Origin of the sequence: Pseudoalteromonas sp. 19-MNA-CIBAN-0066 (genome assembly GCF_040308705.1) — a bacterium.
Classification (GTDB): Bacteria; Pseudomonadota; Gammaproteobacteria; order Enterobacterales; family Alteromonadaceae; genus Pseudoalteromonas; species Pseudoalteromonas nigrifaciens.
In genome coordinates this window covers 115344-173014 of the sequence record NZ_JBEONZ010000001.1, presented here as the reverse complement: position 1 = coordinate 173014, position 57671 = coordinate 115344, and the positions used below count along the sequence as shown (strand labels likewise).

General features: G+C 40.2%; 51 protein-coding genes (1 of these 51 only partly in view). 22 read left to right on the top strand and 29 right to left on the bottom strand.

Annotation, left to right across the window (positions count from 1 at the left end):
- Positions 1-25 precede the first annotated feature (25 nt).
- Positions 26-277 (bottom strand): FAD assembly factor SdhE, encoded by a 252-nt coding sequence (locus tag AAEZ18_RS00780; protein WP_011327419.1) that lies wholly within the window; start codon positions 275-277, stop codon positions 26-28.
- A gap of 164 nt (positions 278-441) precedes the next feature.
- Here AAEZ18_RS00780 and ygfZ point away from each other — a divergent pair, with 164 nt between their 5' ends.
- A complete protein-coding gene (gene ygfZ / locus AAEZ18_RS00775) occupies positions 442-1353 on the top strand; it encodes a tRNA-modifying protein YgfZ (protein WP_350593877.1) in 912 nt (303 codons plus the stop codon).
- A 12-nt stretch (positions 1354-1365) separates the two neighbouring features.
- The gene (locus AAEZ18_RS00770) at positions 1366-1851 is read left to right on the top strand and encodes an FKBP-type peptidyl-prolyl cis-trans isomerase (RefSeq protein WP_350593878.1); all 486 of its coding nucleotides are present in this window, start codon (positions 1366-1368) and stop codon (positions 1849-1851) included.
- 67 nt (positions 1852-1918) lie between these two features.
- Here the strand turns inward: AAEZ18_RS00770 and AAEZ18_RS00765 are convergent, their stop codons facing one another.
- From AAEZ18_RS00765 to AAEZ18_RS00755, 3 genes are all read right to left on the bottom strand, one after another.
- Positions 1919-2395 carry a hypothetical protein gene (locus AAEZ18_RS00765; protein WP_086995032.1) on the bottom strand — a complete coding sequence of 159 codons (477 nt, stop codon included), beginning with the start codon at positions 2393-2395 and terminating at the stop codon, positions 1919-1921.
- A 45-nt stretch (positions 2396-2440) separates the two neighbouring features.
- A complete protein-coding gene (locus AAEZ18_RS00760; protein ID WP_086995029.1) occupies positions 2441-3223 on the bottom strand; it encodes a DUF481 domain-containing protein in 783 nt (260 codons plus the stop codon).
- A gap of 79 nt (positions 3224-3302) precedes the next feature.
- Positions 3303-3623, bottom strand: a complete 321-nt coding sequence (locus AAEZ18_RS00755) for an HI1450 family dsDNA-mimic protein (RefSeq protein WP_011327414.1) — start codon at positions 3621-3623, stop codon at positions 3303-3305.
- A gap of 548 nt (positions 3624-4171) precedes the next feature.
- On the opposite strand from AAEZ18_RS00755, the gene AAEZ18_RS00750 reads away from it, so the two are divergent.
- From AAEZ18_RS00750 to AAEZ18_RS00735, 4 genes are all read left to right on the top strand, one after another.
- Positions 4172-4963, top strand: coding sequence for a crotonase/enoyl-CoA hydratase family protein (locus tag AAEZ18_RS00750; RefSeq protein ID WP_089367841.1), 792 nt, complete (start codon positions 4172-4174; stop codon positions 4961-4963).
- Between the two features lie 67 nt (positions 4964-5030).
- A complete protein-coding gene (locus AAEZ18_RS00745; RefSeq protein ID WP_350593881.1) occupies positions 5031-5384 on the top strand; it encodes a CidA/LrgA family protein in 354 nt (117 codons plus the stop codon).
- Positions 5377-6120, top strand: a complete 744-nt coding sequence (locus AAEZ18_RS00740; RefSeq protein WP_350593883.1) for an LrgB family protein — start codon at positions 5377-5379, stop codon at positions 6118-6120. The genes AAEZ18_RS00745 and AAEZ18_RS00740 overlap by 8 nt, the downstream gene beginning before the upstream one ends.
- Before the next feature lie 37 nt (positions 6121-6157).
- Positions 6158-6985: a mechanosensitive ion channel family protein gene (locus AAEZ18_RS00735; RefSeq protein WP_350593884.1), complete on the top strand. Its 828-nt coding sequence runs from the start codon at positions 6158-6160 to the stop codon at positions 6983-6985.
- Between the two features lie 18 nt (positions 6986-7003).
- Here the strand turns inward: AAEZ18_RS00735 and AAEZ18_RS00730 are convergent, their stop codons facing one another.
- The 3 genes from AAEZ18_RS00730 to AAEZ18_RS00720 form a co-directional block, all read right to left on the bottom strand.
- Positions 7004-8065 (bottom strand): DUF21 domain-containing protein, encoded by a 1062-nt coding sequence (locus AAEZ18_RS00730; protein ID WP_350593886.1) that lies wholly within the window; start codon positions 8063-8065, stop codon positions 7004-7006.
- Positions 8066-8107: 42 nt separating this feature from the next.
- The gene (locus AAEZ18_RS00725) at positions 8108-9460 is read right to left on the bottom strand and encodes a magnesium transporter (RefSeq protein WP_350593889.1); all 1353 of its coding nucleotides are present in this window, start codon (positions 9458-9460) and stop codon (positions 8108-8110) included.
- A gap of 543 nt (positions 9461-10003) precedes the next feature.
- Positions 10004-11671, bottom strand: coding sequence for a methyl-accepting chemotaxis protein (locus AAEZ18_RS00720; RefSeq protein ID WP_182677765.1), 1668 nt, complete (start codon positions 11669-11671; stop codon positions 10004-10006).
- Positions 11672-12172: 501 nt separating this feature from the next.
- On the opposite strand from AAEZ18_RS00720, the gene AAEZ18_RS00715 reads away from it, so the two are divergent.
- The 9 genes from AAEZ18_RS00715 to purU all read left to right on the top strand — a co-directional run bounded on the left by AAEZ18_RS00715 (position 12173) and on the right by purU (position 26892).
- On the top strand, positions 12173-14884 hold the full coding sequence (locus tag AAEZ18_RS00715) for a bifunctional glycoside hydrolase/polysaccharide deacetylase family protein (protein WP_350593891.1): 2712 nt from the start codon (positions 12173-12175) through the stop codon (positions 14882-14884).
- A 2-nt stretch (positions 14885-14886) separates the two neighbouring features.
- Positions 14887-18168, top strand: coding sequence for a tetratricopeptide repeat protein (locus AAEZ18_RS00710; protein WP_350593893.1), 3282 nt, complete (start codon positions 14887-14889; stop codon positions 18166-18168).
- A 14-nt stretch (positions 18169-18182) separates the two neighbouring features.
- Positions 18183-18698 carry a protein PelC gene (locus tag AAEZ18_RS00705; protein WP_350550368.1) on the top strand — a complete coding sequence of 172 codons (516 nt, stop codon included), beginning with the start codon at positions 18183-18185 and terminating at the stop codon, positions 18696-18698.
- A complete protein-coding gene (locus tag AAEZ18_RS00700; RefSeq protein WP_182683785.1) occupies positions 18695-19996 on the top strand; it encodes a PelD GGDEF domain-containing protein in 1302 nt (433 codons plus the stop codon). The genes AAEZ18_RS00705 and AAEZ18_RS00700 overlap by 4 nt, the downstream gene beginning before the upstream one ends.
- Positions 19989-20972 (top strand): HEAT repeat domain-containing protein, encoded by a 984-nt coding sequence (locus AAEZ18_RS00695; RefSeq protein WP_350550372.1) that lies wholly within the window; start codon positions 19989-19991, stop codon positions 20970-20972. The genes AAEZ18_RS00700 and AAEZ18_RS00695 overlap by 8 nt, the downstream gene beginning before the upstream one ends.
- On the top strand, positions 20965-22482 hold the full coding sequence (gene pelF / locus AAEZ18_RS00690) for a GT4 family glycosyltransferase PelF (RefSeq protein WP_011327401.1): 1518 nt from the start codon (positions 20965-20967) through the stop codon (positions 22480-22482). Before AAEZ18_RS00695 ends, pelF begins: the two co-directional genes overlap by 8 nt.
- Positions 22470-23834 carry an exopolysaccharide Pel transporter PelG gene (gene pelG / locus AAEZ18_RS00685; RefSeq protein ID WP_011327400.1) on the top strand — a complete coding sequence of 455 codons (1365 nt, stop codon included), beginning with the start codon at positions 22470-22472 and terminating at the stop codon, positions 23832-23834. Before pelF ends, pelG begins: the two co-directional genes overlap by 13 nt.
- Positions 23835-23967: 133 nt before the next feature.
- The gene (locus AAEZ18_RS00680) at positions 23968-25857 is read left to right on the top strand and encodes a hypothetical protein (protein WP_011327399.1); all 1890 of its coding nucleotides are present in this window, start codon (positions 23968-23970) and stop codon (positions 25855-25857) included.
- Between the two features lie 204 nt (positions 25858-26061).
- Positions 26062-26892 (top strand): formyltetrahydrofolate deformylase, encoded by an 831-nt coding sequence (gene purU / locus AAEZ18_RS00675; protein ID WP_011327398.1) that lies wholly within the window; start codon positions 26062-26064, stop codon positions 26890-26892.
- 73 nt (positions 26893-26965) lie between these two features.
- Here purU and AAEZ18_RS00670 read toward each other — a convergent pair whose 3' ends face one another.
- From AAEZ18_RS00670 to acs, 3 genes are all read right to left on the bottom strand, one after another.
- Entirely contained in the window at positions 26966-28567 is a 1602-nt protein-coding gene (locus AAEZ18_RS00670; RefSeq protein WP_011327397.1) for an AbgT family transporter, read from the bottom strand.
- A 149-nt stretch (positions 28568-28716) separates the two neighbouring features.
- Positions 28717-29367, bottom strand: a complete 651-nt coding sequence (locus AAEZ18_RS00665; RefSeq protein ID WP_011327396.1) for a LuxR C-terminal-related transcriptional regulator — start codon at positions 29365-29367, stop codon at positions 28717-28719.
- A 97-nt stretch (positions 29368-29464) separates the two neighbouring features.
- Positions 29465-31405: an acetate--CoA ligase gene (acs, locus tag AAEZ18_RS00660; protein ID WP_011327395.1), complete on the bottom strand. Its 1941-nt coding sequence runs from the start codon at positions 31403-31405 to the stop codon at positions 29465-29467.
- Between the two features lie 413 nt (positions 31406-31818).
- Here acs and AAEZ18_RS00655 point away from each other — a divergent pair, with 413 nt between their 5' ends.
- Positions 31819-32997, top strand: coding sequence for a DcaP family trimeric outer membrane transporter (locus AAEZ18_RS00655; protein ID WP_350593895.1), 1179 nt, complete (start codon positions 31819-31821; stop codon positions 32995-32997).
- Between the two features lie 205 nt (positions 32998-33202).
- Positions 33203-35317: a TonB-dependent siderophore receptor gene (locus AAEZ18_RS00650; protein ID WP_350593897.1), complete on the top strand. Its 2115-nt coding sequence runs from the start codon at positions 33203-33205 to the stop codon at positions 35315-35317.
- An 86-nt stretch (positions 35318-35403) separates the two neighbouring features.
- Here AAEZ18_RS00650 and recA read toward each other — a convergent pair whose 3' ends face one another.
- Entirely contained in the window at positions 35404-36447 is a 1044-nt protein-coding gene (gene recA / locus AAEZ18_RS00645; RefSeq protein ID WP_350593900.1) for a recombinase RecA, read from the bottom strand.
- A 67-nt stretch (positions 36448-36514) separates the two neighbouring features.
- Positions 36515-37003 carry a CinA family protein gene (locus AAEZ18_RS00640; RefSeq protein ID WP_041454352.1) on the bottom strand — a complete coding sequence of 163 codons (489 nt, stop codon included), beginning with the start codon at positions 37001-37003 and terminating at the stop codon, positions 36515-36517.
- Positions 37004-37024: 21 nt separating this feature from the next.
- On the opposite strand from AAEZ18_RS00640, the gene mutS reads away from it, so the two are divergent.
- Complete coding sequence (mutS, locus tag AAEZ18_RS00635; protein ID WP_179808081.1) at positions 37025-39610, top strand: DNA mismatch repair protein MutS; 2586 nt, start codon at positions 37025-37027, stop codon at positions 39608-39610.
- Between the two features lie 72 nt (positions 39611-39682).
- Here the strand turns inward: mutS and rpoS are convergent, their stop codons facing one another.
- From rpoS to AAEZ18_RS00580, 11 genes are all read right to left on the bottom strand, one after another.
- Positions 39683-40657: an RNA polymerase sigma factor RpoS gene (rpoS, locus tag AAEZ18_RS00630; RefSeq protein WP_011327388.1), complete on the bottom strand. Its 975-nt coding sequence runs from the start codon at positions 40655-40657 to the stop codon at positions 39683-39685.
- A 38-nt stretch (positions 40658-40695) separates the two neighbouring features.
- Positions 40696-41520 carry a peptidoglycan DD-metalloendopeptidase family protein gene (locus AAEZ18_RS00625; RefSeq protein ID WP_350593902.1) on the bottom strand — a complete coding sequence of 275 codons (825 nt, stop codon included), beginning with the start codon at positions 41518-41520 and terminating at the stop codon, positions 40696-40698.
- A 41-nt stretch (positions 41521-41561) separates the two neighbouring features.
- Positions 41562-42140, bottom strand: coding sequence for a YqaA family protein (locus AAEZ18_RS00620; RefSeq protein WP_041454351.1), 579 nt, complete (start codon positions 42138-42140; stop codon positions 41562-41564).
- Positions 42141-42149: 9 nt separating this feature from the next.
- A complete protein-coding gene (locus AAEZ18_RS00615) occupies positions 42150-42788 on the bottom strand; it encodes a protein-L-isoaspartate(D-aspartate) O-methyltransferase (protein ID WP_350593904.1) in 639 nt (212 codons plus the stop codon).
- The gene (gene surE, locus AAEZ18_RS00610) at positions 42778-43542 is read right to left on the bottom strand and encodes a 5'/3'-nucleotidase SurE (protein ID WP_011327384.1); all 765 of its coding nucleotides are present in this window, start codon (positions 43540-43542) and stop codon (positions 42778-42780) included. The genes AAEZ18_RS00615 and surE overlap by 11 nt, the downstream gene beginning before the upstream one ends.
- Positions 43523-44572 (bottom strand): tRNA pseudouridine(13) synthase TruD, encoded by a 1050-nt coding sequence (gene truD, locus AAEZ18_RS00605; RefSeq protein WP_350593906.1) that lies wholly within the window; start codon positions 44570-44572, stop codon positions 43523-43525. The genes surE and truD overlap by 20 nt, the downstream gene beginning before the upstream one ends.
- Positions 44569-45066: a 2-C-methyl-D-erythritol 2,4-cyclodiphosphate synthase gene (gene ispF / locus AAEZ18_RS00600; protein ID WP_011327382.1), complete on the bottom strand. Its 498-nt coding sequence runs from the start codon at positions 45064-45066 to the stop codon at positions 44569-44571. The genes truD and ispF overlap by 4 nt, the downstream gene beginning before the upstream one ends.
- Entirely contained in the window at positions 45063-45764 is a 702-nt protein-coding gene (gene ispD, locus AAEZ18_RS00595; RefSeq protein ID WP_350593909.1) for a 2-C-methyl-D-erythritol 4-phosphate cytidylyltransferase, read from the bottom strand. The genes ispF and ispD overlap by 4 nt, the downstream gene beginning before the upstream one ends.
- 1 nt (position 45765) lies before the next feature.
- Positions 45766-46044, bottom strand: coding sequence for a cell division protein FtsB (gene ftsB / locus AAEZ18_RS00590; RefSeq protein ID WP_058372702.1), 279 nt, complete (start codon positions 46042-46044; stop codon positions 45766-45768).
- A 49-nt stretch (positions 46045-46093) separates the two neighbouring features.
- On the bottom strand, positions 46094-46726 hold the full coding sequence (locus tag AAEZ18_RS00585; protein WP_041454349.1) for a hypothetical protein: 633 nt from the start codon (positions 46724-46726) through the stop codon (positions 46094-46096).
- 75 nt (positions 46727-46801) lie between these two features.
- Positions 46802-47281 (bottom strand): DUF2947 domain-containing protein, encoded by a 480-nt coding sequence (locus AAEZ18_RS00580; RefSeq protein ID WP_058372700.1) that lies wholly within the window; start codon positions 47279-47281, stop codon positions 46802-46804.
- A gap of 60 nt (positions 47282-47341) precedes the next feature.
- On the opposite strand from AAEZ18_RS00580, the gene AAEZ18_RS00575 reads away from it, so the two are divergent.
- Both AAEZ18_RS00575 and AAEZ18_RS00570 read left to right on the top strand, forming a co-directional pair.
- Positions 47342-47581, top strand: a complete 240-nt coding sequence (locus AAEZ18_RS00575; RefSeq protein WP_350593912.1) for a DUF1653 domain-containing protein — start codon at positions 47342-47344, stop codon at positions 47579-47581.
- A gap of 59 nt (positions 47582-47640) precedes the next feature.
- Complete coding sequence (locus AAEZ18_RS00570; RefSeq protein ID WP_011327376.1) at positions 47641-48486, top strand: AAA family ATPase; 846 nt, start codon at positions 47641-47643, stop codon at positions 48484-48486.
- A 212-nt stretch (positions 48487-48698) separates the two neighbouring features.
- On the opposite strand, the gene AAEZ18_RS00565 is transcribed toward AAEZ18_RS00570, so the two are convergent.
- A complete protein-coding gene (locus tag AAEZ18_RS00565; RefSeq protein WP_346010181.1) occupies positions 48699-49721 on the bottom strand; it encodes an IS110 family RNA-guided transposase in 1023 nt (340 codons plus the stop codon).
- 347 nt (positions 49722-50068) lie between these two features.
- On the opposite strand from AAEZ18_RS00565, the gene AAEZ18_RS00560 reads away from it, so the two are divergent.
- Entirely contained in the window at positions 50069-51256 is a 1188-nt protein-coding gene (locus tag AAEZ18_RS00560) for a vWA domain-containing protein (RefSeq protein ID WP_350593915.1), read from the top strand.
- Between the two features lie 204 nt (positions 51257-51460).
- On the opposite strand, the gene AAEZ18_RS00555 is transcribed toward AAEZ18_RS00560, so the two are convergent.
- From AAEZ18_RS00555 to tkt, 5 genes are all read right to left on the bottom strand, one after another.
- Positions 51461-52042, bottom strand: coding sequence for an outer membrane beta-barrel protein (locus AAEZ18_RS00555; protein WP_350593917.1), 582 nt, complete (start codon positions 52040-52042; stop codon positions 51461-51463).
- A gap of 356 nt (positions 52043-52398) precedes the next feature.
- Positions 52399-53571, bottom strand: coding sequence for an NRAMP family divalent metal transporter (locus AAEZ18_RS00550; RefSeq protein WP_011327371.1), 1173 nt, complete (start codon positions 53569-53571; stop codon positions 52399-52401).
- Positions 53572-53783: 212 nt separating this feature from the next.
- Positions 53784-54140 (bottom strand): ribosome hibernation-promoting factor, HPF/YfiA family, encoded by a 357-nt coding sequence (gene hpf, locus AAEZ18_RS00545; RefSeq protein WP_011327370.1) that lies wholly within the window; start codon positions 54138-54140, stop codon positions 53784-53786.
- Between the two features lie 201 nt (positions 54141-54341).
- Positions 54342-54656 (bottom strand): pyrimidine/purine nucleoside phosphorylase, encoded by a 315-nt coding sequence (gene ppnP / locus AAEZ18_RS00540; RefSeq protein ID WP_011327369.1) that lies wholly within the window; start codon positions 54654-54656, stop codon positions 54342-54344.
- 185 nt (positions 54657-54841) lie between these two features.
- Entirely contained in the window at positions 54842-56833 is a 1992-nt protein-coding gene (gene tkt, locus AAEZ18_RS00535) for a transketolase (RefSeq protein WP_089367825.1), read from the bottom strand.
- A gap of 303 nt (positions 56834-57136) precedes the next feature.
- Between tkt and metK the strand changes: the two genes are divergently transcribed.
- A protein-coding gene (gene metK, locus AAEZ18_RS00530) for a methionine adenosyltransferase (RefSeq protein ID WP_011327367.1) crosses the window boundary here: on the top strand, positions 57137-57671 show its 5' portion. Its footprint extends 617 nt past the window's final position; the window shows 535 of its 1152 coding nt (coding positions 1-535); its start codon is at positions 57137-57139; its stop codon lies beyond the right edge, outside the window.

The following is a 57671-nucleotide window of genomic DNA, read 5'->3' as shown; positions in this document are numbered from 1 at the left end:
TGTTTTGTTTGCTGTAACTGTAAACCTATACACGAACTCGGTCTAAAATAAGTTGCACCATGCTGTTGAGCTGCTCATCTTTACATTCTTTATGGCCCATAAACCAAGCAAATAAGTCAGGATCTTCTTCGGTAAGTAAACGCTGAAAAATAGCTTGCTGTTCAACGCTAAGTGAATCAAAAGCATCCTCTACAAAGGGCATAAACAATACATCTAGCTCTAGCATGCCACGGCGACAAGCCCAACGGATACGTGCTTTACTATGAATTTCAGTCATTTTAAACCTCATATTTAATTGACCTGAGTTTAACAAATACCAATTAATTTAGCAGCTCTTAATCACTTATTAAAATAATAAAAACCCGTACAGAGTTAGCTGCTGTACCCAAGGTTGTATCTACGTTATTATGTTACCTCATTAAATAGTCAAAGAAGGTGTTTATGTCGATTGTTCATGCGTGTGCTTTATCTCATCAGCTTATTAGCTTCTCTGGCGCAGATAAATTATCTTATCTTCACGGACAAATCACTCAGGATATCAACAAGCTAACCAACAACAATTATCTTTGGGCCGGGCACTGTAGCGCCAAAGGTAAGTTATGGGGCGTGTTTAAATTATTTTCTCATCAAGATCATTACTATTTAATTGGCTCTAAGGCTGAAGTGGAGTGCTCTTTAGCCGAGTTAAAAAAGTATGCGGTATTTGCTAAAGTAGACATTAACGTAGCACCACAGCGATTAATTGGTTTAATTAGCGACGACTTTACTGAGTTACTCACACAACTTAATATCGAATTTGCGGCGCAAGACATTGCATGCGATTTTAGCCATGGTAAAGCTCTTAAGCTTACCGGCAATCGACTTTTACTAATGGTAGATGAGCAATTTAACTTGCCTGATAACGTAGTAACGCTTGAAAACGATATGCTATGGCAACAAGCTGCTATTTTAGCCGGCGAGCCACAGCTTAATGAGCAAGCGATTGGTGAATACGTGCCGCAAATGGTTAACTTGCAAGCAATAGGTGGCATTAGCTTTAAAAAAGGCTGTTACGCAGGGCAAGAAACCGTAGCGCGAATGAAATACTTAGGTAAAAATAAGCGTGCTATGTATATCGTTTCAGGGCAAAGCGATGGGTTACTTACTGAGTTGGATCTAGAAAGACAACTAGGCGAAAACTGGCGCCGCGCTGGTAAACTTATCAGCCAGAGCTTTAATGAACAAAGTAAAACACTTACTGGCCTTGTAGTGTTGCCAAACGATACTGATGTTACTCAGGTACTTCGTGCAAAACACACTCCTTCGGTAGAGCTAAACATTCTTCCTCTACCCTACTCCCTTGAAGATGAATAAATAGGACTGACTATGATCGTTGCAGCAAACAAAGTGGTAAAAATGCATTATTCGGTATTAGATAATGACGGCAATACCATTGATAACTCGTTCGATGGCGAACCACTAATTTTTATTATTGGCACCGGCTATCTAATTTCAGGCCTAGAAAATGCTCTGCAAGGCAAACAAGCTGGCGACACGTTAAGCGTAAAAGTTGAACCTGATGAAGGTTACGGCGAACGTAGTGACAACTTAATGCAAGCTGTGCCTAAAGAAATGTTTGAAGGCATGGAAATTGAAGTGGGTATGCAGTTTCGTGCATCAACCGATGATGGCGATCAATCAGTCATGATCATCGACATTCAAGACGAAGAAGTTATTGTAGATGGTAATAACCCACTGGCTGGTATTACGCTTAACTTTAATGTAGAAATTTTAGAAGTACGCGATGCAACCGAAGAAGAACTAAGCCATGGTCATGTACATGGTGAAGGCGGTTGTGGTCACGGCCACTAAAATGCCCTAAGCAAATAAAAAAGCGCCTAAGGCGCTTTTTTTGTTACTAAACTCAATTTAATTACATTTAAACCGCAGCAGGTTTAGCATCATCGGTAGCTGCTTTAAGTGTTTCTGCAGGTGCTATTTTACCTTCAAGCGCTGTGAGTAAGCCTTGCTGATCATTAGTACCCACTCTGTATAAAGTGCCATCTTTAAGGGTAAGTTGAATAGCACTAAAACCAGACACTGTATATATCCAGCCATCGTGGGTAATACGAATACCAATACCATGACGATACGAGTTTTGCACCGCTTTAGCTTCTGCAATATCTGCAAGTGCAATACTTTGCCCAGCAACACCTGGACCAAATGCCCAACTAATATGAGTGTCATTTACTTTTACGGTTAAGCCATGAAACAAAAAACCCACCAGCACTAAAATACCGGCAAACACCATAAGTGGGCCATCAGCCCCAATTAAATTCCAGGCAAGGGCTACAAAGCCACCAATCCAGGCTAATACAAAAAATATAAATAGCGCATACTGCTTATGCTGATACATAACACTCTCAAAATTAAATAACGATACGATTAAAAATAAAACAACTTAAAAGCTATAAACTAATGTTGCGCTGAGCTCTGAGTCAAACTTGAGCTTATTTTCTTCAGGTTTGGAATTATAACGATACATATAAGCAAACTTAAGTGATACCCCACCAATTACTTGGCTGATCAAGGCTGTTTCTGATTTTAATCGTGAATTAAGCCCCGACAAAGACTGCTCTATACTTACATCTTGGTTAAAGCGCGTTCGCTCAGAAACCAACCGCTCCCATTGCATAGCAAAGCGCACTAAATAACCTACTTTGTTTTTATCATCTTCGCTAACATCAGACTGCTCCTCAGCCACAGAGCGATACAAACCAGGTCCTATATCAATATCAACTTTATTTTTAACGCCTTGGTAAACGCGCGCACCATAACCTGTTGCTACAGTACTTTTAAACGCTAGACCGCTAAATTTATCTTCTTCGTAATCGCCATAAATAAAAAATGAGGAATTCTTAACGCCTACTTTGTAGTTACCTTGCGCTGATATAAACACCCGGTTAGCGGTCACATCAGACTTTCCGGTGTCATCGTTATGATCGCGTTTGTATAAAGAATCTATTTTAAATTGATTACGCCAGCTTTCAAAATCTTGATAAAGGTTACCTTTGAGTTTAAAACTGGTCGAATTAGTATTGCCTTTACTTAATATAAAACCAAATTCGGTGTCGCCGTAAAGCATTTCGCCTTTATGTAAATCATGAATTTCTTCATCCGAGAGTTGTCCGTATTCATGAAAATCTTCAAAAGGATCGACAGCCCAACTTGGGCGGCAAACCATTAAAAAAATTAAGAATAAAAACTTACGCAAAACACTCTCTCTTGTAGGTGATCATAAAACAACTTTAACTAAAACTGAGTTACTCAGTCTCTTTCCATAAAATGTGACAAAAAGGCGCGTCTTTATCACGGCTAATTAAAATTTTAGCGAATAATACATCGTCATTTTCAAATTCTAAGCCTACTAACACCTGCAAAAAATGATCAGCTTCAACTTCTAGAGCAACAAAATCCTGCCATTGCTCATCGGGCTCGCCCTCTTCAATAAAACCAAGTTCTTCTCTGTATTGATTAAAAGTTTCAACGTCTTGCTCATTCAGGTTGCTTGGTGCCAACTCTAAAAAAATATCGTACGCTTGATGAGTTGCTTCTTCTTCTGTGTATAAACGCGGGCCTGACATGAGTAGTTAACCTTTGAGCTTTTAAAGTATGATCATAATACCAAAAGTTATCGTTGTTTTGAGAAAAAAACGCTGAAAAAACTGACTTTCTTCAGTCTCTTAATTGTTATAAGTAAAATCAATCAATTGAGACCTGCCGCTGAGTAATAAATTCATTTTATTTTAGGGTCCGTTGACCTTTGCGGATTAAAATTTGTTCAAACTAGGGGCGATTTAATCACGGCGCGAGGTTTGTAACCTAGTGGGCTAAGTAAAAACCGAGCAAAGCTTCCGCGTCCTGCTCACGCCCCTTACCTACATCCATGTAGGCAACAAAGAGTCAATCGCCCCTAGGCAGAACCCTTCGAGCAGCGCATGTTTGGCATTGATGCTACGTTATCGCCTATTTATGGGGAATAACCACACCACATAGGCTCTGCCTTGCCTAAATACCAAACACACTGCTGCAAATTTAACCTTGAAAGATAAACAGACCCTAATCAACCACGCTCACTTTACTTAACTTAAATAACATCATAAGCTCAGGCAACAGGTCAGAGGAGTGCAAAATGATAAAGTTAGAAAAACAACAAGGCATTGCAATTGTCACACTAAGCAGAGCTCAAAAACAAAATGCTTTAAGCTTTGCTATGTTTGTTGAGCTTAATAAAATAATAAAAAAGCTTAAAAAAGATCGCAGCATCCGCGCCGTAGTTTTAAAAGGCGATGGCGATCACTTTTGCGCGGGGTTAGATATAGCCGCAGTTATGGCGTCGCCGCTTAATATTATTAAATTATTATTTAAATGGTTACCTGGCAATAAAAATTTAGCCCAGCGGGTAGTGTTGGGTTGGCAATCGCTTAGCGTGCCGGTTATTGCACAAATTAATGGCAACTGCCTTGGCGGTGGATTGCAAATAGCACTCGGCGCTGACTATAGAATAGTGCACCACGATGCCCAATTTGCCATTATGGAAGCGCGTTGGGGATTATGCCCAGATATGGGGGCTAATGTTGTAATGAGCGGTTTAGTAAAACGCGACCAAGCACTATGGCTTGCCAGCCATGCTGATCCTATAAGTGCACTACAAGCAAAAGAGCTTGGCTTGGTCACTCAAGTAACTGATGACACCGAGGCCGCCACACAAAAAATGTTGGAAATACTATTAGCCCGCTCCCCCGACACTCTGGCGGCAATTAAGCGCGTTACCCAGCAAAGCTATAAAACTCAGCAACGCAACATACTCGCCAAAGAAACCTTTAGCCAAATTAGATTATTACTTAGCCCAAATACCAAAAAGGCAATTGCTAAAGCAAAGGGTAAAACCGATATTCATTATGCCAACCCTAAACGCTGGTAAGATGATGCATGCATAAATAACAGGGATTTGTTAAAGTTAAATTCCTGACTTTCCAATGAGCTCTCTAATGAAATATTTGTTAAGTAGCGCAATTATTTTACTCTGCTTAGCGGCGGCTAAATTCATTATGCACAGTATTGGCGGCAGTTTTCCTGCGCCTTTACTAGCAATGGTTATTTTATTGCTGCTACTGTTAACTGGCATAGTAAAAGAGCATCAATTAAAGCCCTGCGCTTCACCTATTTTAAATATTATGCCCATCTTTTTTATTCCTGCGGGGGTTGGCTTTATTGAGCACCTTGGCTTAATAAAGTCGCATTGGCCTTTTTTAGTTGCCATTGTATTGCTAGTCCCTATTAGTACCTTATTGTTAGTGAGTAGTGTTATTGCCTACTTTAAAGGACGCGTAAATAATGACTGAGCAACTAAAATCGCTAACAACACAACTAACCCCAGATTTATGGTGGCTTAGCGTACCGTTTATTATTGCGCTGTTTTTATTATTAAGGCTACTTAACCAGCGGGTTAAGCATGTTATTTTAAAATCACTTACTAACCCTGTATTTTTAAGTATAGCTATTATTGCTTTACTCTTGGTTAATTTAAACTTGCCTTACACTAAATTTGCTAGCCACAGCCAATTACTAAGTTGGCTGTTAGAGCCCGCTATTGTGGCACTAGCATTACCTTTATATCAGCAGTTTGTTCATGTACGTAAAAACTTACTCTTAATTGTAACCACTTGTAGTTTAGGGGTTATTAACGCCACTGTAGTGGCTTTTTTACTCAGCATGATATTTGCTGTACCCACACAACTTAGCGCCTCAGTTGCAGCATTGAGTGTAACAACCCCTATAACGCTAATTGTAACCGAGTCATTAGGCGGTATTGACTCGCTCGCCGCTGCCTTGGTTATTTTTATTGGTTTATTGGGTGCTTTATTTGGCTTTATACTTTTTAAACTAATTAAAATTTATAACCATGAAGCGCAAGGCGTTGCCATGGGTACTGCCTGTCACGCTATTGGCACCGCAGCAGCATTGGTTGAGCATCCTAAAATAGGTGCATTTTCATCGGTTGCCATGGCATTAAGTGCGCTTTTAACGGCTGTAATAGTACCGTTTTTATATCCAATCTTAGTCAACACTTTGCTATAGTTAGCAAAAATATTTAACAGCCATCTTAAGAGCATATATGATCAGCCCAGAAATAGAACAGTTTGAAAAATACTACGCCATGCTTACCGAGTATTTAGTTACCTATAGCATGCAAATTGTAGGTGCTATTTTCATACTCTTAATTGGCTTATGGGTTGCGCAAAAGCTTGCCAACGTAGTGGCTAATTTAATGGCTCGCCATAATATTGACGTCACGTTAACTAACTTTGTGAGTAACCTAGTTAAAGTGTTGCTCATAATAATTGTCATTATTATTGCGCTGGGCAAAATAGGCATTAGTGTTACCCCTTTCGTGGCCGCTATTGGTGCTGCGTCGCTTGGTGCGGGTTTGGCAATGCAAGGTATGTTGTCTAATTATGGTGCTGGCCTTGCTATTATTGCTACTCGCCCTTTTGTGGTTGGCGACACCATAGAAGTTAAAAATGTCAGCGGGCAAGTTAAAATAATAGAGCTGGGGCATACAGTACTTATTGACGAAGAAAAGGTAGAAATAACCATACCCAATAAGCATATTCTCGGTGAAATACTCCATAACTCGTTTAAGTTTTCATTGGTAAAAGGCGAAATAACCATTGCTTACAACGCGTGCTCAAATACCGCTGTTAAATTAATTGAAGATGTTGTGAATGGCCATGAGCTTGTGGCTAAAGTGCCCAATGCACAAATTGGTATAGAACGCTTTGCCGACAATGGCGTAACTATTAGCTACCGCTACTGGGTACCAACCACTAAAATAATCGAAACCAAGTTGGCTATTAATGGTGGGGTTTATAGCGCTATGAATAAAGCGAATATTGAAATACCTTTACCGCAGCGCATTGTTAGTATTATTAAAAGTGATTAATTTATAAACCTAAACCGTTTAAAGCGGTTTAGGTTTATCTATACTGGGGTTTAATTCAAGTTTAGGCGCACTCATACCTTTTAGTAATCGGCCAAAAATATCAGCCCCAGTAATAATGCGTTTTTCATCGCCCCATACCAGTACTACATCGTGCTCAATTGCCCCATCGAATGACTTGTCTAATGAATGACTGGCGCGAATTTTTAAAATAACGTCACTTAAGCGCATACTTTCATCGATCACTATTATTGGTCTGTGGCAAAAGTGGTACGGATCAAATGTGTCTGGCTCAAACAAAGCTGCGCGTAAAAAGCCATCCGCATCAACCACTAACAAAGGATCACCAGCCTGATTAGTAATAATTACCCAGTTGTAACCAGACTTGTGCAGTTTGCGTAAAAATTCATTATCGGCACTGAGTGTTAGTTCAGGAAATATTGGTAAATCAAGCTTGGTTGGTAACGCTATGATTGAGTCGGGATCTATCACTTCGCCTTCTTGAGTAACACTAATTTCATCTAAACTAAAAAAGTTAAGTGCACCAATACCTTCTACGTGCTGTACATCGGCTTCTTCAGCTTCTATGTGCTTACGAATAATGCCTCTGAGCTCACTCTCTGCAAAGTAGGTAATACCTTCTTTGCCTAACCAAGCATCGAGTATTAGCCCTGTAGGCTTAGCAACGACATAAAACAGTAATTGATAAAACTTAATTAACGGCGACAACATGCTGGCCATTTTTAACGCATTACGTGAAAAATACGCCTGTGGTGTAATTTCGCCAATAATAGTAATAGCAATAGTTGAGAATAAAAAAGAACTTGCACCCATTAATACCGAGTCAGAAAGTAAGGTCAGCAGTACGTTAATACCTACGTTTCCCCACAAAATAGTCGAGAGTAAAAAGTTTGAATCGTTACGCAGTGCCATTACTTTTATCGCAGCGGCGTTACCTTTACTACTTTCCATTTCGAGTTGTAATCTACTTAGCGAAGAAAACGCCAAGTTTAAACCCGAAAATATTGCTGACTGCGAAATACACAGTGCAATAGCACACCAAATCATGACATCAAAAGTCATTGTTTTTCCTATTTATTTACGCGTTCCTTGCGATACAAGGCACTATAACAGTAGCAAACTACCTAAACCTAAAAAGGTAACAAAACCAACTATATCGGTTACTGTAGTTAAAATAACTGAGCCCGAAAGCGCTGGATCTATTTTCATTTTATCTAAAATAGAAGGGATCACTACACCGGCTAACGATGCTGCAACTAAGTTAAGCAAAATAGCCACGGTAATAGTAATACTTAGCATAACGTCGTTAAACCACAAAAAGGTCAATGCGCCAATAACAAAAGCCCATACAAAACCATTTACCGCGCCCACTCTTAGCTCTTTTTTAAGTAGCGCTGCGCGGTTAGAGTCGGTTACCTGGCCAAGTGCCAAGCCACGTACAATAACGGTGAGCGTTTGACTCCCGGCAATTCCGCCCATAGAGGCTACTATTGGCATTAATACCGCTAAAGCCACTACTTGCTCTATAGTTGCACCAAACAGGCCAATAAACCACGAGGCTAAAAATGCAGTCGCCAAATTTATACCTAACCAAATACCTCGGTTTTTAGCACTTTTTCGCACACTCGCAAATAAATCTTCGTCTTCACGCAGACCACCCGCTTTAGCGGCAGCCTCGTCGGTTATTTCTTGGCGTAACTCATACGCTGAAGCAATGGTTAAACGGCCCAGTAATTTGTTATCAACATTAACAACCGGCATTGCCATTTTTTCGCTATGAATAACCACTTCCGCAGCTTCGTATAAATCATCATCTGCATGCAGCGATACATAGTCATGGTTTGCTAAAGTAATTAAACTGTCGTTGTCATTGGCTTTTATTAAATCATTAATTGCCACTTCACCAATTAAACTGCCCTTACGGCTCACTAAATAAATAACCTCTGTGAACTGCGGCAACCCTTTATGGAGTAACTTTTTAGCGCCTCCCGCGGTTAACTTTTCAGACACTTTTAAAAAGTCAAAACCTAACCAGTGACCTATTTGCTCAGAAGGGTATTGTTGCGCTAATTCATATTGCTTTGTTTGTGCTTCATCGAGTTGTTTTTTTGCATACTCAACAAATCGCTCAGGAATTACTTCTTCAAGCTCAAGCAGTTCTTCTACATTAACTTCGTCTAATAGTTTAAAACCCTCGCTATCATCTAAAGTTTGCAGTAACCATAAGGTGCTGTCATCGCTTAAATTAACAAATATTTCGTGTTGCGTGTCTTCATCTAACAACTGCCAAATTTCAAGGCGCTGCTCTTTAGGTATTGCTTCAAAAAGCAATGATAAATGCTCAGTTGATAATGTTAATTGTGCGTCTATTAATAACTTATTTTTGCGCTCTGTGGTGTCGCACTGTAATAAGTCATTTATGAGTTGGGGTAGTTTATCAACCGGATACTCAATCATCTTAAGCCTTAAAGTTTAGTAGGTTATATTAATAAATAGTCACTTATTAGTATGTATTGCTATTAGTGTAACGTAGCGGGCATAAAATATTGAAAAAATATGCAAACTCATCCGCTTTTTTCGCATTGTATGCGTAAAAATAACCAGCGGTTAATGTTTTTTATTATTTTTTAAATTTAATTATACAAGCACAATCACGACTTACTTTTGATATGATTTCAGATGCTTAAGTGTAGGCAATTTCATACATCTTCATTAACTAACCTGAACTCTGGTTAAGAGATTTACTAACGTATTGAATCGTATTTATATTTAATTTTATTTTCTCTAGCCAGAGGTTTTCAGTGAAAAAAAGGCGAATTTACGCGTCAATAGCTGGCCTATTGCAAGTAAATTCAACGCAGTTAGCGCTGAAAATAGCTGCTTGAGATAAGTTTATTATCCGGAGCTCAGGTTAACTAGGAAGGATGTTTTGCAGCAGGCAAAATAAAAGCCGTAACTAAAAATTACGGCTTTATAAATGATTAAATTTAAAAATATGTCTTAAATTTTAAACTGCCCTACCAACTCGCCTAAGCTTTCACCACGACCAGCTAAATGTAAACTTACCGATGACGTTGTTTTACTTGACTCTGTTAGGTCATTTACAATTTCTTGAATAGCAAAAACATTACGGTTTATTTCTTCGGTTACACTACTTTGTTCTGTTGCAGCTGTTGCTATTTGGGTACTCATATCGTTTATAGTGGTAACCGATGTAGTAACCGCGCCTAAGCTTTCTGAAATAGCACGTGATGACTCAACTGAGCGATTACAGCTTTGCTGACTTGCTTGCATAGCGTTAACCGCCGCAGTAACTAAGTTATGTAGCTCACTAAGCATTTCGCTAATTTCTAACGTACTTACTTGGGTACGACTTGCTAAGCTTCTTACTTCATCAGCAACTACTGCAAAGCCTCTGCCCTGCTCACCCGCACGAGCCGCTTCAATTGCCGCGTTAAGTGCCAGTAAATTTGTTTGCTCTGCAATACCACCAATAACACTTAATACACTATTAATTTTTTTAGATTGCTCACTTAATGAATCAACCTGTTCTGCAGCTGTATTTATTTCGGCCATTAAGTTTGATACTTCACTTAAAGATATATCAACACATTCTTGCGCTCTTGCTACTTCTTGCGTTGCTGCCTGAGTTGACACCGCAACTTGGGTCGTATTTTGCGCCACTTCGTGAGAGGTTGCAGACATTTCAGTAATCGCGGTCGCGACTAAATCAGTTTCATGATTATGTTTTAATAACTTATCTTCAATCACCAAGGTTTGCGTATTTATATCTACTGATGCTGTTTTAACATCGTTAGTTACATCAACCACACTGGCTATAATACCGTGCAGTTTGCTCACGAATATATTAAACGACTCACCTAATTGGCCAATTTCGTCGTGGCTGTCAATTTCTAAACGTCTAGTTAAGTCGCCTTCACCTTTAGCTATGTCATCAAGGCTTTGCACCATTCTTTGTATTGGTTTAAGCATATGGTTGGCAGCAAATAAAGCACCCGCAATAGTTAATAACAAACAAAAGAACGCAATGATCAATAAGGTGGTTACTTTTTCGTTCATGCTTTTTTGCATAGATAGCTCAAAGCCTTCAAGCTCTGCTTCTATGTCGTCCATATAAGCGCCAGTGCCTAGCATCCAGTTGGTTCCTGGGATCATCGCTGCATAACCAATTTTTTCAACTAAGCCGTTGGTATTTGGTTTTTGAAAATGATAGGTAAATGCTCCGCCACCCTGGCGTGCTTGTGCAAGTAAGCCCACAATGATTTTTTTACCATTGGGATCAGTCATGGCTATTTTGTTTTGCCCTTCTATCGCATCACCTAACATGGCATGAAAAACACTCACGCCATTAGTGTCATAAATAAAGAAATAGCCGTCTTCGCCAAAGGTTAGTTTTCTTAATGCATTTTTAGCATCTTGCTCAGTGCCATTTGCAAGCTGGTGCTGTACTACTTGACTACCAATTTCAATTTCAGTTTTTAATAGCGTTTGTTTATCTTTTAATAACTTACTTTTAAAAGTGTCAAAGCTGTGCTGCTGACTTTGCATTTCTAAATAGTACGAACTTGATAAAAAGCTGACCAATAATAATATTAGCGGCAAAATAGCTAGTAGTAACAATTTGCTTTTCAAGCTTAAATTACTCATTTCTTCTCCAAATAAACACATTGCAAGCTGTAAAAGCCCTACTCTTATTTTGTAACTTAGTCGCTGCAAAATTTATAATTTACTCTAGCCCCCCTTCATCACATAAACGGCTAAGTCTATTTAATTTAGGTAGGTACTTACTTAAAAGTATAACTAATGGCTAGTGATTATAGTCGTAGTTACTTTGGTTTAATACAAAAAGACGCCATTGTCATTAATAAACCTAAGCTGAATAGTAATAAAGTTGCAACTTACTCTAGTATAATTAATAGCCTTTAAAGTAAGCAAAACACCTAATACAGGTAAAATATTTAATTAATTGCCGCAATGATGAGCAAGCACAACATAAAATGCTACTTACAATATAAACAATTTAAATTTGTTTAGTTTTTTTGCTTTTTGTAACATATAATTAAAGTATTAATACTAAATTCCTATAACAAATCAGGTACAATTATTCTAATTGCACCTTGGCTATTTATTAATTAAAACGAAGGGTTAATGAAGTATTTATTTTTTATACTGCTATTTATCACCGCAAATGTAACTGCTAAACCTGAGACTAATAATAGTATCGCTTTTTATTACTCTGCACCTATGCCCTTAGCTGAAATGACTTTTTATTCGCGTGTAGTAGTGCAACCCGAGCTAATAACCAAGCACGAGCTGAACTGGCTCAAACAGCGTAATATTGCTGTTTATGCTTATTTAAGTGTTGGCGAGTCGTTTTCAAAAAGTGAGTCCTCACTTAGTGTTAATCCTAATTGGAATAGCCATATTAGCGACTTAACTGCAGCGCAGTGGCAACAACATATACAAAATAGTGCGCTATCACTAAAGGCACGTGGCTTTAATGGCTTATTTTTAGATACCCTTGATAGCTACCAGCTATTAGACAAAAAACATAATAAAAGCGCCCAGCAAGCGGGTTTAGTTTTTATTATAGAGCAGTTATCAAACACCTTTAATAAACAACTCATTCTTAATCGTGGTTTTGAGCTTTTACCGCAACTTAAAGGTAGAGCTAACGATCTGGTTGCTGAAGGGTTATTTAGCCACTTTAACCCGCTAGATAACAGCTATAAGTTAACCAATAAAAATGATCAAGCATGGTTAAATGCTCAACTTCATAAAGCGCAAGACCTTGGTTTTAATGTACAAGTAATTGATTATGCAAAACCTAAGCAACGCCTTGCTATGGCGCAAAAAATTATTAATGCCGGTTATACTCCTTGGGTAACTGATGGCCACTTACAAACATGGGGAACATCTAATATAGCCCCAGTTCCACGTCGTATCTTAATTCCGTACAACAGTAATATTGAACCGCTTATATACACTACAGTACATTTAAACCTTGCTACTATGATTGAGTATTTAGGTTATATTCCCGATTATATTAATGTAGCCAAACGCGCTCTACCTGCAGTTGACCCAAGCTTGCACGCCGGTATTATTTCGTGGACTAGTTTTGATACCTTTTACACACCAACTATTACTAATTGGCTTGAAGCAAACTTAGGTGTAGTGCCTGAACTAATTTTAGGTGAACTCCCCTCATCAGCAAATAAGTTAATGTTGAGCCTTGGAGCCGAGCCGTTAGGTGTTACACCTTTAGGCCCTTATGAGCTGGAGAGTTTTACCCCTTGGCTAAAAGGTGAATCAAGCATACCGCCAGTTGTAACTAACCCGTACTTTCTTAAATTAGCCGCTAATTCAAAAGCGCTGATTAGTATAAAAGCAGCCGATGGCACATCGCTAGTACAAGGCACTAAAACCAAATATGGTGCGCTAGTGGTGGCTCCATGGTTAATAGACACCTTACCTATGGAAGGTAGCAAGTGGGTAACAGATCCTCGTACCTTACTCACAAAAGCAATGGGCCTGGAACCTATTTTAGTACCCGACACCACTACACAAAGTGGTCGGCGCATGTTAACCATACATATAGATGGCGATGGGTTTACCAGTGTTGCGCATTTTGCAAAAAAGCCTTATTCAGCCGAGGTCATTCTCGACAAAATAATTAAGCACTATAAACTACCTTTAACCTCATCTATTATTCAAGCCGATATTGAGCCCGGCGGTTTACACTCAAAAATGAGCCCTAAGCTTGAGCGCATTGCTCGGGATATATTTAAACTTCCTTATGTTGAAATTGCTTCGCATACTTACAGCCATCCATATTTTTGGACGGCACTAGCCGGGCGTAAAGATATAGACGAGGAAGATACTGATTATGGTTTAAAGCTAGATATACCCGGCTACAACACCATTAGTTTAGAAAAAGAAATTACCGATTCCATTAAATATATAAATGACAAACTAGCCCCAGCAAATAAAAAAACTGTGATTATGCTATGGTCAGGCGATGCAACCCCAGGGCCTAAAGCACTTGAGTTGGCACGTGATGCCGGAGTGCTTAATGTAAATGGCGGTAATACCGACGTAAATGCAGATAACCCAAGCCTAACGCATGTATCGCCTATTGGCCGACCTGAGCGCGATTTGTTGTATCAAATTTACGCGCCAATATTAAATGAAAACGTATACACAAACTTATGGCATGGCCCTTATTACGGTTTTAAACGCTTAACCGAAACCTTCGAAATAACCGAAAAACCATACAGATTAAAACCCTACACTATATATTTTCATTTTTACTCGGGTGAAGTCCCTGCCGGCCTTGATGCACTAAAGCATAATATTGATTATGTTTTGGCAAGACCAAACACCCCAGTGCATTTAAGTCATTACGCTAAAGTAGCAAAAGACTTTTACTTTTCAGCCTTAGCAAAAAATAGCGATGGTCAATGGTTATTTAGCTCTAAAGATATTAAAACCCTACGCGTTCCAGATGTTTTTGACATGCCAAATATTTCCCAAAGTAGTGGCGTGGCTGGAGTTACCCAAAAAGGTGACTATGTGCATGTAGTGAATAATATTGCACAACTTAGTTTTGATCATAGTAAAGAAAATAAAGCCCCCTATTTAGCCTCTGCTAATGTCATTATTGATAATTGGCAAGTAAATGGCCCAGTAAGCTTTACGGCTTGGGTACCGGCAACGCTTGATTTAATCAATGCACGTGCTTGCGTATTTGTTTCTCATTTAGGTGAGCGATACAAAGGCCTTACACGCGGCGATATTACACAATTTAAAATACCAGCAGGTGACTTTTTTGGTTATCTTAACTGCAACGCAGGGGTTTAATAATGACTAATAAAAAACGCCCTCAGTTAATTTCTTTAAAAACAATTTTAGTTATATTAGCCGTGAGTTGTTTTGCACTTTATGCGTTATTTCCGCGTACTTTGTTTTTTGAAAAAGAAGCTTTATCGCAAGATTACACCTTTGAAAAATCGTATTTAAATGCTGCGCTTAGTACCGATCCTAATAATGAAAAGTTACGTGCAAAGCTAATTGAACTGCACATAAAACTCAGTGAATATGCAGCTGCCACTAGTGAGCTTGAAAAACTACCTAAAAGCGACAAAAAATCACTACTTGAAATTCAGTTAATGTACGCTTTATGGTTAGCAAATGATGCAAAGAAAGATGACCGATTTGAGGAGCTATCGTTAAAAGTAGGTGCGCTAAAAAACTGGAACGAGCAAATACTTAACATAGCTAAAGCCCTTGGTTTACATGCTAAAGTGGCACTTTACTATCAGCAAAATGCACAACCCTTACTCGCTGCCGATTACTGGTTGAGTGCAGGGGAGCCTGCAAAAGCACTCGCAATATATAAAAATAATATTAATGCAGATATTGCGCCTAAAGCCATAACCACTGCACTGGGAGCAAATAACCCTGAGCAAGCCTATGCCTGGTGGAAAACATATGGCGATAGCACAAATATCAAACGCACCCTTTATTTAGCTAACCTAGCCGGTAATACCCAAGATGCCGCCAGTGCTATCGAAAACTTACTCAAGCAAGAGCCAAATAATAACGAATATCTAACTAAGGCAATGTATTTGCGCCTAGCCGATGGTAACACCCTAGGTGCTGAGCAATTATTAACACAGCTATTAATCAATAATCCAAACGATAAAGAGCTACGTTTGCTTAACTGGAAAATGAAACGTTGGCTAAATAAGCCAGAGCAAGCACTTGTAGAATTTAAATGGCTAATGGCCAACCATGCAGTTAACGTTGCCATGCTAACCGACAGCATTAATGACGCCGTGGCGTTATATTTGTACCAAGACGCCAACGATATTTTTCAATATAAAGCGCAAAATAGACAGCTCTCAGATAAGGGCTTCGTTCGTTGGATGCAAACTAATGAGTTTATTGGCAACCCAGAGCAAGAGCTCAATAATATAGAGCGTTTTGAGCAAATGAATGGCAAAAGCTTACTGTCGCAATATTGGAAAGCAAAAGTATTGCACGATACCGGTAACTTAAATGGGTTAAGAGCATTATGGCCTAGCTATAAAGGCCCTAAAAACGAAGAAGATTTATTATGGCTGGCACGCGCATTTTGGCTTGCAGAAGACTATAAAACTGCGCTCACTATTTTGCAGCAAAAACAACAAAGCACCGACGATGAGTTTTGGAGTGCCCGTGTTGATATGGCGTTAAGGCTGCAAAATAAAAAAGAAGAACTATATGCCTATGAGCAATTAAAAGAAATTAGCCCACTTAGTGTTGGTGACATGCAACAGTATCAGCAATTGCGCTTTGAGGGGAACCCCAAAGGCTTGCTTGAGTACCTATGGCAACAAGCACCACTGAGTGATAGGCAGCTTATTCAAGTTACGCAACTGAGCGTGCAACTTGGCGACGCTGACTCTATTGCTCGCGTACACAACGAACTTGAAAAACAGCGCTACAATAAACAGCTTTATCCAGCATGGTCTTTACTGTCGAATTGGTATCAAAATCAAAACGATTTAAATTCTGCTTACACCACTCTTAACAGAGCGGCAAAACTCAGTGAATATAACCCTGATGTAGTCCTTGCCCAAGGCTGGTTAGCGCTGCAAATGCACGACACCATAATGATAAAACGTATACTAGCTAACTATTCGCAAACTGAGCCTTCTTATAATTGGGCGCAACTTTTAGCTAGTTTATCTATTCATGAAAAATCGTATAACAGTGCATACTTTTATTTACGCCAATTAGCTATAAGTAACCCAAAAGATTTAACCACCTTAGTTAATTTAGCCGACGTTTTACAGCTGCTTGGTTATAACGCCAATGCCACTGAACTACATCATTACCTATTGCAGCATTTACCTAAAGATAAATACGCTTACCGAGGGCTAATGTACCGCTGGGCGGGCGCTATGGCAGTGCCCCATTTAATGCAATTTAACACTATGGATGAACTTGCACCCGACACTATTAGTGAGCCTGTTGCAAATTGGTGGCTAGCCAGACGAGCAGCAAAAAACTTAGCGCCTTGGCAAACTCTGCAGTTAAATATGATTAACGGTGAATTTAATAACGTTGAGCAACAGCTCACTGAAAACACTTTAAGTGAGCTTGATCAATTAAATGCATTGCTGTATTTAAAACAACCTTATGCCACCATGCAGCGTTGGTATGAAACGTTAACAAATGAGCCTACAGAGGCGCAAACTAGTTTATTACGCAACGCACGAAATGCTTATTTTAGAGCGCTTGAGGTAAACTTTTCGCCTGAAGCGGGCTTAAACAGCAGTCAATATGATGTAAACGTGTACTTTCCCTATGCAAAAGGCCAATGGAAATTAAGTATTAGTAACCAGCAAAACCTTAACAATAATGGCTTACTGTTCGCCATCGAAGATAAAATGACTTGGGGCCGATGGTATTTTGATGCCAAAATTGATACTCACCAAGGCACATTAGCGAGTCGTCAAGGGCTTAGCTTAGATACTCGTTACCAATGGGATTCGCGCACTCAAGTAGGTTTAAAGCTTGAGCATAATGTAGAAAACCGCCAATCTGAAACACTATTAAGTTTTGCCCAATTAGATAAAGCCACCGCATATATAAACTACAATATTGATGGCAGACAAAGCGTGCAACTTTCTGGTTCTGCGCTGTCTTTTTCACGTAGAAGTGATAACAGCAGCATAGTAAGCGGGCAAGAATACAATGCCCGATACCAATACAACATTTTAAAAGACCGCCCTGTATGGAGCGCCTACTTTAGCGCGCAATGGCAAGATTTTGACTCTGTAAATACCTTTATTAATAATGAAGCTAATTTATTGCCAATCGATCTTCAGCCTTTTAGGCGTTTAGCCCTAGGCACTTCATTTGCATCTACAGGATCACTAGAGCCACCTTATTTAGGCGCTAGCCCTTCGTGGTTATTTGACATCAGTACAGGCTATCAAACCCTTAACGACACCCTAGATATTTCAGTTTCAAGTGGTGCGGGTTGGTCTATTTTAGGCGATGATTTATTTAGATTACAGCTGGGTTATCAAAGTAGTAATAAAGTGGGTAACTCAGATACACAATTACAATTAGGATATTACGTACATTTTTAATGTTAGGAGAGATTATGTTTCGTTTAGTTATACCGTGTTTGGTATTAGTTTTATCAGCTTGTACAACCAGCCATGTGGCTGATGATGTTGAGCTTAGAGCAACAACAACAGTGGCATTATTACCACTTGTAAATCATGCACAAACACCGCTTGCTGGTGAGCGCGCAGAGGATATTTTAGCCAGTATTTGGCAGCAAAATAAGCTACCTACTTTAATTCGTGCGCCACGCACTAACAATAATGAACTACCACCGCTAGACGATCAATACCGTGTAAATAACGCAATGCAGTGGCTAAGCACGCAACAAGCTGATTATATTATAAGTGGTAGCATTGAAGAGTGGCGTTATAAAGCAGGACTTGACGGCGAACCTGTGGTTGCTTTAACTCTATCATTAACGGCTAGCGGCCAAACAACTCCACTATGGACTGGCACAATTGCTAAAAGTGGTTGGGGACGAGATAGCATTGCTGCGGTAGCCCAAGATGTCATAGCCGATTTACTATCTTACATAGAGGTTAGTGAGTGAAAACACATTTCTTTCGCCCAAGAGAGGTTCCTGAGCTACAGATATGGGCTGAGGTATTTATATTTACCGCGCTGGCTTTAGGGCTACCCGTGCTGTTTAACACAGCGGATCCCTTTTGGACGCAAGGTGGGTTTTCGTGGCCGGTTTTAGGCCCTCTGCTGGTAGCATTACGTTACGGCTTTTCAAAAGGCTTTATTAGCATACTAAGTTTGCTTATTGGCCAACTGCTGCTTGTAGAAACAGATATTTTAACGCCCCAAAGTGACTTTAATATTAACGCTATTTTAGGTTATGTTATTGTCATTATGGTCACTGGCGAGTTTAGAGATGTATGGGATCGCACCAATCAAAGGCAAACTATTCAACTAGAATATGTAACCGAACGATTAGAGGTGTTTACCCGTCAATATCATCTTATTAGCTCCTCGCATGATCGCCTTGAGCAAGTGCTCGCTGGCCATACGCTTAGTTTAAGAGAATCCCTGCAAGCAGTAAGAGAATCTATTGGGCAACTAGAAGAAAGGTGTCTAGATAAAGCCGCACAAAGTATTTTAAATTTATTTGTTGAATACGGAACATTAGAAAAAGCGGGTATATACAAGGTTGAAAACAACATCATTGTAGATCCGCCACTTGCTGCTATTGGTAAAATGAATACAGTATCCATGTCAGATCCGCTTGTCAGTGCTATGTTTGCAGAAAACGAATTAGTATCGGTAAAAGACGTAAAAGCCTCTTTAGGTGTAAGTCAGTACCATATTGCGATTCCAATTACAGATATTAGCGACACAGTTTATGGGGTTATATTAGTCGAAAAAGTGCAATTTTTTGCTCTTAAAAACACCACACTTACCTTGCTTGCTGTTATGGCTGGACACATTGGTGACTTACTCCGTCACGAAATAACTAATCCGGTAATGCAAGCCAATGAAGCGCCCTACTTTATTAAACAAGTAAAACGTGCAAATAAAGAGGCTAAACGCTATAAAATCCCATCGCATTTATTAAAAATAACAGCTACAAATATTAATCCTGAATCGCGTCAACTTATGAAATATTTAAGCGAAGCCCGCCGTGGTTTAGACATTTATTTGTATAACAACGAAAAACAAACATTACTGCTACTTATGCCTTTGGCTGATGAACTTGAAAAAGCAGGATTCATTGCCCGCTTAAATAGTTGGAGCAAAGGACGTACTGGCAAAAACCTAACTGATTTAGGTATTGTTATCGAGCAACAAATAGCATTGCCTATTAATAATGACGATTTAAAAAGATTGGTCGCATTTCATGATTAAAATTATCATTGCAGCCATCTTAGGGTGTATATGCGAGTATTTTGCATTACTGCAAATACTCGACACTCCCAACTGGCTAATTGTTACTTTACTCCATGCATTAGCTAGCCTTTTTTATGCTTTTATTAGCTATACACTCATTCCTGTAAAATACAAAACAACCCCATTTAGCAGTGTTTTGTTTTTATTTTTATTACTGCTTTCACTGCCCATACTTGGCATTATAGGTGTTGTATTTGCATTAAGCTTTGCCCTATGTAAACCAATCAAAAATGACGACATTGAAATAGAAGAACATAAAATCCCAGCGCTTCCCTTTGAAGCTAAAATGACTTCGGCAAATCCGTCTTATTCTATTGGTGGCTTAAAAGCTATTTTAAAACACGCCAGTGAGCCTAATAAGCGTTTAAGTGCTGTAATGTCTGCACGTCACATGAGTGACGCACGCGCTATTCCTATTTTAAAACTTGCACTTAAAGATCTAGAAGATGATATTCGTTTACTTGCTTATTCAACACTGGATGGTAAAGAAACTAAAATAAACGAAAAAATAAGCCAATATCAGCAAGAAATCACCTTAACAAGCACGCAACCCGAATTAGGTAAATTGCAACAGCAACTAGCTGAGCTGTACTGGGAGCTAAGTTATTTAGGCTTAGCCCAAGGCGCGCTAAAATCCTACGTACTAGAAAAAGCAGAGCTACTGGCTCTGCAAAGTGTTGAGCATGTAAAAGCCCCTGCCACCTTTGTGTTATTAGGCCGTATTTGTTTATCGCTAAACAAATACCCGCAAGCACTAACGCACTTAACACACGCTACAGAATTTGGCATGGCGCAGCGCCATGTATTGCCATATAAAGCTGAAGTCGCTTTTTACATGGGCCTATTAGATGATTGTAAGCGCTATTTAAATGAGCTCCCTAAACAACCTGAAGGTAGCGAACTACGCCATTTACAGGAGTACTGGCATGGCTGAAAAGAATGCTGACATATTACTACTTTTAGAAGGTACCTACCCATATGTACGCGGTGGCGTATCAAGTTGGGTGCATCAAATAATTGAAGGCTTACCACATTATAATTTTGAGTTGGTATTTTTGGGTGGAGCACCTGAGCACTACGGCGAAATTCAATACCAGCTACCTGATAATGTGACTAAATTACATGTTCATTATTTAATTGAAAATAATACCACTGAAATAAAAGCGAAGCATGGCACTAAATACAAGCAAGAACTGTTTGATTTTTGGCAACAGCTGCAAAGCTACTTTCGTGACTGTAACGACCCTATACCCACTGAGTTATTAAAATTTGCTTTTGAAACACTCGGCAAAAAAGATGGCATTAATGCAGCCGATTTTTTATATAGTGAGTCATCTTGGCAAGCCCTTTCAAAATACTATTTAAGCTATTGTGATGAATCGTCATTTATCGACTTTTTTTGGTCATATCGTAATTTATATAAGCCGTTATTTAAAATAGCAGAAATTGCTAGGGGCCTGCCAAAAGTAAAACTAATTCATTCCATATCAACAGGCTACGCCGGTATTTTAGGCTCAGGCGCCAGTGCAATAAGTGGTACGCCTTTTTTACTTACCGAGCATGGTATATACACAAAAGAGCGTAAAATTGATTTAATTCAAGCAAGCTGGATCAAAGATTCGGAGCAGAGCTTAGGTAAAAATTTAAATACCGAAATGGGCTTTATTCGGCGTATGTGGATCAACTTTTTTGAGCAAATTGGCCGTACAACGTACCAACAAGCAACTAAAATTATTTCTTTATACGATGGTAATATGCAACGCCAAATTAAAGATGGCGCAGAGCCGGCAAAAACGCTTGTGGTACCTAATGGCATTAAAACAGTGCGTTTTAAACAAGCCCTGTTACAACGCCCAGAAAAAACGCCAATGGTAGTTGGTTTAATTGGTCGTGTTGTGCCTATTAAGGATATAAAAACATTTATACGCGCAATTAAAGAAGCACAATCTATTATACCCACCCTAGAGGGCTGGATAATTGGCCCTTTTGAGGAAGATCCAAAATATTATCAAGAATGCCAGTTATTGGTCGACAGCTTAGATTTAATCGACAATGTGAAATTTTTAGGCATGCAAAACATTGCTGAAATACTGCCTAAGTTAGGCGTTGTAGCACTCACCTCAATATCTGAGGCGCAGCCTTTGGTACTACTAGAAGCAATGGCTGCTGGCGTGCCTGTATTAGCCAGTGATGTAGGTTCTTGCCGCGAAATAATAGAAGGCGCAACCGCACAAGACAAAGCCTTTGGCAAAGCTGGCGAAGTGGTAGCAATAGCCTCACCTAGCGACACTGCTCAGCAAATAGTAAATATATTGCAAAACGAGCAAAGATGGCGCGAATATCAAAAAAGTGGCCTTGAACGGGTACAAAAATTTTATGATGAGAGCCATATGTTTGCTCGTTACGATAAACTTTATAAGGACACAATGGCATGGCCGGAATAGGTTTTGAGATACGTAAGATTCTCAAAAAAAACACCCTGCTTTCAGTATTTGAAGCTTACGGCTACGCTGGATTAATTGGCTCAGGCCCTTGGTTACTATCTATTATTGCTTTAATGCTTATTGGTATTTTAAGCTTGGGCATTGTGCTACCAAAAGTACTGATCATTCAATTTTTAACCTTAGTTACCTACATGATGGCCGCCTCGCTTATTTTAACTGGCGGCTTACAGCTATTATTAACGCGTTTTATTGCCGACCTACTTTTTACTAAAGATGATGGTCAAATACTGCCTAATCTACTTGGCGCGCAATTAGTTACCACCATAGCTGCGTTACTCGTTGGCCTTGCTGTGTGGCCATTATTGCCACTGCCAGTAGTGACTAAATTAATTATTTTAGGTGCATTTGTCGGCTTATGTAATCAGTGGCTCGGGGCTATATTTTTATCGGGTATGAAAGAGTACCGGCTCATTTTAGTTACTATGCTTAGTGGCTATTCTTTTATGGTATTACTGGCATATTTACTAAGAGATTGGCAATTAGATGGATTGTTTTTTGCTTTTTTTGCTGGCGAAGCGCTGTTATTTTTTAGCTTTTTATTTATGATTATTCGCCGCTACCCTGGTGATAAGTTAATTAGCTTTGATTTTTTAAATAATAAAAAAGTGTATTACAGCCTGTTCTTTTGTGGCTTGTTTTACAATATAGGTGTTTGGGCTGATAAAATTATTTTTTGGTACTCTCCTAGTACTTCAATAGAAATTATTGGCACTCTCAGGGCAAGCCCTATTTACGACTTACCCATATTTTTAGCCTACTTGTCTATTATTCCTGGTATGGCCGTGTTTTTAGTAAGAATGGAAACCGACTTTGTAGAGGAGTACGACCGTTTTTACACTGCAATACGCGAAGGTGCCTCTTTAAATGAAATTTATTTATTAAAAGATAATATGATACAAACTGCCCAAGGTGGTTTATACGATATATTTAAAATTCAGGGTATTACCGTAGCTTGCTTATTACTTTGGGGTGAGCAAATACTCACTTTTATAGGCATAGATCCTAACTACAAAACCTTATTATTTATCGATGTAGTGGGTGTGGGTGTACAGGTTATATTTTTATCAATACTCAATATTTTATTTTATTTAGATAAACGTTTTACTGTGCTGGTACTCGCAGCAATATTTTTAGTCGTAAATGTTGTTTTTACCTATTTATCGGTTGCACTTGGACCACAGTTTTATGGCTATGGCTTTGCATTTGCAACTATTATTAGCTCGGTTGTGGGTTTGTTTTGGTTATCTAAACAGTTTGAAGATTTAGAATACGAAACCTTTATGCTGCAATAATAAACGCTTAACATTTTAGGCTATTTGCTTAAACCAAGCTTATAATGCCAAAACTAATAAATAAGTGTAATAAACATAAATTGATTATTACACTTATTTCTCCCAATAAAATTCTTTTATAAAGGAATATTCAATGGCTTTTGATTATGGATCGATTGATCTTGGACTTAAAAACCCCTTCAAGCTTGAAGGTAAAGTAACCGCACTAAGAGGTGCTATAGAGTCAATTACCGGCATTACGCTGCTTGTTGTTGCTGCAGGGTTAGTTAAAGAAGATGCAACTGCTGGGTGGATCTTGATGCTTTTTGGGATGATTATTTTAGGGTTTGGCATTGCTTCACTCTCAACAGGTATTTATGCCACACTAAAATACTTTGTTGGCCGTAATCACCCTACGTCACTGGCTTATAACTACAGTAAATCGCAAAGCTCTACCGCAAAAGAAGAAAAAAAAGAAGTTGCCTATAACGACCAAGAACTAGAAGAAATGCTTATGGGTCGTAAAAACATTACTTTTAAAGAGCCTAAAGGCTTTTTATCTCGCTTGTTGCATAGCCTTATTCCTAAACTAATGTTTTTACCCTACCCGATGCGTAATATTGCCCAGCAATTATTTGGCTCATGGGTAAGTACCTTTGTGGCACTTATTGCGTATGGACTGGTAGCTTTTGTATCTTTGTCGGGCTTTACCGGTGAAGCAGGCGAATTAGCATTTCCCATATACAGTAGCATTTTAATGTTTTATGTATTGTTCTCATGGCGCTCGGCAGGTAAACCAACCACTCGCAATGCTGCAAGAGAAATTGAACCACTTGGTGGTGGTGCACTGGCTAAAATTATTTCGCTATCGTTTATTTTACCCATTATTATTGGCCTTTCTATGTCGTGGTTAATGCAAGAACAACACATTAGTAAAGCGCAAATAGATGTTTGGTTTGAACAATTACCCAACCTACATGCGGGTATGTATTTAGTCGCTATTATTATTTTAGCCACCTTGAGCTGCGCACTGGTTTTTACTATGTTAAAAGCACGATTAAATAGCATAACACCAAGCACTGAGGTATCTGAGCTGCGCGAAAACTGGCAAGAATCTGTACACCCTACTGAAATTTTTATTAATTTAGATAACCTAGTAATGGCTAACCGTCGTTATAAAGAAGTGCCTAATCGCGTATACCGCGAGCTCAACCCACAACTGCAAGAGCAAGTAGAAGGAAAAGGCGGCTTTAAAGGCGAAATAATTCAAGAAATACAACCTAAACTACATGAGCTAGATTTAGGTAAAGGTTTTAGTATGGCTAGATTATTGGCGCTACTTAGTGGTAATTTTCTGTATTTAATCGCGCTTATTTTCACGGTATTATTAGCCTACTCTTTCATCGATATTTATCGTTATATTGATAGCGCAAATATCAATTCAATAGAGCAAGCACTTAATAATCGTCATATTTCACCTATCAGCGAGCTAGTAATGGCAAGCGTACATTTATTACTGATAGGTGTATTAATTAAAGCCTTTGCTCAGCTATTAAGTAGCAATGCACATTTGTTTTTTGCTGAAATGCAATTTGAATCACTTCTGGTCTATTTTAAATGTGAAGGTACATTTACTGAGTCTAAAATATCAACCGGTACAGGTATTCACGACAGCACTCGCTCTGAAAACACCTTAGTACGTAGCAGCATTACCCCTTGGGTTATTGTTTCGCGAATAGTAACCACCACTTTTGCAGCAACAGGTATGAAAAATCTTGAGCATCCACGCCATATTATGGAAATGCACAAAGACGAAGGTCAGTTACAAGCAATTAAAAACGATGTGATTGCGTTCTTAAAAGATCGCGAGTCAATAGCCTCAATTACCAGTGAGCGTGATTTAGGTAACGCGTCGCAAATTCATCAGCTTAATCAGCAAACACGCGCTATGCCAACACAACAAAGCGCAATTACAAAAAATGATGAAGAAGCCGCCGGCTTTATCAGACAACAAGATGATTTAGCCTCAGAAACCAAGTCATAACACAGTAACTTAATTATATATCAATGCCACTGGCAATCAGTGGCATTTTTAACAGCAACTATACCTTTTGAAACCCCAGTTAACTTTGCTCACTTTAATGTCATGCTTGTTCTAAATTAAACCTTGTAACAACACACAAAGCCCTTGCTTTATGCGCTAAAACGCAAATAATAAAGCAATCTATAATTGGGTAAGAATGAGAGAATGAGCTACATACTAACCACACAATGCGCCGATGATGTAGGGCTAATAGCCAAAATCACCGGGCTTTGCCACCAGCATAATTTAAATATTACACGTAATAATGAATTTGTAGACAAAGACGCTAAACGCTTTTTTATGCGTACAGAGCTCACTGGTGAGCCACAAAGTAACTTTTTACCACTACTACGCGAAATACTACCTGCAGACGCTAAAGTAGCTTTACACAATGGTACAAAAACTAAAGTTGTGTTACTTGCTACTAAAGAAGCACATTGCTTAGGTGGCGTATTATTAAAGCAATTCGAACAAGCGCTAAATATTGAAGTGCAAGCCGTTATAGCAAACTACCCTATTTTAGAGCCGCTTGCTAAAGGGCTTAATGTCCCTTTTCATGTTATCTCTCATGAGGGATTAACGCGCAGCGAGCACGATCAACAAGTAGGCGATTTAATTGCCAGCTATAACCCTGACATTATTGGTTTAGCTAAATATATGCGTATTTTAAGCCCTGAGTTTGTACAACGCTTTGAGGGCAAAATTATTAATATTCATCACTCGTTCTTACCCGCTTTTATTGGTGCAAAACCTTATCATCAAGCATTTGAACGTGGCGTAAAAATCATTGGAGCCACAGCTCACTTTGTCAATAACGAGTTAGACGAAGGGCCTATTATTTTGCAAGATGTTACGCCTGTAACCCACGCAGAAACTGCAAAAATGATGGCCAATATGGGTAAAGATGTAGAAAAAACAGTATTTTGTAAAGCGCTACAACTTGCCTCTGAGCATAAGCTATTTATTAACGGTAATAAAACCGTGGTGTTTTCGTAAAACAAAAATGCCAGCAAATTATGCTGGCATTTTTAAACAATTAAATAATACTTATTGTATTACCCAGGTACTATTAAGGCGTGTAATAAGTGGGTGATCCTGGCCCTACTGGCATACCCAATACAAATACCCATAAATAAAACAAAACAACCCAACCAACAAAAAATATCATACTGTATGGCAACATAGTGGCTACCAGTGTGCCTATACCCATATCTTTTTTGTACTTAGCTGCGACAGCGAGGATCAAGCCAAAATAGCTCATCATTGGCGTTATTAAGTTAGTAACCGAGTCACCTATACGATAAGCCGCCTGAATGGTCTCTGGCGCGTAACCAACTAACATTAGCATAGGTACAAAAATAGGCGCGGTAACAGCCCATTGCGCCGAAGACGACCCTAAGCTTAAGTTAACCAATGCACACATTAATATAAATAATACAAAAACTTCGGGGCCAGTTAAGTTTAAAGCTTGCAGTAATGCAGCACCGTTAATTGCTAAAATAGTGCCTAAATTGGTCCATTTAAAAAACGCGACAAATTGCGCAGCAAAAAACACTAGCACAATATACATGCCCATTGAGCTCATACTTTTGCTCATCGCATTAATTACGTCTTTGTCGTTTTTCATGGTGCCAACAACGCGCCCATATACAAAGCCCGGAATACCAAAGGTTACAAAAATAAACACCACTATGCCTTTCAAAAAGGGCGAGTGGGCTACTAATCCTGTTTCGGGGTTACGTAAAATGCCATCGGCTGGCACTATGGTCCATGCAAGTAGCAGCGATACAACTAATAACGACACCCCTGCCCACTTTAAACCCGACTTTTCTTTGGCCGTTAACGCGGCAATATTATTTTGTGCAAGATCAGCACTGGCCTCTTCAGGATTATATTTACCTAAACGTGGTTCAACAATTTTTTCAGTAACTAGGGTGCCTAAAATCGCAATTAAAAACACCGACACCATCATAAAATACCAGTTAGCTTCTGCGCCTACTTGGTAAGTTGGGTCGATCATTTGCGCCGCTGGTGTGGTAATGCCTGCCAGTAAGGGATCTATTGTGCCTAATAATAAGTTAGCACTATAACCACCCGACACCCCAGCAAACGCCGCTGCTAAGCCCGCTAATGGATGACGCCCTAAACTATGGAATATCATTGCAGCTAATGGAATAAGTACCACATAGCCCAGCTCAGAGGCGGTATTAGATAAAATAGCGGCAAACACCACCATAAAGGTCACTAACCGCTTTGATGCGCCCATTACCATGCCGCGCATTGCTGCCGACAGCAGTCCTGAGTGCTCAGCAACACTCACACCAAGTAAAGCTACCAGTACCGTGCCCAGTGGTGCAAAGCTGGTAAAGTTAGTTACCAAGCCAGTTACAATACGCTGTAATCCCTCGGCACTAAGTAAGCTCACTACTTCAATAACACCATCGGGTTCGCGCCCAGGCGAGCCCTCAGGTCGAGGATCGATTGCACTTAGGCCAAACCAATCCGCCACTCCACTAAATACAACAATTACGATACAAAATATTGCAAATAAGGTGATGGGATGCGGTAGCATATTGCCTAAAAATTCTACGCCGGCTAAAAAGCGGTTAAACCAGCCTTTATTTGCGCTTTCATTACTACTTTGGGCCTTGGAGTCTAAAGAGTCTGACATACCATGTTCTCTTAATTATAAAATGCCCGTAAGCTAGCATTATTTTTATAGGAGATCATGTAATAAAGGTGAATGGCTTGTGATAATTGCGTATATAAGCGTAAATAAGACTAAAAAAGAGGCTTTGTGCCTCTATTCTATGCATGGTTTTATATTTGCTCTATAGGTGCTAATTGTAGTTTTGCAGCAATTAATACCGCTTGTGTGCGGTTATATACGCCAAGCTTTCTAAATATGGCGGTAATATGCGCTTTTACAGTGGCTTCTGAAATATGTAACTCATACGCTATTTGCTTATTTAGCAAACCTTCGTGCAGGTATTGTAAAACACGGTATTGTTGTGGGGTAAGTGAGGCAACTTGCGCTGCAATTTCTCGGTCTTCGCCTTGAATTTCGGCGACTTTATTTTTTAATTCTGTTGGTAACCAAGTATCGCCTTCGAGTATTTGATTAATTGCATTGGCAATATCATCTGATGATGATGACTTAGGAATAAACCCCATTGCGCCGTAACCCATTACTTTAGATACAATATTAGCGTCTTCACTTCCCGAAACTACCGCAATAGGTAAACTAGGATAGTCTTCTCTAATACGAATAAGGCCGTATAAATCACCATTACCTGGCATGTGTAAATCCAGCAGTAATATATCAAGATCTTCTTGCTCGCTTAACACCTGCAATGTACTGTCAAAATCAGATGATTCAAATACTTCTAAATCGTCAAATTTTACAGTTAGTGCACCCTTTAGTGCTTCACGAAATAACGGATGGTCGTCCGCTATTAAAAACTGACTCATGGTTCACTCCTAATAAATTCGGCTGTGCCCTATCTAGTAGAGCACAGCCGATATACTACGTTTAGAATCAACTTGTAATCAAGCTTTTAACGCGCATTTAACGATTTAATCGATTTTCAATTAACTCATCAACCACAGATGGATCGGCAAGTGTTGATGTATCACCTAGTTGTTCGTGCTCGTTGGCCGCAATTTTACGTAAAATTCGACGCATTATTTTACCAGAACGCGTTTTTGGTAACCCCGGTGACCACTGAATCATATCGGGTGACGCAATTGGGCTTAACTCTTTACGAACCCAGTTACGAATTTCTTTGGTTAACTCATCGCTTACCGTTATACCTTCGTTAGGGGTAATGTAAACATAAATACCTTGGCCTTTAATATCATGCGGATAACCTACTACAGCGGCTTCAGCTACTGCTGGGTGTGCAACCAGTGCGCTTTCTATTTCAGCAGTGCCTAAACGATGCCCCGAAATATTAAGTACATCATCTACGCGACCAGTGATCCAATAATAACCATCTTCGTCACGACGACAGCCATCGCCACAAAAATACACACCTGGGTAGGTAGAAAAGTAAGTTTGTTCAAAACGTTCATGATCGCCATAAATAGTACGTGCTTGCGATGGCCAGCTATCTAAAATAACTAAGTTACCATCAGCCTCACCTTCAAGCGTATTACCCTCAGCGTCAAATATTGCCGGCGCAATACCAAAAAATGGACGCGTTGCAGAGCCTGGTTTTAAATCGGTAGCACCTGGTAATGGGGTGATCATAATGCCACCCGTTTCTGTTTGCCACCAGGTATCAACGATAGGGCAATTTGACTTACCTATTTGCTCGTAATACCAGTTCCATGCTTCAGGGTTAATTGGCTCACCAACTGATCCTAAAATTCGTAAACTATTACGATGAGATGACGCTACAGGCTCATCACCTTTTGCCATTAAGGCACGAATAGCGGTAGGCGCGGTATATAAAATAGTAACACCATGTTTATCAACAACTTCGCCCATACGCCCTGCGGTTGGGTAAGTAGGTACACCTTCAAATACAACTTGGGTACAACCATTTACCAGCGGGCCATAAGCAATATAACTGTGCCCGGTGATCCAACCTACATCGGCGCTACACCAAAAAACATCGTCCTCTTTTACATCAAATATATATTCGTGCGTCATCGATGCATAAACTAAATAACCACCCGTGGTATGCACCACGCCTTTTGGCTGACCTGTTGACCCTGAGGTGTATAAAATAAATAACGGGTCTTCAGCGTTCATTACCTCAGGCTCGCACACAGGCTCTTCGTCTGCTACTAAATCGTGCCACCATATATCATGGTCGTGCCAATCAACATCACCACCGGTAAGTTGGTGCACAATAACATGCTCTATACTTGTTACAGACTCTTGCAACACGGCTTCGTCAACGTTTGCTTTAAGTGGCACGCAGTTACCAGCACGGCGTCCTTCGTCTGAAGTAATAACCACTTTTGCGCCCGAATCCTTAATACGATCGGCAATCGCAGAGGGTGAAAAACCACCAAATATAACTGAGTGAATAGCACCAATACGTGCACACCCTTGCATTGCGTAAATAGCTTGAGGGCTCATTGGCATATAAATAGCGACTCGATCACCTTTTTGTACGCCCAGCTTTTTTAAACCATTAGCAAACTTTGCTACTTCATCATGTAATTTTTGATAAGTAATATGCTCGCTTTGCGATGGGTTATCGCCCTCCCATATAAGCGCCACTTTATTGGCTTTTGTTTTTAAGTGGCGATCAATACAGTTATACGATGCATTAAGGTAGCCATCTTCATACCACTTAATATTTATGTGGCCTTTATCAAAGGTGGTGTTTTTTACTTTAGAATAAGGAGTAAACCAATCAAGGCGCTTACCGTGTTCAGCCCAAAAACTTTGTGGATCATCAATCGAGTGTTTATACATTTTATTATATTTATCGTTATCGACGAGAGCTGTGTTTTTAATATGCGTAGGAACTGGATAGATATTTTTTGACATCTTGGTCTCCATTTAAATTACTTGCCTTAGGCTTTTCTCAAGGATTACTCAGCAATGCGCTATTAAGTATTAGACCTTAGTTGTAAAGCTATTCTAATTACTAATTTGTTGTTTATAATCGCTGCGCTATTTATTACTTTTACATAAATAATACATGATGTTAAATGTAAGTAAATAATCACATTGTAATCATTACACCTTAGTCTTATAGACTAATAGATGATTGAGTAAATAGTGTACATATTTAAAAGTGCTTCACCTAAGTATTATAATATTTGCATTAATTAGCTTTAATTTTTATTTAACGAATAAAAAATCTTTAAATTAACTTTTATTCGTAAGTAATACTCACGCTATTAATACACTCTAAATAAAAAGCAATAATCAACACGTAGCCTATAAAGGACGCAACAATGAAATTTACCCCATTAAAAACACTTGCAGCAAGTGCTGTACTATGTGCACTTTCAAGCACAGCTTATGCAGCCACTGCAGCAAAAGTTGGAGATACTGAATTTACTTACGGCGGATATATTAAATTAGATGCTATGTGGAGTGACTATTCTGCAGGCGCACCAGCGGGCACTAACGTGGGTCGTGACTTTTATGTACCGAGCACAGTGACTGTAGGCCCAGACAATAGCTCTGACGCTGTATTTGATATGCATGCTCGTGAATCTCGTTTTAACTTTGGTACAGCCACATTACTTGATAATGGCAAAACCATTAACACCAAAATTGAAATCGACTTTTTAGCTTCTGCTCCTGGTGGTAACGAGCGTGTATCTAACTCTTACGCTCCACGTGTACGTCATGCATTTATTAGCTACGATGGTTGGTTATTTGGCCAAACATGGTCTAACTTTCAAAACGTTGGCGCACTACCTGAAGCACTTGATTTTATAGGCCCAGCAGAGGGCACAGTGTTTGTACGCCAAACTCAAGTTAAATACACTACTGGCGCTTGGTCTTTCTCATTAGAAAACCCAGAAAGCACCATTACAACTTTTGACAATAAAGCTGGTGTAATGGCTGTAACCGACGATGCTTCACTTCCTGACTTTACTGCACGTTATACCCATAAAGCTGACTGGGGTAATTTAGTAGTTGCTGCACTTGCCCGTCAACTTACTTATAAAGTAGGTGCTATTGATGCCGATGAAACTTCATTTGGTGTTAGTGCATCGGGTATGGTTAAACTAGGCGAAGACAACTTTAAGTTTATGCTTACACAAGGTAAAGGCTTAGGCCGTTATGTTGGTGTTAATGTAGCCCATGGTGCAGTACTCAATGGCGATGATTTAGATGCTATTGATTCAACTTCTGGCTTTGTAGCGTATCAGCATAAGTGGAACAGCCAATGGCGTTCAACTTTCTTATATTCATTTTTCAGTGCTGATAACAACACAGACTTACTCGCCCTTACAGGCGATCCAACTAAATCAAGCCAAAGCTACAGTGCTAACATTTTATACTCACCAGTTAAACGCTTAACTTTTGGTGCTGAGTTTAAGCATGCCGAGCGCGAGCTTGAAAGCGGTAACGATGGCGATATGGACCGTTTACAATTCTCGGTTAAGTATGCATTTTAAGCGTACATAGTTTACTTCCTTGAGCGGCTTTGGCCGCTTTTTTTTGTTAATTAATTTATAAGTCTCATCTGTTTTATCAACTTCATCACTCTTTATTAATCCCTATAGTACAAATTGTTATAAATAAAAATCAATAACGCAATTGCAAATCAATATCATTTAGATTAAGTTAAGCGCTTTATTTTTGAACCTTTTGGAAAACACCATGTCGTCCTCTAAAGTTTTGCGTTTATCTAAACTAAGCCTTATTACCTCTTTAATTTTATCTGGGCATGCATTTGCAAAAAACGATAAAAGCGAGCAGCAAATTGAAAAGATTGCTGTGTATGGTCAACATCATAAAAACTATATTACCGAAGAAGCACAATCGGCAACCAAACTAGGTTTAACCATAAAAGAAACTCCGCAGTCTATTTCAGTTGTTTCTCGCGCTTTAATGGATGATTTTTCACTCGATGATATAAACGCAGTGCTAGAAAGCACGCCGGGTGTAACGGTAGAGCAAATAGAAACCGATCGTACTTATTTTAAAGCCCGTGGCTTTGATATTACAAATTTTCAAGTTAATGGTTTAGGTATTCCACAAAGCTCGGGATCAATTCAAGGCAGCCTTGATACCTCAATTTACGACCGTGTAGAAATAGTTCGTGGCGCGAACGGTTTAATGACAGGTACAGGTAACCCTTCTGCTACTGTAAATATGGTGCTAAAAAAACCAACTTACACAACCCAAGCTAATGCATCTGTTTCGTACGGTTCATGGAATAAAAAACGCTTAGATTTAGATGTATCAACGCCTATTAATGAAGAGCATGCTGTTAGAGCTGTATTTACCAAACAAAAAGCCGACTCATATCTAGATCGCTACGAAACAGATAAAACCGTTATTTATTTAGCCTACGAGGGAAAGTTAACCGATAACACCCTGCTAAGTGTTAACTACGTTAATCAACAAAAAGATGCCGATAGCCCACTTTGGGGTGCACTACCACTTTATTATACCGATGGCACACCAACAGACTATGACGAATCAACTAGCACTGCGGCTGACTGGTCTTACTGGGATAACAGTGCCGAGCAAGTATATGTAACGCTTGAACAAAATTTATCAGCAACATGGGTGGCTAAAGCGCGTTACGCTCATGTTGAAAACGAGCAAGACTCTGAATTATTTTATGTATACGGTACCCCTGATAAAGACACCGAACTTGGCTTAACCGGTTACGCAAGCCGTTATGATTATAGCGATAAGCACGACTTATTTGATCTATATGCGAGTGGTAAATTTGATTTATTTGGCCAAGAGCACGACTTGTCATTGGGTGTTAGCCAAGCAAAAATGGATTACACCGAGCAATCTCTTTACGATTACACTACAGGGAATGGTTTTCCGGCAATGCCGTCACTTAAAACATGGGATGGTGTAATACCACAAGCAACACTTACAGATAGTATAAATGGTAGCAATATAACTAATGAGCAAAAATCTGCTTATATTTCTACTCGTATCAAATTAAGCGAACCTTTAAGCCTATTAGCTGGCGTGCGTTATACTGATTGGAAAACAACAGGCACAGCTTATGGCGTTGCGCAAACACAAAGTGATTCACAGCTAATACCCTACATTGGCACTGTGTATGATTTTAACGAGTCTTTATCGGCTTATGCAAGCTACACAGAAACATTTGTGCCGCAAAAGGAGCTTGATATAAATGCCAACCAACTTGCACCTATTACAGGTAAAAGTAGCGAACTAGGTGTTAAAGCCCAGCTTTTAGACGAGCAAGTTTTTGTAACACTTGCTTACTTTGATACAAAACAAGATGGCCTTGCTATCGCTATACCTAACTCATTACCCGACGATACTCGTTACTACGCAGCGGATGGTATTAACAGTAATGGTTTTGAAGTAGAGCTAAGCGGTAAGTTTACAGATGACTTGAGTGCAAGCATTAGCTTTAGTAATTTAAGCATTGATGGCGATGACACAGTAAAAGATTACACCCCTGAGAATCAACTCAAGGTTGCAGCAATCTATCAAGTTCCTTTCATTGATGGTTTATCGTTTGGTGCAAATTATCGCTGGCAAGATTCAACAAGCCGAGTCCAAGATACTAACAAAATCGCAAGCGTGACTACAAAGCAAGATGCCTACGGATTACTTGATTTAATGGCAACTTATAAATTGAGTGAAAATATAGGCGTTACTTTTAATATTAATAACACCACAGGTGAAAAATATTTACACAGCTTGTATTGGGCTCAAGGTTACTATGGTGCACCGCGTAACTACGCTCTATCTTTAAATTGGCAGTTGTAAATTTAAATCAAAAAAAACGCTAACCATTACTGGTTAGCGCTGCTTTAAAGCTCGGGTCAAATCAAGCTTAAATTATTTAATACTGCTTAAAGGTCAGCTTCATCACCTAACTTATCTTCACCATCGTCTGGCTCAATAGTTGCTTTAAGTAAAAGCATGTCGCGTAACTTGCCTTCAATTTCGTCTGCAATTTCTGGATTTTCTTTTAAAAACTTAATTGAATTAGACTTACCTTGGCCAACTTTGTTACCACAGTAACTATACCAAGCACCTGCTTTTTCAACAATTTTGTGCTTCACACCTAAGTCAATTAGCTCGCCTTGTTTAGAAATACCTTCACCATACATAATGATAAATTCGGCTTGCTTAAATGGCGGTGCTACTTTGTTTTTAACAATTTTAACCCGGGTTTCGTTACCAACAACCTCGTCGCCTTCTTTTACCGAACCAATACGACGAATATCAATACGTACCGATGCGTAAAACTTAAGTGCGTTACCACCCGTTGTTGTTTCTGGGTTACCAAACATTACACCAATTTTCATACGGATTTGGTTAATGAAAATACATAAGGTGTTCGAGCGTTTAATATTACCTGTTAGCTTACGTAATGCTTGCGACATTAAACGTGCTTGTAAGCCCATGTGCGAATCGCCCATGTCGCCTTCAATTTCAGCTTTTGGTGTAAGTGCTGCAACCGAGTCAATAATAACTACGTCAACCGCGCTTGAGCGTACTAACATGTCACAAATTTCGAGTGCTTGTTCGCCAGTATCTGGTTGCGATACAAAAAGCTCATCTATGTTTACACCAAGCTTTTGTGCATAAACTGGATCAAGAGCATGCTCAGCATCAATAAAGGCACATGTTTTGCCTTCTTTTTGTGCTTGTGCGATAACTTGCAAAGTAAGCGTTGTTTTACCAGACGACTCAGGACCATATACTTCTACAATACGCCCCATAGGTAAGCCACCTATGCCTAAGGCAATATCGATACCTAATGAGCCTGTAGATACAGATTCAATGTTTAACGCTTTGTTATCACCCAATTTCATAATTGAGCCTTTACCAAATTGACGTTCAATTTGTGATAAAGCCGCGTCCAACGCTTTTTGTTTGTTATCGTTCATTTTACTCTCCAAATCCAGCTAATGCGACAAGTATACTGTATGAAATCACAGTATCAAGTTAATTTTATTATTTTATCTGCTCTATTATAGTTTTTAAAGAAAATACAATAGCTTGCAGTCTAACCTGTGCTCTATCGCCGGTAAATACTTGTTTAAATACCAGCTGCTTGTCGTTAATGTGTAGTCCAAACCATACTAAGCCTACCGGCTTATCTGGGGTTGCTCCTCCTGGGCCTGCAATACCCGATACAGTAATCGCAATATCGGCATTAGTTGCTGCAATTGCGCCTAAAGCCATCTCACGCACCGTTTGCTCGCTTACCGCCCCATATTGCGTTAATGTGGCGGCACTTACATTTAGTAAATCTTGCTTTGCTTGGTTACTGTAAGTTACAAATGCACGGTCAATATAGGCAGAGCTTCCAGGAGTGTCGGTAAGTGCATAACTTACCCCGCCACCAGTACATGACTCAGCAGTAGTGATCCATAAGCATTTATCCGTTAAAATAGCGCCTAATTGCGCAGCAAGTGTTTTAATCTCTTGATGTAATTCCATATTCAGCCTTTGGGTAAATACATGTCGTTTGATCTTTATGCTCCACACACTATAAAACAACAAACCCCTATGATGCAGCAGTATCTAAAAATAAAATCAGAGCATCGCGATATTTTATTGTTTTATCGGATGGGGGATTTTTATGAACTCTTTTTTGATGACGCAAAACGCGCCGCTCAATTACTCGATATTTCGCAAACTCAGCGCGGTAAAGCCGGTGGCGATCCTATTCCTATGGCCGGTGTACCTTATCATGCCGTAGAAAACTATTTAGCCCGTTTAGTGCAAATGGGCGAATCTGTTGCTATTTGCGAACAAGTAGGCGATCCGGCTACCAGTAAAGGGCCTGTTGATCGCAAAGTAGTGCGTATTGTCACCCCTGGTACTATTTCTGATGAAGCCCTACTGCAAGAGCGCCAAGACAACTTACTTACCAGCGTATGGCAGAGTAAAAATGGTACTTATGGCATTGCTTATCTTGATATTAACTCGGGTCGTTTTAACGTTGTAGAAGTTAATACCGACGAGGCATTCACTTCAACTATACAACGCCTCGCCCCTGCAGAATTACTGTATAGCGAAAGCTTCGAAAATGTTCATTTAATTGAGCACATTAAAGGCGCGCGTCGCCGCCCTGAGTGGGAATTTGATTTAGACACCGCCCAGCATTTATTGTGTGAGCAATTTGGTACAAAAGATTTAGTCGGTTTTGGCGTTGATAAAGCCCACTGCGCCTTAGTTGCCGCAGGTTGTTTAATGCAATACGTTAAAGACACTCAACGTATTGCATTACCCCATATTCGTGCCATTACTCTTGAACACAACGAGCATGCCGTTATTTTAGATGCTGCTACTCGTAAAAATTTAGAGCTGACCGTTAATTTATCGGGTGGATTTGAAAACACGCTAGCGCAAATACTTGATAAAACAGCAACCCCTATGGGATCTCGTTTACTGAAGCGCCGTATTCATACCCCGGTGCGTAATAAAGACGAGCTAAACTCGCGGTTAAACGCTATTAGCGCAATTTTAGATGTACAGCTTTGTGGTGAGCTACACGAATCATTAAGAGAAATTGGCGACGTAGAACGTGTTATTGCCCGCCTTGCTTTGTGCACTGCTCGTCCTCGCGATTTAACTCGTTTGCGCAGCGCCTTACAAGCACTTGCACCGCTGCATACTTTATTAAACGATGCCAGCGATCCGCGCATTGCCAGCATTATTAAGCAATCGCCTGAGCTACCTGATTTACAAGCGCTATTAGAGCGTGCAGTAATCGAAAACCCGCCGGTACTTATTCGCGACGGTGGTGTAATTGCCCCTGGTTATAACAGCGAGCTTGATGAATGGCGTAACTTAAGCAAAGGCGCAACCGATGTGCTTGATCAGTTAGAGTTACGAGAGCGTGCACGTACAGGGATCAGTACCCTTAAAATTGGTTATAACCGAGTACACGGCTTTTTTATTGAAGTTAGTCGCGCCAATGCGCATTTAGTGCCTGCCGATTATATTCGCCGCCAAACACTTAAAAATAATGAACGCTATATTATTCCTGAGCTAAAAGAGCACGAAGACAAAGTACTTGGCAGCCAGTCAAAAGCATTAGCGCTCGAAAAACAGCTTTACGAAGAGCTATTTAGATTTATTGCGCCGCATATTGAGCAATTACAAATAATGGCAGCCGCCCTTGCCGACTTAGATGTGCTAAATAACTTAGCAGAGCGTGCACTTACACTTAACTACGCTAAGCCGATACTTTGCGATAACGACAACATAAGCATTAAACAAGGTCGTCATCCTGTGGTTGAGCAAGTAATGAAAGAACCCTTTATTGCCAACCCAGTAGAGCTAAATGCACAACGTAAAATGTTAATAATTACCGGTCCAAACATGGGTGGTAAATCAACCTATATGCGCCAAACTGCACTTATAGTGCTAATGGCTCATATTGGCAGTTACGTACCCGCAGACAGCGCTAAAATAGGCAATATTGACCGTATATTTACTCGTATTGGCGCAAGTGACGATCTCGCCTCAGGGCGCTCTACCTTTATGGTAGAAATGACCGAAACCGCCACGATTTTAAATAATGCCACAGCGCAATCTTTGGTATTAATGGATGAAATTGGCCGCGGAACAAGCACTTACGATGGGCTTTCGCTTGCGTATGCTACTGCCGATCATTTAGCGTCAAAAATATCAGCAAAAACCTTGTTTGCCACCCACTACTTTGAGTTAACCGAGCTTGCAGAGCAAACGCCTGGGCTGGTAAATGTGCACCTTGATGCCATAGAGCATAACGACACTATTGCCTTTATGCACACGGTACTTGATGGCGCAGCAAGTAAAAGCTTTGGCTTACAAGTTGCTGCACTTGCTGGCGTACCCAAGTCTGTAATAAATCAGGCAAAACAAAAGCTTAAACTACTCGAAAATCACCAAAGTGTCACCGCGCCTAATATTGAGCAGCAAGCATTTACCTTTAACAATCAAGCCCAACAAATTAGCCCTTCTGAAGTAGAATTGCAGTTAACGGCTATCGATCCTGATAATCTATCACCGCGACAAGCTCACGATTTACTCTATAAATTAAAAGCACTTCTTTAATTTACAAACAAAAAAAAGCTGAAGAATAAAACCTTCAGCTTTTTTACACATAACATGGTACTTTATTAAAACTTACGCAAAGTGCTCAAATAAACTCTCTGTGCTTAAGCCTTCTTGTTGCAAAATATCTTTTAAACGACGTAATGCTTCTACCTGAATTTGTCTAACGCGTTCACGGGTTAATCCTATTTCACGGCCAACATCTTCAAGCGTTGATGGCTCATAGCCTAATAAACCAAAGCGACGGGCTAACACCTCACGCTGCTTTGGGTTTAGCTCTCCTAACCAGTCAACAATGTGTTTATTCATATCGTTATTTTGTACTTCGCCCTCAGGACCAACATTGTTGTCATCGGCAATAATATCGAGCAAAGCGGTATCGTTTTCGCCGCCGATCGGCATATCAACCGAGGCTATTTTTTCATTCAAGCGCAGCATTTTGGTGACATCTTCAACCGGCTTATCTAAACAAGCTGCTATTTCTTCGGCGGTTGGTTCATGATCTAATTTTTGAGTTAGCTCGCGCGCGGTACGTAAATATACGTTAAGTTCTTTTACTACATGTATTGGCAAGCGAATAGTGCGCGTTTGATTCATAATGGCGCGTTCTATCGTTTGGCGTATCCACCATGTTGCATAAGTAGAAAATCGAAAGCCACGCTCAGGATCAAACTTCTCTACGGCGCGAATTAAGCCTAAGTTACCCTCTTCAATTAAATCAAGTAACGCTAAACCTCGGTTGTTATAACGACGAGCAATTTTTACTACAAGGCGCAAGTTACTTTCAATCATGCGCTTGCGAGACGCTTCGCACCCTTTTAAAGATTTACGAGAAAAAAACACCTCTTCCTCAGCGCTTAACAACGGAGAAAAACCAATTTCACCTAAATAAAGCTGAGTAGCATCTAAATTTTTAGTGACTTCTTCTTTGACAAAAACGTCATCATCCACAGCTTCAAGCAGCGGTGTTGAATCATCATCAACAGCAGTTTCATCTAATTTATTATCTACGAGGGTGTTTTTATCAACTTTTGCTGCATCAGCCATAAGACTTCTCCTGAGCAAGTTATCAATATCTTTAAAAATTAGGGAAGGTACTTAGCAGGATTTACAGCTTGCCCTCGGTAGCGAATTTCAAAACGAAGTGCCGTTACCGCAGATTCTGTATTTCCTATCTCTGCTATTTTCTGTCCAGCCTTAACTTCCTGTTTTTCTTTAACAAGTAGTTTCGAGTTGTGTGCATAAGCACTCAAGTAGTCGTCATTATGTTTTAAAATAATTAAACTACCATAACCTCGAAGCGCATTACCCGCATAAACCACTGTTCCTTGTGCGGCGGCTAAAACGGCAGCCCCTTTTTTATTAGCAATCTGTAAGCCTTTGTAGCCATTTTCCTTGTTCGAAAAGCGTTGTGTTATTTTGCCTTTTGCTGGCCAAAACCACTGCACTTTACTACTCGACAAATGCTTAGAGTTACTAATTTTTTTATTGGCTTGTTTCTGAACATACCCTCGTTGTTTAGGCTTATCAAGCTCTTTCTTTGATTTATTGTTATTTTTTTGTGAAGTTTTTGCGACTTTTTTAATAGGAGGAGTGTATTTTTTTGTCTTTTTGTATTTTTTTGCTATGGAAGAAAAGGAAATACTCTGCCCGGGGAATATTGTGTAAGGTGCTGGTATTGAATTATTTTTTGCTAAGGTTCTAACATCTTGGCCTGCACTAAATGCAATTGAATAAAGTGTATCGCCTTTTTGAACAGTATATTTATCGCCATTAATGTTAATTTTTCTGCCGTAATTATTAACATCATTATTTAAACTACTGACAGGCGCCGGAACATGGCTAGACGAGCAAGCAAAGAGCAAAATACTAATAAATAAAGCAACATAACATTTTATTTGTTTATTCACTGTATTTAGCTCCTTATGTTAATAACATTATTTTATAGTGCTTAACGTAATAAAATGTATGCAACTGCAATTAAAAGCACAACTGCCCATCCAAGCACTTCAATGTATTGACGTAATTTTTGCTCCATTTTAACACCGCCCCACTTCATCAGTGCAGCAACTAAAAAGAACCGAGCGCCTCGCCCTACTGCAGACGCAATTAAAAACGGCAAAAATGCCATTTGTAATACCCCTGCGCCTATAGTAAATACTTTATAAGGAATAGGCGAAAAACCGGCTATAAATACCACCCACACGCCATAGTTTTTAAACCAATCAAGTGCAATATCAAATTTATCTTGCCAGTGCATTTGTACTATAAGTGGCTCAACAACCGGTTCAAATAACCAAAAGCCAAGTAAATAACCTACTATGCCACCAACAACAGACGCTATAGTGGCAAAACTTGCAAACCGCCATGCTTTTTTAGGCTGAGCAAGCGACATTGGTGCCAGCATTACATCAGGAGGGACAGGAAAAAACACAGACTCTGCAAAGCTCATTGCAGCTAAATAACGCTCAGCATGACGGTGCTTAGCCCACACTAGAGCCATATCGTATAACTTAGTAAACAACTTCAAAATGAATTCCTATTCAATATCACCAGCGACTAGCGGTACAAATCTAACCGGCGCAATTATGTGTTCTGTGTAGTTATTGCCATTGCGAATAACCATAGTTAATTTTTGCTCTTGCTCGCCAATTGGGGCAAGTAACACACCACCATCTGCTAATTGAGCTAATAGATCTTGCGGGATTTTAGCCGCGGCTGCGGTGACTATAATGCCGTTAAACGGCGCTTGCGACTCCCAACCTTGCCAGCCATCGCCATGTTTCATTGCCACATTATATAAATCGAGCTGATGTAAACGGCGCTTAGCTTGCCATTGTAATGCTTTAATACGCTCTACTGAGTAAACCTTGGTAAATATTTTAGCCAGTATTGCCGTTTGATAGCCCGATCCAGTGCCTATTTCTAGCACCTTGTCGCGCACACCAGCTAATTGCAGCAGTTCGGTCATACGCGCCACAATATAAGGCTGCGAAATAGTTTGCCCTTGGCCTATTGGTAACGCAGTATTTTGATACGCTTTATGTTGCAGCACGTCACCCACAAATATATGTCGTGGTATTTGTGCAATCGCATCTAGTACTTGCGTATCCTCAACACCTTCACGCTGTAATAGCGCTGATAGCGCCTTGGCGCTGCGGGTATAATTAGCCAGCACGGTTTATCTCCAAATCAGCTAACCACTCCCCTACCGCTTTAATGCTCTCGTTAGCGGTCATATCAACACTCAGTGGGGTAACCGAGGCATAGCCATTATTAATTGCATGAAAATCGGTACCTTCACCTGCATCACTTTCTGTCCCTAAAGATCCGTACCAGTAAATATCTCGACCCCAAGGATCGGTTTGCTTGGTCATGGTTTCGGCTTTATGGCGCGCACCCAAACGCGTTACCTGCACGCCTTTTAATTCGCTTAGAGGAATGTCGGGTACATTAATATTTATAATTTGATCTTTTGGTAGCGGATGCGACGCTAAACCTTTAATAATACTTATAGTTACCGCTGCCGCCGTTTCAAAATGCTCGCCGTGGTGCGAACACAAAGACACCGCAATAGCAGGCAAACCTAAATGGCGTCCTTCGGTTGCTGCAGCTACCGTGCCTGAGTACAAAGTGTCGTCACCTAAATTAGCGCCGTGGTTTATACCTGCGACCACTAAATCGGGCATTTCATCAACAAGCTGGTTAACGCCTAAATGCACACAGTCAGTAGGTGTACCATTAACCGATATAAAGCCATTTTCAAGCTTTGTAGCACGCAGTGGGTTAAGCAAAGTTAACGAGTTACTTGCACCACTGCAGTTACGGTCGGGGGCAACTAAAGTGACTTCGGCAATTTGCATTAATGCTTGATATAACACCGCAATACCTTTAGCGCCTACACCATCGTCGTTACTTAATAGGATCTTCATCTTTGCTGTCCTTTTCTTTTCGCTCGCGTGGGCTTGCGTCTGTGTAATCCACCAGCTCACGTAATAATGCCGTAGCAAAACAGCCTTTTGGTAAACCAAAACTTAACTTCAAAGTGCTTTCATCTATGGTTTCTACGCTAAAATCTTGCGGGATTAAACGCAGCATTCTGCGCTCATTTTTTAGCCCTAACTCGCCTAAACCATCGCACCAATACTGATAAGGCCCAAGCCATACTTTTTCTTGTTCGGTGAGCCCTTTTTCGCTTTTACCTACCATAGGTGCCGACATCATAATATCGCCAGAGGCTAGGCGGGCAATATTTTCATCGCTAATAGCGTCTTCAAAAAAGGCATTACTGCCGCTGAGCATAAATACTTCACGGTGCATGGTTTTAGCTAAACCATGCTCCTTTACTCGTAAACTTACGAGTTGATTAAATACATGCGAGCGCGCTGCAGAAATAATAATACCGCGTAATTTTTTATCGCGAATACGCTCACCTGCAAACATTTTTTCAGCCATTACCAGGTTATGGCCATCACGGCCAAAGCGTTGCTCGCCAAAATAGTTAGGCACGCCACTGCGTACCGCATTAATACGGCACAAAATATCCAGAGGATCGGTAACATTGCGCAGCGTAATAGTAAATTTATTACCTTTATGACAGCCCGTTCTCAGCTTACGTTCGTGGCGTTGCTGCGATACAACAAACACGCTTTCGCTGTTTAAATCACTAAAATCAATCGGTTTTTTAATGGGTACTTTTACACTAAACCACTGCGAACACACTCCGTGGCGATCTTTCATCCCAGCATAACTTACATCGCGTGGTGATACTCCAGCTCGCTGCGCAATTAACTTTGCTACGTACTGGGTGTTTTCGCCTTTTTTTACTACTTGCAAACATACATGCTCGCCGCTACCGGTAAACTCAATGCCTAAGTCTTCATCTACCATAAAGTCTTCGGCTGTGGTTTTAAAGTCAGCTTTTGATAACGGTGCGCCGTATAAATAATTTAAATCGCTCATGCGTTTGTTTTACTCATTGACTCTTTGTTCATAATTACCACTGCATGGCTCGAAATGCCTTCTTTTCGCCCTTCAAAACCGAGCTTTTCGGTGGTTGTAGCTTTAACATTTATTTGCGATAGTTCGCAGTTTAAATCACTTGCAAGGTTGCTACGCATAGCTTGAATATGAGGCAACATTTTTGGCGCTTGTGCCACTATAGTTACATCTCCATTGCCCAATACATAACCTTGCTCTTTAGCTAAGCTCACCACATGACGCAGTAATATTCGGCTGTCGATATTTTCATATTCACTGGCCGTATCTGGAAAGTGTTTACCAATGTCGCCCATTGCAAGCGCGCCTAAAATAGCATCGCACAGAGCATGAATAGCAACATCGCCGTCGGAGTGCGCTAAAAAACCTTGCGGATAATCAATCTTTTCGCCGCCGATAGTTAATGGGCCAACACCGCCAAATTTATGCACGTCAAAACCATGACCAATTCGTATCATAATGCATTCTCGTTTTGTTGTTTTTGAAGTAAAAAACCAGCCAAGTCTAAATCCTCAGGAGTGGTTATTTTAATATTATCGCTACGCCCTGGTATTAATTTTACTGGCTTGTTAGCCCATTCAATGGCGCTTGCTTCGTCGGTAATAACTGCGCCGCTTGCCAGTGCATTTTGCAGCGCATTTTTAAGATCTTCGTATTTAAAAAACTGCGGAGTAAGGGCTTGCCATAAATCATCTCGGGGTACGGTTTGCTCAGCATAAATATGGCCACGTTTTATAGTGTCTTTTACTTTACTGGCTAAAATTCCGCCTTCGTCGGCGTTTATACACTCATTTATAAGTGTATTTATGTCGTCAATAGTAACTAGCGGGCGGGCAGCATCATGCACAAGTACCCAGTCGGGCGGGTTGGTGGCTAAAAAAAGTAAACTGTTTAATACAGAATCAGCACGCTCTTTACCGCCACAAGTACGCACAATGCGCGCATCAATCACTGGCAATTGATCAAAGTAAGGATCGTTTTCATTTAGGGCTACAACAATTGTATTAAGCTGCGCTAAAGCAGATAATTTTGTGAGCGTATGCTCTAAAATAGTTTTACCTGCTAATTTAATATACTGTTTAGGCGCATTATGTTGCATTCTACTACCCACTCCGGCAGCAGGTATAATGGCAGCTATAGTTGGTTTATTTGTCATATTATTGTTGAGCTGGTAAAACACGTATAAATGTTTCGCCCGCTTTAATCATTCCTAATTCGTTACGTGCGCGCTCTTCTATGCCTTCATGGCCAAGCTTTAAATCTTCTATATCGGCGGTTAATACTTTATTGCGTTTAATCAATTTTTCGTTAGTGTGTAAATGAGATGCAACCGCACTTTTTAAACGTGTGTAGTCTTGTACGCCATTATGGCCAAACCACAATCTATACTGCACAAACAGTGCTAAACATAACAAGCCAACCTGAAAAAACCGCATTTAACACTCCTTATTTTTAAATTCAAATAAACTTATTTAATGAACCAAGTTACGTTTGTAATCGTTTTACATTGCGCCAATTTATACTTCCTGCCAGTAGCATTTCGCGCAGCGATAAAACCCGTGGCAAACAACGCTTTGAAAACTGCCATTGGTGCCCGCAACATGCCGCAGTTAATGACACTTTACTCGGCGTTAATAATTGCGCGTTTGGCAGCTCAAGTCCCTGCCCCGAAAACGCAAACCAACCTAGCTCATTACAATGCACTTTATTGTCGCTTACTTGGTCTAGGCTGTCTATTCTAACGCGAATTTGCTCATCACTACGCACTAAAATAGGGATTATTAACCCGACTTTGGCATTATGTTGATAAAAAAGTTCATTTGCTTGAATGTTAATCTCTGGTGGGGTCGGTTTTTGCTTTGCAAGCCAAGAGCCATTTTGCGAATCTAGTTTAAAAGGCGAGCTTGTATTAGCAACTAATGTGGCAGCACGTTCAATGTAATAAGGTAGACTTTTTAATTGGCGACGCAGCCTATCGCTATTAGGCTCAGCGACTAAACGCTGAACCTCACGTTGATAAAATGCATTACACAATTGTGCATATAACACTTTTTTTGCATCGGCTTGCCACATTTCAACTTGTTGTGGCGCGCCAACAGGCTCATTTTTTGCTGCCAATTGCCGTACTCAAAAACACTTAGGTAAATGTTTTATAACACAGTACTGCATAATTTTTAAGCGCCGAGTGCTAAATTAAGCGCTTGGCTTTTCACCTAATTTAGCTATGCCCGACTCTAAAAACTGCACTACAGTATTGCGTTTTTTACCTATGAGTAAACTGCCGTCGGCTAAAAACATAAAGTTTTGCCAGTTGCGTTTAAACACATCAAAGGTGGTTTCAATAATATTGTCGCGTGCCATGCAAAAATAAACAGTGGTATTAGCTTGCCAATCTAAGTGCGCTAAAATGGCTTCGGGAAGTTGTTCATCGCCGTTTTCCCATGCGCTTTCCCAGTTTACTTCTTGGCTATAACTTTCATCTTGACCACACCAATCTGTTTTATCAAAAAAATCAGGGTGATCAAACTCACGGCTCACCATAGTTGTCCACAGTACAGCTGCGCGCTCAAGGCTCATAGGTTTAATGTTTGCAGCATCGTCGGCTGAAACAGGCATGTCTTTATGGCGAAAAACCCATGCTTTTTTGTAATCATCTAGCGTAATATAGTTCATAGTATTGGCAAATTAGTTAGCATTAAAAGTGCAGAAACAAATTATACAAGAGATCAAAACATGACTACAGCAATAAAACCAATTTCCCTCAAATCAGGCATATACCAACACTACAAAGGGGCACAGTACAAAGTGCTTTATGTAGCCACTCACAGCAAAACCAGTGAGCAACTGGTAATTTACCAAGCGCTATATGGTGAGTTTGGTATATGGGCACGCCCTTTAGAAATGTTTAGCGAAACAGTTGAAAAAGACGGCAAAACTATTCCTCGGTTTAGCTACCTTGGTGAAGCCGGTTAACTATGGCATGATAGGATTATAAAAACTCATCTGACCTGTGACGATAAGAAGGTAATAAAGTGCAATTTAATTCAACCGATAATTACATCGCCAGCTCTGCGCTTAAGCAAGCTGTAAACGCGGCTATTATGCTCGAAAAGCCACTTTTAATTAAAGGTGAGCCGGGTACAGGTAAAACCATGCTAGCTGAAGAGCTGGCAAAAAGTTTAGATACCGAACTTATTCAGTGGCACATTAAATCGACCACCAAAGCGCAGCAAGGTTTGTATGAATACGATGCGGTTTCGCGCCTGCGCGACAGCCAGCTGGGCGACGAGCGCGTACACAATATTAGTAACTACATAGTTAAAGGCAAACTGTGGCAAGCATTTACTTACGCCGACCAACACGGTAAACGCCCTGTATTATTAATAGATGAAATAGACAAAGCCGATATTGAGTTTCCAAACGATCTACTGTTAGAGCTCGATAAAATGGAATTTCATGTTTACGAAACCAGCGAGCGAGTAGTAGCAAAAGAGCGCCCTATTGTGATCATCACCTCTAATAACGAAAAAGAGCTGCCCGACGCATTTTTACGCCGCTGCTTTTTTCATTACATTGATTTTCCATCTGCCGATGAAATGCAGCAAATTATTGACGTGCACTACCCTAATGTTAAGCAAGATTTAGTACGCCAAGCACTCGAAGTGTTTTTTAACCTACGCGAAGCAAACGGTCTTAAAAAGAAGCCATCTACCAGCGAATTACTCGACTGGTTAAAGCTCCTTATGGCAGAAGATATAGACGCAAAAACACTCCACGACAAAGCTAAAAAAGGCGGTTTAATGCCAATGTTTGGCGCATTACTTAAAAATGAGCAAGACATAAGCCTAATCGAAAAACTCGCGTTTATGAGCCGCTAGGGCCTTATATGGACTCCCTATTAATGTCAAAAATAAAATTGAAATAAATTAGATGCTAGCTTATATACGGGCTCAAATTGAGGAGCTACCCCTGGCCTCAAATGTATTCGCACCTTCATGACTTTTCTGTTGAGCAGTTTTTCAAACTTCAGACCCTAACAGTCTATTGAAGGTCGGTCTTACCTATTTCAATCGATCTTTCTGACAAGTTTTTAAGCCACAAGTAATTGTGGCTGATAATCTTTGTTATGCTTTTGCATTGCAAAAGCCGTTCTGATTGTTTTATTTGCTAACGCTATTGCGGCTACTTTTTTGCCTCGACGTACACTTAATTCTTTTAACCATATATCTTTTTGGCTACGAACTTCTCTTTTTTCTAGTTGTGAAACAACAGCTAATGCGCCTTTATACAAAGCACTACGCAGCTTCTTATTTCCTATTACTTTAGATATCGAGCCTATCTTTTGTTTTCCCCCGCTACTATGCTGTACTGGTGTTAGACCAAAGCAGGCCGCAGCTTCTCGACCATTTTTAAAATGGGTTGTATTACCTAGTGCTATTTTAATCAGTATTGCACAGACCGGTCCCACGCCTTCTAATGCTTGCAAGCGTATACAGGTTTGATCTTCTTTAATTACTTCATGCAATTGCTTTTCAATCAGCTTCACCTCTTCGACCGCCTCAGTAAAACGCTGATAAACTCGGTTAATTGTGAAGCGAAAAGCGCCTGTTAGGCTGTTTTCAGCATCTTCTAATATCTCAGGTATCGCTTGGGTCAACTTCGTATCCCCTTGAGCAATTGGGTAACCAAACTCTAACAATAAAGCTCTTAGTTGATTACCTAAGCTGACTTTTTGTTTGACTAATAAATCACGCATACATTCAATGCCTTGTAAGCATTGCTCTTGCACTGAAAGTAAACGACTTCCTTTTATATGAGGCTGTCTCGCTGCAACTGAAATAGCCAGCGCATCATTTGCATCGGTTTTCTGCCCTTGACGAAACGCTTTTACCTGTCGCGCGTTGATCGCTTTGATCTGGTGCCCTGCCTGTTTAGCAAATTGCGCCCAATAATGCGTACCACCACATGATTCCATAGCAACTAAAGATTGCTGTTCTTTAATTAATAACTCTTTAAGCTTGGCTCTGCTTATTGTTTTGTTATAAATAACTTTGCCATTGCTTTGCGTTTTGCAAACTTGAAATAAATTTTTTGCTAAATCAATCGCTATCACATTACAATTCAACATGTATGGGCTCCTTAGTAAAAGTTTGAACACTTATTACGTTACTTCTGATGGAAGTGGGAGTCCATACATCTGTTGACCTTTCAGGATTAAAATTTGTTCTAACTAAGGACGATTTAATCGTGGCACGAGGTTTGTAACCTAGTGGGCTAAGTAAAAGCCGAGCAACAAAGAGTTAATCGTCCCTAGGACGAACCTTCAGGCAGCGCGTGTTTGGTATTTATGCTGCGTTATCGCCTATTTATGGGGAATAACCACACTACATAGGCTCTGCCTTGCCTAAATAGCAAACACACTGCTGCAAATTTAACCTCGAAAGATAAACAGGCCCTAACATGTTAATACAGTTTTTTTTCACGCTGCGTAAATACCGTTTACCGGTAAGCCTGCGCGAGTTGCTTGATTTAATTAACGCCTTAAAAAAGGGTGTTATATTTGCCGACGTAGACGCTTTTTACCATTTAGCACGCACTATAATGGTCAAAGACGAAACGCACTTTGACCGATTCGACAAAGCCTTTAGCGACTACTTTAGTGGTATTGCTGACCTTGATTTGCTCGAGAGCTTAAAGCAACAGCACAACTTACCAGAAGATTGGCTGCGTAAAGAGTTTGAAAAAAACCTTAGCGATGAAGAAAAAGCCCAACTTAAAGCCATGGGCGGCCTCGACGAGCTAATGAAAACCCTAAAAGAGCGCTTAGAAGAGCAACAAAAACGCCACGCAGGCGGTAATAAATGGGTTGGCACCGGCGGCACATCACCTTTTGGAGCATACGGCTATAACCCCGAAGGTGTGCGTATAGGCCAAGACGGCAACCGTAACCGCCAAGCAGTAAAAGTGTGGGATAAACGCGAATATCGCAATTTAGACTCCGACCGTGAAATTGGCTCGCGTACTATTAAACTTGCCCTTAAAAAACTGCGTAAATTTGCCCGCACTGGCGCCAGCGACACGCTAGATTTAAACGAGACCATTCGCGCTACCGCAAAACAAGGCGGCATGCTTGACGTAAAAATGGCACCAGAGCGCCACAATGCAGTAAAAGTACTCATGCTGTTTGATATTGGCGGCTCAATGGATGACTACATTCATACCTGCGAAGAATTATTTAGCGCCGCCCATGGCGAATTTAAACACTTAGAGTTTTACTACTTTCATAACTGCCTATATGAGCACGTGTGGCAAGACAACGAACGCCGTCACTCAAACGTAATAGACACCATGACGCTAATTAATAAGTTTACCAGCGACTACAAAGTAATATTTGTAGGCGATGCCACTATGGGCCCATTCGAAATAGCCTACCCCGGCGGCTCGGTAGAACACTACAATGAAGAGCCCGGCAGTGCATGGTTACAACGTGTCACAAATCACTTTGATAAAGTGGCTTGGCTCAACCCACAACCCGTTGAACACTGGCCGTACTATCAATCAATAGGTTTTATTAAAGAGCTGATGAACAACCGCATGTATGCGCTGAGTTTAGATGGAATAAGTAAAGCGATAAAAGAGCTGAGTTAAACAATGCGTTTGATGAAGTGTGGTCGATATTCATACTGCTTAGCGCAGTTATAGCCGTGATAATGGAGTAAATGCTACATGTTACTGTGACGGTTATTTTTTACATAGCTTGGGTTGAACGCAGCAAAATCAACACAAAAGAGTATGGGGTAGACACAAAAAGCGCACTTATTTAGTGCGCTTAGATAAAGCTAGTATTCAGATTTAGAAACTATATCGCACTGTTGCACTAATTAAATCTAAATCATCCAATGACGTATAATTAGCACCGAATGAAAAACTCTCATTCATATGAAAGCGTGCACCTACAGAGATAGATGTCTCACTTTCATCTGCAATATCGATGTAACCCAAGCGTCCATCCAGCTCGATGCTATCACTCACCATTGAACGAACCCCAACAGATAAGCCATATCCATTTTCGTCTTCCGAAGCGCTGTTACCGCGATATGATGCTTCTGCCTCAAGGTTTTCATACGTCACCAAACCATAAATGTCGGTGCTGGCGCTAATTGCCGTACGATACCCAACCCCTGCACTAAGCCAATTTATATCTACATCTAAACCGTTTTCTGAATCACCAACGGTTTGATACTGACCAGATAAGAACACGTTCTCGCTTACTAGCGTACTACCATCTATTGTCCAACCATCTGCGCCTTCACCATCAATATCGCCATCTAGGTAACCGCCAGAAACAAAGTTAAAGTTAGGAGTTTTTGCGAATGCTATAGGACTCGCAACAAGAGTAGTTAATAGTAAGAGTGAAACTTTATTCATTTTCATAGTACTTCCTTTTGAGTGTATCCTTTAATAAGCTTAAGATTATACATAGCACGTAACTGATAGCAATCGCAGGATTAAAAAACCAGAATAAAGTTACACTTGCATTAATTACTCAATTGCCATCGCTTGTTACTTTTTATTTAGCACTGTACTCAAGGTTTGAGACGACGGCTGTCAAAGCGGTAATTTTTGACTTTAAACATCATAATTATTTACTGTCAGTAATTCGCTATTGACTATCTACTTATAAACAACGTGTTTATCTGCATCAAGTGAACTTCACAATATTTGTAACTGAAAAATTCATATAGCTCGTTCAACTATGAACCCTCTAACCTTGCTCCTCCTGCCTAAAATCACATCATCATCCACACTACAAATGCCACAGAAAAACCGACTAAGTACAGTAGCCCTACCCAGCTTAAACTTTTAAGTAGTACGCCGTGTTTAATGCTGGGCTCTGAGCGCACAAGGCTAAAGTTAAGCCAAGCAAATATAGGAGTGGTTACAAATGACAGTGTCATGGCAAAGGTAAGCATAGGACCTAAGGCTGATTCAAAAAATAAAATAACCGCCATACCAGCAAGTGCTTGCAGTATTAGCCATGTATTTAAGCTGTGTTTTGATTGCTTAAAACCAAGTAATTTATGCGATTCGTTTAAAGTACGCGCGTAACCATCTAGTACCGTTAATGTGGTGCCAAACATACATAAAAAAGCGATGGCTGATACTAGCGGCCTTGCCCACTCGCCAATGGTAAGTGCGTACATATCAATAAGCTGTTTGGCAAAAGCGACCCCACCGAGCTCTATATTACTGCTTTGCCCGTATTGCACTAATACACCTAAGCTAAAAAACACTAGCGCTAAGCCTGCGGTTAACCAGTAACCCACGTTAAAGTCGAATAAGCCTTCGCGTTTAGATATTGTTTGTTGTGTTTGTTTTTCTTTTAACCACAGTGAGCTAAGTGCTGATATTTCAATGGGGGCGGGCATCCAACCCATTAGTGCCACCATAAAGCTAAGCATGGCTAACTCATACGGTGAAGGGCCTACATAGTCAGCAGGTGCCATTGGGCCATTACTAAAGGCAATAGCAAGTGCTATTAATGTTGCTAATGTAAGTAGCCCCATAATGCCTTTTGCCACGTTATCTAGCGCTTTAAAGTGCCCTAGCAAAAGTATGGTTAAGCACACGCCAAGTAAAATCCAACACAGCAGTGTTATTTCTATTGTGATAGGTAGTGCGTAATGCAACAAGCTTGCGGTGAGTAATAATACGCCTGCGGTATTAACGATAGCGGCAACAACATTTAGGACAATGAAGCTGTAAAAATAAAATGGCCCTTTGCTTTTATAACCCTCTACTAGGCTATTTTTGGTAGCGAGTGTGTACTCCATGCCAAAGCGAAAAAATGGGTACTTTAAAACGTTTACTACTAAAATAAGCCAAAATAATTGCCAGCCAAATATGGCTCCCGCTTGGGTTGATGCCACTAAATGTGAACCACCAATTGCAGCGGTTGCCATTAGAATTCCCGGCCCCAATGCATTTAAGCGAGTTTGCCAATTTGATACTACAGAGCGCATGTGTGTACTTACTGTTTATTTATAATAATGAATAAATTACAGAGTTTTAACGCAAAATGAAAGCTGAAAAGTATTAATAAATGAGGGGGTAAAACGAAGTTAATAAATAATGGTTTTAGGCCCTAAAAGTTAGGGCCTAAACTCTAAAAACGTTAACGAAGATCCATCTCTTGGATGATTTCGTGTGCAATTTCTGGGGTTGTTATTTCTGGTTTTTCATGCAAATTAGCTTTAATTTGCCCTTTGCGATGTTTTAGTGACGTATCTAGTTTTTTTGCGGCACTACTAATTGCTGGATACAGCACTTCGTTTTCGCCCTTAACCGATATACGTGCACCTTCGTAAATAGTGCTAATTTCCGCTTGAAGCTTGTTGTGAACTTTAGAAAGAATAATGTCGAGCGCGATCAAAGATGGAAAGTGATTCGCTATTTTTGAAAACTTTTCGTTTACGTGTTCTCTAATTGAATCAGTAACGTCAACATGGTGACCTGTAAGATTAATTTTCATTTTATATCCTTTTATGTGTTACTTCATAGTTAGTATTGGGGGCAATATGAATTAACACAAGGAGAAATGTAACTATTTAAGCAAATATTTGTTAGTAAAGCTGATTTAGATCACTCACTGAGCATTAAACATGCAAAAGCCCGCATTATACGGGCTCTTTAAGCGGTTAAATAACATACTAACCGCGTTGTATTTGTGCTATTAATCTGTGTATGAACAGCAATAATCAGCAAAATCGCTTACTTTTACCTTAAAGCTTACGTTTGCATCAACATTAAATGATTCGCCCGCATTAAATGTTTTCCACTCGCTTTCACCTGGCAATAAAATATCCCACTGCCCTGCTAATAATTCCATACATTCTTTTTGGTTAGTGTCGAACACAAACTCACCTGGTTGCATAAAGCCTAATGTTTTTGCTTCACCACTGCCTAATAAAACGGTTCGGCTTGACACTTTGCCATCAAAATACACATTGGCTTTTTTAATTACACTAACATTTTCGAACTTTGACATATTTAGCTCCTGCTAATAATTTAAGATTTTTATTTATAAATTTTATCGCACTACCTTGCCTGATAGCTTACTTTCTTGCAAGGAAAGCAGTATTGCTTTAAGTGAAGTTGTTTCATATTCGGGCATAAAAAAACCCGCAACATATGCGGGTTTTTCAATTACTTACTTTATTTAATCAAAGGCGATTAAAAAAGTTCGTTTGCTTTGTTTACTATGTTCTCAACAGTAAAGCCAAAGTGCTCAAACAGCTCACCAGCAGGTGCTGACTCACCAAAGGTAGTCATACCTACTACTGCGCCATTTAGGCCAACGTACTTGTACCAGTAATCAGCAATACCTGCTTCTACTGCTACGCGGCGTGAAACAGATGCTGGCAATACACTTTCTTTGTATGCTGCGCTTTGCGTTTCAAAAGCATCAGTACACGGCATAGATACAACACGTACCTTTTTACCTTGCTTGCGTAGTTCGCTTGCAGAATCTTGTGCTAGTTGCACTTCAGAACCCGTTGCAATGAAAATAAGCTCTGGATTGCCGTCGCAGCTAAGGATGTAACCACCCTTTTTAACGTCGCTCAGTTGCTGTGCGTTACGTGCTTGTTGCTCTAAACCTTGGCGAGTAAAGATTAGTGATGTAGGACCGTCTTTACGCTCAATAGCTTGTTGCCATGCAATTGCCGACTCCACTTGGTCACATGGACGCCAGTTGTATAAGTTAGGCGTTAAACGCATGCTTGCAATTTGCTCTACTGGTTGGTGAGTTGGACCATCTTCACCTAAACCAATTGAATCGTGCGTGTATACAAAAATGCTTGGTTGCTTCATTAATGCAGCCATACGTACGGCATTTTTTGCATATTCAACAAACATTAAGAACGTAGCACCGTAAGGAATAAAGCCTTTATGCAGCGCAATACCATTCATAATTGCCGACATACCAAACTCACGTACACCGTAATAAATGTAGTTACCGCTTGCATCGTCGCGTGTTAAGCCTTTAGAGCCATCCCAAATTGTTAGGTTTGAGCCAGCTAAATCGGCAGAGCCACCCATAAATTCTGGTAATAACGGGCCAAATGCGTTTAATGCATTTTGCGACGCTTTACGAGACGCAGGGTTTGCAGGGTTTGCTTGCAGCTCTTCAATGTATGCTTGAGATTTTTCAGCCCAATCGCCTGGCAGTTCGTTGTTAATACGACGCTTGTATTCTGACGCTAGCTCTGGGTATGCTTTTGCGTATGCTGCAAATTTTTCATCCCAGCTTGATTCAAGCTGTTGACCTTTTTCTTTGCTATCCCATTGTGCATAAATGTCTGCAGGGATTTCGAATGCATCGCCAGTCCAACCTAAAAATTCGCGAGACGCTTTAATTTCGTCCTCACCTAGTGGTGCACCGTGACAATCGTGGCTACCCGACTTATTAGGTGAGCCGTAACCAATAATTGTTTTACAACAAATTAGTGATGGCTTATCGGTAACACTTTTAGCTTCTGCGATTGCAGCACTTATAGCATCGCTGTCGTGGCCATCAACACCGCTAATTACATGCCAACCGTACGCTTTAAAGCGAGCTGGCGTATCATCGGTAAACCAACCTTCTACTTCGCCATCGATTGAAATGCCGTTGTCATCCCAAAATGCAACAAGTTTACCTAGGCCTAATGTGCCTGCAAGTGAACCTGCTTCATGAGAAATGCCTTCCATTAGGCAGCCGTCGCCCATAAATGCATAGGTAAAGTGATCAACAATATCGTGACCTTCGCGGTTAAACTGTGCAGCTAGCGCTTTTTCGGCAATTGCCATACCTACTGCGTTAGTGATCCCTTGACCTAACGGGCCCGTAGTAGTTTCGATTCCTGGTGCATAACCGTACTCTGGGTGACCAGGTGTTTTTGAATGCATTTGACGGAAGTTTTTAATTTCGTCTAACGGTAAATCATAACCCGTTAAATGTAATAAAGAATAAATAAGCATTGAACCGTGGCCGTTCGATAATATAAAGCGATCTCGGTCAGCCCACTCTGGGTTTGTTGGGTTATGTTTTAGATAATCGCGCCATAATACTTCTGCGATATCTGCCATGCCCATAGGGGCTCCAGGATGACCAGATTTGGCCTTTTGTACTGCGTCCATTGACAAGACACGAATAGCATTTGCAAGTTCTTTGCGAGATGGCATGAATTCTCCTACCTTAATATATTTTTGCGCGGGTATTTATGTATTCGATTATGCCGCCGTATAACTTGGCGACTAGTGTATAGTCCATTCTTACTTATTGTAGGGGCGGTGTGCAATTAAAAACCCATAATAATAGGTCATTATGAATATTTTTTGAGACCGAAAAGTTATTAAATATTTTATTTAGACGTCTAGGCGTAAAAACACTATGCAAGGTGTTTTGTTTTCGATAAAATACGCCCCTTAATTTTTAAGCGCTAATACCGACGTTTGTGAAGCGCAATATTTGTGAGCAGAAATACAATGGCAAAACATTTATTTACTTCTGAATCTGTTTCTGAAGGTCATCCGGATAAAATCGCCGATCAAATCTCTGATGCGGTACTTGATGCTATCCTTGAGCAAGATTCTCATGCCCGAGTTGCGTGTGAAACTTACGTAAAAACCGGTATGGTTATGGTTGGTGGTGAAATCACTACTAGCGCATGGGTTGATATCGAAGAAATTACACGTAAAACAATTCGCGACATTGGCTACACTAATTCAGATATGGGTTTTGATGCAGATTCATGTGCAATTTTAAACACTATTGGTAAACAGTCTCCTGACATTAACCAAGGTGTTGACCGTACTAGCCCAGAAGAGCAAGGCGCTGGCGATCAAGGCTTAATGTTTGGTTACGCATGTAACGAAACTGAAGTACTAATGCCTGCTCCTATTACCTACTCACACCGTTTAGTGCAGCGCCAAGCACAGGTTCGTAAAAGCGGCGAGCTTAACTGGTTACGCCCAGATGCAAAATCACAAGTTACGTTTGCATACGAAAACGGCAAGCCAG

Excerpts from the sequence above, each read along its gene's own strand:
- AAEZ18_RS00780 (WP_011327419.1), bottom strand. The coding sequence starts at position 277 with ATGACTGAAATTCATAGTAAAGCACGTATCCGTTGGGCTTGTCGCCGT.
- ygfZ (WP_350593877.1), top strand. The coding sequence starts at position 442 with ATGTCGATTGTTCATGCGTGTGCTTTATCTCATCAGCTTATTAGCTTC.
- AAEZ18_RS00770 (WP_350593878.1), top strand. The coding sequence starts at position 1,366 with ATGATCGTTGCAGCAAACAAAGTGGTAAAAATGCATTATTCGGTATTA.
- AAEZ18_RS00765 (WP_086995032.1), bottom strand. The coding sequence starts at position 2,395 with ATGTATCAGCATAAGCAGTATGCGCTATTTATATTTTTTGTATTAGCC.
- AAEZ18_RS00760 (WP_086995029.1), bottom strand. The coding sequence starts at position 3,223 with ATGGTTTGCCGCCCAAGTTGGGCTGTCGATCCTTTTGAAGATTTTCAT.
- AAEZ18_RS00755 (WP_011327414.1), bottom strand. The coding sequence starts at position 3,623 with ATGTCAGGCCCGCGTTTATACACAGAAGAAGAAGCAACTCATCAAGCG.
- AAEZ18_RS00750 (WP_089367841.1), top strand. The coding sequence starts at position 4,172 with ATGATAAAGTTAGAAAAACAACAAGGCATTGCAATTGTCACACTAAGC.
- AAEZ18_RS00745 (WP_350593881.1), top strand. The coding sequence starts at position 5,031 with ATGAAATATTTGTTAAGTAGCGCAATTATTTTACTCTGCTTAGCGGCG.
- AAEZ18_RS00740 (WP_350593883.1), top strand. The coding sequence starts at position 5,377 with ATGACTGAGCAACTAAAATCGCTAACAACACAACTAACCCCAGATTTA.
- AAEZ18_RS00735 (WP_350593884.1), top strand. The coding sequence starts at position 6,158 with ATGATCAGCCCAGAAATAGAACAGTTTGAAAAATACTACGCCATGCTT.
- AAEZ18_RS00730 (WP_350593886.1), bottom strand. The coding sequence starts at position 8,065 with ATGACTTTTGATGTCATGATTTGGTGTGCTATTGCACTGTGTATTTCG.
- AAEZ18_RS00725 (WP_350593889.1), bottom strand. The coding sequence starts at position 9,460 with ATGATTGAGTATCCGGTTGATAAACTACCCCAACTCATAAATGACTTA.
- AAEZ18_RS00720 (WP_182677765.1), bottom strand. The coding sequence starts at position 11,671 with ATGAGTAATTTAAGCTTGAAAAGCAAATTGTTACTACTAGCTATTTTG.
- AAEZ18_RS00715 (WP_350593891.1), top strand. The coding sequence starts at position 12,173 with ATGAAGTATTTATTTTTTATACTGCTATTTATCACCGCAAATGTAACT.
- AAEZ18_RS00710 (WP_350593893.1), top strand. The coding sequence starts at position 14,887 with ATGACTAATAAAAAACGCCCTCAGTTAATTTCTTTAAAAACAATTTTA.
- AAEZ18_RS00705 (WP_350550368.1), top strand. The coding sequence starts at position 18,183 with ATGTTTCGTTTAGTTATACCGTGTTTGGTATTAGTTTTATCAGCTTGT.
- AAEZ18_RS00695 (WP_350550372.1), top strand. The coding sequence starts at position 19,989 with ATGATTAAAATTATCATTGCAGCCATCTTAGGGTGTATATGCGAGTAT.
- pelF (WP_011327401.1), top strand. The coding sequence starts at position 20,965 with ATGGCTGAAAAGAATGCTGACATATTACTACTTTTAGAAGGTACCTAC.
- pelG (WP_011327400.1), top strand. The coding sequence starts at position 22,470 with ATGGCCGGAATAGGTTTTGAGATACGTAAGATTCTCAAAAAAAACACC.
- AAEZ18_RS00680 (WP_011327399.1), top strand. The coding sequence starts at position 23,968 with ATGGCTTTTGATTATGGATCGATTGATCTTGGACTTAAAAACCCCTTC.
- purU (WP_011327398.1), top strand. The coding sequence starts at position 26,062 with ATGAGCTACATACTAACCACACAATGCGCCGATGATGTAGGGCTAATA.
- AAEZ18_RS00670 (WP_011327397.1), bottom strand. The coding sequence starts at position 28,567 with ATGTCAGACTCTTTAGACTCCAAGGCCCAAAGTAGTAATGAAAGCGCA.
- AAEZ18_RS00665 (WP_011327396.1), bottom strand. The coding sequence starts at position 29,367 with ATGAGTCAGTTTTTAATAGCGGACGACCATCCGTTATTTCGTGAAGCA.
- acs (WP_011327395.1), bottom strand. The coding sequence starts at position 31,405 with ATGTCAAAAAATATCTATCCAGTTCCTACGCATATTAAAAACACAGCT.
- AAEZ18_RS00655 (WP_350593895.1), top strand. The coding sequence starts at position 31,819 with ATGAAATTTACCCCATTAAAAACACTTGCAGCAAGTGCTGTACTATGT.
- AAEZ18_RS00650 (WP_350593897.1), top strand. The coding sequence starts at position 33,203 with ATGTCGTCCTCTAAAGTTTTGCGTTTATCTAAACTAAGCCTTATTACC.
- recA (WP_350593900.1), bottom strand. The coding sequence starts at position 36,447 with ATGAACGATAACAAACAAAAAGCGTTGGACGCGGCTTTATCACAAATT.
- AAEZ18_RS00640 (WP_041454352.1), bottom strand. The coding sequence starts at position 37,003 with ATGGAATTACATCAAGAGATTAAAACACTTGCTGCGCAATTAGGCGCT.
- mutS (WP_179808081.1), top strand. The coding sequence starts at position 37,025 with ATGTCGTTTGATCTTTATGCTCCACACACTATAAAACAACAAACCCCT.
- rpoS (WP_011327388.1), bottom strand. The coding sequence starts at position 40,657 with ATGGCTGATGCAGCAAAAGTTGATAAAAACACCCTCGTAGATAATAAA.
- surE (WP_011327384.1), bottom strand. The coding sequence starts at position 43,542 with ATGAAGATCCTATTAAGTAACGACGATGGTGTAGGCGCTAAAGGTATT.
- truD (WP_350593906.1), bottom strand. The coding sequence starts at position 44,572 with ATGAGCGATTTAAATTATTTATACGGCGCACCGTTATCAAAAGCTGAC.
- ispF (WP_011327382.1), bottom strand. The coding sequence starts at position 45,066 with ATGATACGAATTGGTCATGGTTTTGACGTGCATAAATTTGGCGGTGTT.
- ispD (WP_350593909.1), bottom strand. The coding sequence starts at position 45,764 with ATGACAAATAAACCAACTATAGCTGCCATTATACCTGCTGCCGGAGTG.
- ftsB (WP_058372702.1), bottom strand. The coding sequence starts at position 46,044 with ATGCGGTTTTTTCAGGTTGGCTTGTTATGTTTAGCACTGTTTGTGCAG.
- AAEZ18_RS00580 (WP_058372700.1), bottom strand. The coding sequence starts at position 47,281 with ATGAACTATATTACGCTAGATGATTACAAAAAAGCATGGGTTTTTCGC.
- AAEZ18_RS00575 (WP_350593912.1), top strand. The coding sequence starts at position 47,342 with ATGACTACAGCAATAAAACCAATTTCCCTCAAATCAGGCATATACCAA.
- AAEZ18_RS00560 (WP_350593915.1), top strand. The coding sequence starts at position 50,069 with ATGTTAATACAGTTTTTTTTCACGCTGCGTAAATACCGTTTACCGGTA.
- AAEZ18_RS00555 (WP_350593917.1), bottom strand. The coding sequence starts at position 52,042 with ATGAAAATGAATAAAGTTTCACTCTTACTATTAACTACTCTTGTTGCG.
- AAEZ18_RS00550 (WP_011327371.1), bottom strand. The coding sequence starts at position 53,571 with ATGGCAACCGCTGCAATTGGTGGTTCACATTTAGTGGCATCAACCCAA.
- hpf (WP_011327370.1), bottom strand. The coding sequence starts at position 54,140 with ATGAAAATTAATCTTACAGGTCACCATGTTGACGTTACTGATTCAATT.
- ppnP (WP_011327369.1), bottom strand. The coding sequence starts at position 54,656 with ATGTCAAAGTTCGAAAATGTTAGTGTAATTAAAAAAGCCAATGTGTAT.
- tkt (WP_089367825.1), bottom strand. The coding sequence starts at position 56,833 with ATGCCATCTCGCAAAGAACTTGCAAATGCTATTCGTGTCTTGTCAATG.